36 protein-coding genes, 1 tRNA gene and 3 pseudogenes are annotated in these 41,622 nt (G+C 37.1%); 12 read left to right on the top strand and 28 right to left on the bottom strand.

What is annotated here, in order from left to right; translation table 11 throughout:
- Positions 1-199, top strand: a 199-nt coding sequence (locus PN497_RS19410; RefSeq protein ID WP_272110768.1) for a hypothetical protein, incomplete at its 5' end; no start/stop codon positions are given.
- A 47-nt stretch (positions 200-246) separates the two neighbouring features.
- Here the strand turns inward: PN497_RS19410 and PN497_RS19415 are convergent.
- The 11 genes and pseudogenes from PN497_RS19415 to PN497_RS19465 all read right to left on the bottom strand — a co-directional run bounded on the left by PN497_RS19415 (position 247) and on the right by PN497_RS19465 (position 13,308).
- The gene (locus PN497_RS19415) at positions 247-3,309 is read right to left on the bottom strand and encodes a type I restriction endonuclease subunit R (protein WP_096568023.1); all 3,063 of its coding nucleotides are present in this window, start codon (positions 3,307-3,309) and stop codon (positions 247-249) included.
- A gap of 103 nt (positions 3,310-3,412) precedes the next feature.
- Positions 3,413-3,745 (bottom strand): annotated as a pseudogene (locus tag PN497_RS19420) (Uma2 family endonuclease); the annotation flags it as partial.
- A gap of 67 nt (positions 3,746-3,812) precedes the next feature.
- Positions 3,813-4,067: a ribbon-helix-helix protein, CopG family gene (locus tag PN497_RS19425; protein WP_096568025.1), complete on the bottom strand. Its 255-nt coding sequence runs from the start codon at positions 4,065-4,067 to the stop codon at positions 3,813-3,815.
- Between the two features lie 205 nt (positions 4,068-4,272).
- On the bottom strand, positions 4,273-5,457 hold the full coding sequence (locus PN497_RS19430; RefSeq protein ID WP_096572679.1) for a restriction endonuclease subunit S: 1,185 nt from the start codon (positions 5,455-5,457) through the stop codon (positions 4,273-4,275).
- 184 nt (positions 5,458-5,641) lie between these two features.
- Positions 5,642-8,053, bottom strand: coding sequence for a type I restriction-modification system subunit M (locus tag PN497_RS19435; protein WP_096568026.1), 2,412 nt, complete (start codon positions 8,051-8,053; stop codon positions 5,642-5,644).
- 66 nt (positions 8,054-8,119) lie between these two features.
- Positions 8,120-8,353 carry a hypothetical protein gene (locus tag PN497_RS19440; RefSeq protein ID WP_096568028.1) on the bottom strand — a complete coding sequence of 78 codons (234 nt, stop codon included), beginning with the start codon at positions 8,351-8,353 and terminating at the stop codon, positions 8,120-8,122.
- Positions 8,325-8,963, bottom strand: coding sequence for a Uma2 family endonuclease (locus PN497_RS19445; RefSeq protein WP_096572680.1), 639 nt, complete (start codon positions 8,961-8,963; stop codon positions 8,325-8,327). The genes PN497_RS19440 and PN497_RS19445 overlap by 29 nt, the downstream gene beginning before the upstream one ends.
- An 88-nt stretch (positions 8,964-9,051) precedes the next feature.
- Positions 9,052-9,124: transfer RNA gene (locus tag PN497_RS19450), tRNA-Ala, on the bottom strand.
- A 16-nt stretch (positions 9,125-9,140) separates the two neighbouring features.
- Entirely contained in the window at positions 9,141-9,869 is a 729-nt protein-coding gene (locus tag PN497_RS19455) for an HAD family hydrolase (protein ID WP_096568030.1), read from the bottom strand.
- A 185-nt stretch (positions 9,870-10,054) separates the two neighbouring features.
- Positions 10,055-11,779 carry a cation:proton antiporter gene (locus tag PN497_RS19460; protein ID WP_096568032.1) on the bottom strand — a complete coding sequence of 575 codons (1,725 nt, stop codon included), beginning with the start codon at positions 11,777-11,779 and terminating at the stop codon, positions 10,055-10,057.
- Positions 11,780-12,003: 224 nt separating this feature from the next.
- Positions 12,004-13,308 carry a dihydrolipoamide acetyltransferase family protein gene (locus PN497_RS19465; protein ID WP_096568034.1) on the bottom strand — a complete coding sequence of 435 codons (1,305 nt, stop codon included), beginning with the start codon at positions 13,306-13,308 and terminating at the stop codon, positions 12,004-12,006.
- 393 nt (positions 13,309-13,701) lie between these two features.
- Here PN497_RS19465 and PN497_RS19470 point away from each other — a divergent pair, with 393 nt between their 5' ends.
- Positions 13,702-13,827 carry a hypothetical protein gene (locus PN497_RS19470; RefSeq protein WP_272110769.1) on the top strand — a complete coding sequence of 42 codons (126 nt, stop codon included), beginning with the start codon at positions 13,702-13,704 and terminating at the stop codon, positions 13,825-13,827.
- Between the two features lie 147 nt (positions 13,828-13,974).
- Positions 13,975-14,508, top strand: coding sequence for a hypothetical protein (locus PN497_RS19475; RefSeq protein ID WP_096568036.1), 534 nt, complete (start codon positions 13,975-13,977; stop codon positions 14,506-14,508).
- Positions 14,509-14,588: 80 nt separating this feature from the next.
- On the opposite strand, the gene PN497_RS19480 is transcribed toward PN497_RS19475, so the two are convergent.
- The 3 genes from PN497_RS19480 to PN497_RS19490 form a co-directional block, all read right to left on the bottom strand.
- The gene (locus PN497_RS19480) at positions 14,589-15,038 is read right to left on the bottom strand and encodes a YlqD family protein (RefSeq protein ID WP_096568038.1); all 450 of its coding nucleotides are present in this window, start codon (positions 15,036-15,038) and stop codon (positions 14,589-14,591) included.
- Between the two features lie 145 nt (positions 15,039-15,183).
- Positions 15,184-16,356 (bottom strand): RNA-guided endonuclease InsQ/TnpB family protein, encoded by a 1,173-nt coding sequence (locus tag PN497_RS19485; protein WP_272110770.1) that lies wholly within the window; start codon positions 16,354-16,356, stop codon positions 15,184-15,186.
- Between the two features lie 163 nt (positions 16,357-16,519).
- Positions 16,520-18,532: an AMP-dependent synthetase/ligase gene (locus tag PN497_RS19490; protein WP_096568040.1), complete on the bottom strand. Its 2,013-nt coding sequence runs from the start codon at positions 18,530-18,532 to the stop codon at positions 16,520-16,522.
- Between the two features lie 842 nt (positions 18,533-19,374).
- Here PN497_RS19490 and PN497_RS19495 point away from each other — a divergent pair.
- The gene (locus PN497_RS19495) at positions 19,375-19,563 is read left to right on the top strand and encodes a hypothetical protein (RefSeq protein ID WP_096568044.1); all 189 of its coding nucleotides are present in this window, start codon (positions 19,375-19,377) and stop codon (positions 19,561-19,563) included.
- 220 nt (positions 19,564-19,783) lie between these two features.
- Here the strand turns inward: PN497_RS19495 and recQ are convergent, their stop codons facing one another.
- Complete coding sequence (gene recQ, locus PN497_RS19500; RefSeq protein WP_096568046.1) at positions 19,784-21,928, bottom strand: DNA helicase RecQ; 2,145 nt, start codon at positions 21,926-21,928, stop codon at positions 19,784-19,786.
- A gap of 265 nt (positions 21,929-22,193) precedes the next feature.
- On the opposite strand from recQ, the gene PN497_RS19505 reads away from it, so the two are divergent.
- Positions 22,194-22,703 (top strand): DUF29 family protein, encoded by a 510-nt coding sequence (locus PN497_RS19505; protein WP_096568048.1) that lies wholly within the window; start codon positions 22,194-22,196, stop codon positions 22,701-22,703.
- A 37-nt stretch (positions 22,704-22,740) separates the two neighbouring features.
- Here the strand turns inward: PN497_RS19505 and PN497_RS19510 are convergent, their stop codons facing one another.
- Together PN497_RS19510 and PN497_RS19515 are read right to left on the bottom strand one after the other, a co-directional pair.
- Positions 22,741-25,215 carry an NACHT domain-containing protein gene (locus PN497_RS19510; RefSeq protein WP_272110771.1) on the bottom strand — a complete coding sequence of 825 codons (2,475 nt, stop codon included), beginning with the start codon at positions 25,213-25,215 and terminating at the stop codon, positions 22,741-22,743.
- Positions 25,216-25,281: 66 nt separating this feature from the next.
- A complete protein-coding gene (locus PN497_RS19515; RefSeq protein ID WP_096568052.1) occupies positions 25,282-25,746 on the bottom strand; it encodes a hypothetical protein in 465 nt (154 codons plus the stop codon).
- 204 nt (positions 25,747-25,950) lie between these two features.
- On the opposite strand from PN497_RS19515, the gene PN497_RS19520 reads away from it, so the two are divergent.
- Complete coding sequence (locus tag PN497_RS19520; protein ID WP_096568054.1) at positions 25,951-26,232, top strand: DUF427 domain-containing protein; 282 nt, start codon at positions 25,951-25,953, stop codon at positions 26,230-26,232.
- A gap of 185 nt (positions 26,233-26,417) precedes the next feature.
- Here PN497_RS19520 and PN497_RS19525 read toward each other — a convergent pair whose 3' ends face one another.
- Positions 26,418-26,861: a TOBE domain-containing protein gene (locus PN497_RS19525; RefSeq protein ID WP_096568056.1), complete on the bottom strand. Its 444-nt coding sequence runs from the start codon at positions 26,859-26,861 to the stop codon at positions 26,418-26,420.
- A gap of 175 nt (positions 26,862-27,036) precedes the next feature.
- Between PN497_RS19525 and PN497_RS19530 the strand changes: the two genes are divergently transcribed.
- Positions 27,037-27,888, top strand: coding sequence for a DUF72 domain-containing protein (locus tag PN497_RS19530; protein WP_096568058.1), 852 nt, complete (start codon positions 27,037-27,039; stop codon positions 27,886-27,888).
- A gap of 147 nt (positions 27,889-28,035) precedes the next feature.
- The gene (locus PN497_RS25795; protein ID WP_334310678.1) at positions 28,036-28,209 is read left to right on the top strand and encodes a hypothetical protein; all 174 of its coding nucleotides are present in this window, start codon (positions 28,036-28,038) and stop codon (positions 28,207-28,209) included.
- A 112-nt stretch (positions 28,210-28,321) separates the two neighbouring features.
- On the opposite strand, the gene PN497_RS19540 is transcribed toward PN497_RS25795, so the two are convergent.
- From PN497_RS19540 to PN497_RS19555, 4 genes are all read right to left on the bottom strand, one after another.
- Entirely contained in the window at positions 28,322-29,830 is a 1,509-nt protein-coding gene (locus tag PN497_RS19540; RefSeq protein ID WP_096572681.1) for a hydroxysqualene dehydroxylase, read from the bottom strand.
- A 163-nt stretch (positions 29,831-29,993) separates the two neighbouring features.
- Positions 29,994-30,563, bottom strand: a complete 570-nt coding sequence (locus PN497_RS19545) for a pentapeptide repeat-containing protein (RefSeq protein WP_096568061.1) — start codon at positions 30,561-30,563, stop codon at positions 29,994-29,996.
- 612 nt (positions 30,564-31,175) lie between these two features.
- The gene (locus tag PN497_RS19550) at positions 31,176-31,457 is read right to left on the bottom strand and encodes an RNA recognition motif domain-containing protein (RefSeq protein WP_096568063.1); all 282 of its coding nucleotides are present in this window, start codon (positions 31,455-31,457) and stop codon (positions 31,176-31,178) included.
- Positions 31,458-31,821: 364 nt separating this feature from the next.
- Positions 31,822-32,040 (bottom strand): hypothetical protein, encoded by a 219-nt coding sequence (locus PN497_RS19555; RefSeq protein WP_096568065.1) that lies wholly within the window; start codon positions 32,038-32,040, stop codon positions 31,822-31,824.
- 163 nt (positions 32,041-32,203) lie between these two features.
- On the opposite strand from PN497_RS19555, the gene PN497_RS19560 reads away from it, so the two are divergent.
- Positions 32,204-33,037, top strand: a complete 834-nt coding sequence (locus PN497_RS19560) for a DUF3598 family protein (protein ID WP_096568068.1) — start codon at positions 32,204-32,206, stop codon at positions 33,035-33,037.
- Positions 33,038-33,149: 112 nt separating this feature from the next.
- Here PN497_RS19560 and nrdJ (PN497_RS19565) read toward each other — a convergent pair.
- The 4 genes and pseudogenes from nrdJ (PN497_RS19565) to PN497_RS19580 form a co-directional block, all read right to left on the bottom strand.
- Positions 33,150-34,220: pseudogene (gene nrdJ / locus PN497_RS19565) on the bottom strand (ribonucleoside-triphosphate reductase, adenosylcobalamin-dependent); the annotation flags it as partial.
- A gap of 243 nt (positions 34,221-34,463) precedes the next feature.
- Positions 34,464-35,717 (bottom strand): annotated as a pseudogene (nrdJ, locus tag PN497_RS19570) (ribonucleoside-triphosphate reductase, adenosylcobalamin-dependent); the annotation flags it as partial.
- A 179-nt stretch (positions 35,718-35,896) separates the two neighbouring features.
- Positions 35,897-36,253: a hypothetical protein gene (locus PN497_RS19575; RefSeq protein WP_096568070.1), complete on the bottom strand. Its 357-nt coding sequence runs from the start codon at positions 36,251-36,253 to the stop codon at positions 35,897-35,899.
- Between the two features lie 15 nt (positions 36,254-36,268).
- On the bottom strand, positions 36,269-36,646 hold the full coding sequence (locus PN497_RS19580; protein ID WP_096568072.1) for a hypothetical protein: 378 nt from the start codon (positions 36,644-36,646) through the stop codon (positions 36,269-36,271).
- Positions 36,647-36,934: 288 nt separating this feature from the next.
- Between PN497_RS19580 and PN497_RS19585 the strand changes: the two genes are divergently transcribed.
- Together PN497_RS19585 and PN497_RS19590 are read left to right on the top strand one after the other, a co-directional pair.
- Positions 36,935-37,447: a DUF4351 domain-containing protein gene (locus PN497_RS19585; RefSeq protein ID WP_272110772.1), complete on the top strand. Its 513-nt coding sequence runs from the start codon at positions 36,935-36,937 to the stop codon at positions 37,445-37,447.
- Between the two features lie 140 nt (positions 37,448-37,587).
- Entirely contained in the window at positions 37,588-38,169 is a 582-nt protein-coding gene (locus PN497_RS19590; RefSeq protein WP_096568074.1) for an Npun_F5749 family FMN-dependent PPOX-type flavoprotein, read from the top strand.
- Between the two features lie 90 nt (positions 38,170-38,259).
- Here the strand turns inward: PN497_RS19590 and PN497_RS19595 are convergent, their stop codons facing one another.
- Positions 38,260-38,958, bottom strand: coding sequence for a L,D-transpeptidase family protein (locus PN497_RS19595; protein ID WP_096568075.1), 699 nt, complete (start codon positions 38,956-38,958; stop codon positions 38,260-38,262).
- Between the two features lie 91 nt (positions 38,959-39,049).
- On the bottom strand, positions 39,050-39,802 hold the full coding sequence (cysE, locus tag PN497_RS19600; RefSeq protein WP_096568077.1) for a serine O-acetyltransferase: 753 nt from the start codon (positions 39,800-39,802) through the stop codon (positions 39,050-39,052).
- 790 nt (positions 39,803-40,592) lie between these two features.
- On the opposite strand from cysE, the gene PN497_RS19605 reads away from it, so the two are divergent.
- The gene (locus tag PN497_RS19605) at positions 40,593-40,973 is read left to right on the top strand and encodes a hypothetical protein (RefSeq protein ID WP_096568079.1); all 381 of its coding nucleotides are present in this window, start codon (positions 40,593-40,595) and stop codon (positions 40,971-40,973) included.
- The last annotated feature ends 649 nt before the right edge of the window (positions 40,974-41,622 follow it).

The following is a 41,622-nucleotide window of genomic DNA, read 5'->3' on the forward strand; positions in this document are numbered from 1 at the left end:
AATTGATCGCCCGAATGCTTCGCCCCTACAGGAAATAATCTTGTCGTCAAATTTATCATCAATCCCCCGAATGCTGAACACCTGTACAGGAATCAATAGTCATAGGGCGAAGCATTCGGAAAATAATCTTGTCGTCAAATTGAGAATTGATCGCCCGAATGCTTCGCCCCTACAGGAAATAATCTTGTCGTCAAATTAATAAATAATCACCAATCACCAATCACCAATCATCAATCACCCATCACCTTAATATTCACTTTGCTGTTTAATTATCTCAAATATACTTTCTAAATCTTCCGGTTTGATATATTTCTTAATAGCGTTTTTAATTAACCTTTCTTTCATTTTGTTTCCCCTCCAACTATCTTGTTGACTATTTCTCACTGCTGCATCTATATCTAACGCTAATTCTTCATTTTGATCTAAATTATCATATAATGATCTTTTAGCAGGTGTATCTAAACTCTCAGGATATTGGGATGATGTACTTGGTTGGTGAATTTGTTTAGCTAGGGCGACTATTTTTTGTAAGTATTCTTGATATGCTAGAGTTTCATCTTGACGGATCGCTATTAATTCATTTAATAAAATTGATATTTTCTCAAAGTATTTGGGGTTGGTGGGTTCTTGTTCTATGATTAACTTTCGCAGATTATTTTCTATGGTTTCTGCAACAGCAGTTTGATTATTTCTAATTCCTGGAGGTAAGCTATTTACTGCACTCACTCCATTGTTAACTATTAGTTCTACTAAAGTCAAATTTTCAAAGTTGGCTAAAATTTGACTTTCTTTTGCACCAATATAACTATCTATCAGGTGACGCATATCATTTTGATAAACTTTAAAATCTATTTTATCACCGCTTGCTAGTTTAATTTCTTCTGAGACAATTTGATAATGTTTGACTTCTTGTTGAATATCAAAAATTTCTCTGGTTGTATATCCTGCGGTTTCTAGTTCGTTGGCAATATTAGCATATTTTCTGACTAGGGCAGCAACACTTTTATATAATACTAATCTTCTGGGTTCGGTGGTTTGTAAATCTTCTGGGTTTTGGGTATTGCCACAAAAATATTTAATATAATCTGGGGTATCATAAGGGTATTTTACAGGTTCACAAAGGGCTTTTAGGGCTTCTCTGGCGGTTTCTAGGTCATTTTTGCCTTTTTCTAATCTATCAGTTAATAAGCCGTTTATATCATCGCTGTCATATTCACTAAATGCTGCTGATGTGTAATCATAAACTGATTTTTCTAAACTTTTAAATAGGTCTTTATAATCTATAATATAACCATATTCTTTGTCTGGTGTATGTAATCGGTTGACTCGACAAACTGCTTGAAATAAATCATGATCTCTCATGGATTTATCTATATATAAATATGTTGCTGGTGGTGCATCAAAACCAGTTAATAGTTTATTGACGACTATTAATAATTTCATCTTTTCAGGATGGTGAACAAAGTCGTTTTTTACCTCTGTTTCAAATTTGTCTGGTTTTTGTCCGTTGAGCATTTTTTGATAGATTTCATATTGATGTATTTTGTCGGTTTTTCCTTCACCTGTGGTTTCTCCTTTGATGCTTTGCAGTGAACCATCATAAGATGTAATAATGGCGCATTTGCTAAAACCTGCATTTTGGAAGATTTCATAATATTTACACGCTTCGTAAATACTTCCAGCTACTAAAATGGCGTTACCTTTACTATTTTGTAATCTGTCTTTTGTGCTAAAATCTAACATGATATCTTTGACTATGATCTCTAGTCGAGATTTGGAACTGAGGATTTTTTGCATTGTTCCCCAGCGTTTTTTGAGTTCTGCTTTTGCGGTTTCTGTTAATTGTTTGGTTTTACTTTCAAACCATTGATCAATTTTGCTTTGAGAGGTGATATACTGCTCTACATGACGAGCTTCATAACGTAAGTCTAAAACTACTTGATCTTCTACTGCTTCGTTAAATTTATAGGTGTGAATATAGTTACCAAAAACTTCGATGCTTTTTTGTTTGTCTTGTTTTAATAATGGTGTTCCTGTAAAACCGATAAATAAAGCATTTGGTAATATTTTTTTCATAGCTTTATGTAATTTACCGGACTGGGTGCGGTGACATTCATCGACAAATACATAAAATTCTCCCTGGGGTTGGAAGTTTTGCGGGAGGTTGCGTTTTATTTGTTTGATAAATTCTTCGTAGTCTTTTGATTCGTTGTTACTGTTATTTTTCCCGAATTTATGAATTAAGGAACAAATTAATGAGGGTGTGGTATTTTGTAATTGGGTAATGAGGTCTTGACTGCTTTGGGTGCGGTAAATGTTTTCATTGACACCTAAAAAAATACTTTCAATTTGTCCATCTAGTTCTTCGCGGTCTGTAATTATTAATACTCTGGTGTTGGGGTTATATTCTCGTATCCATTTGGTTAACCAGACCATTGTTAAGCTTTTTCCGCTGCCTTGGGTGTGCCAGATAATACCACCCTCTCGACGTTTGATATACTCTTGGGCGGCTTTTATACCTAAGTATTGATGAGAGCGACAGATTTTTTTAATACCGCTATCAAATAAGGTGAAGTCGTGGATAATTTCTAGAAAGCGGTGTTTTTCGCATAGTTGCAGCAAGTGTTGATCTAAGATGTTGGTAATATTTAGGGTGTTGGTAATTTCGCTGTGGGTGTCTTCTTTCCAGGTAAGGTAATATTTTTCTGGGGTTTCAATTGTTCCATAACGTAGTCCTTGGGTGTCGTTACCTGCCATGACTAGCTGTATGGTGTTAAAGAAGGGTTTAATAAATATTGATTTTTGATTGTCTAGATTTTGGCGAATTGCTTCGGAAACAGGTACAGTGCTACGTTTTAGTTCCAGCACTGCTAAAGCGATACCGTTAATGTATAAAACTATATCTGGTCGTTTGGTGTTTTCCCCTTTGATGCTGACTTCTTCAGCGATGTAAAAGCTATTTTTTAAGGGTTCTTCCCAGTTGATCAGGTAAAGGGTTTGTGTGTTTTCCCCTGCTTCGGGTTTGATTTTGATACCGTAACGTAGGAGGGTGTATATTTCTTTGTTGATGTTGTAGAGGTTTTGGGTTTTGTCGTTGGTGTGTTTGGTTAGTTCGTGAAGTGCTTTGTTGATGAGGTCTGGTGGGTATTTTTGAATGTCTCGTAAAAATGTGGTGAGTAAGTCGGTTTCTATGTTGCTGTTGTTTGCGCGGTTGTACCAGTTTCCTATGTATTGATAACCTAGTTTTTGGGTGAGTAGTGCGATGACTCGGTTCTGGGTTGCGCGTTCTGGTTGTCCGACTTCGTTCATGGTTTTTACTGTTTATTTTTTAGTATATTATTTTTCGCGCAGAGTCGCAGAGGCGCAGAGAGGGGTTTTTGTAATAGACATAGTGCAAAAAGGTATAATTATTTTATGGCATGATATCATCTAATTTAAGTTTTAATTCTGGAAATAGTGGAGAAAAAATACTCTCTCCTAAGCGATATTTTTGTTGTTGATATACTCCATTAATTAATTGACAAATTGTTAATGTCGGTTTTTTTGGGTTGCCTATAAATTGTATTCCTCCTAATGCACGAAAGTCTAATATCCAATATTCTGGTATTTCTAAAAAGGCATATTCTTCTATTTTTCTGGCATAGTCATCTTGCCAGTTTGTACTGACAACTTCCGCAACTAATTTAATGGTTTTACCGTTACAAATTATTGGTTCTTTTTGCCAAAGTGGTTCTTGACTCAGTTGGTTTTATAAGCGGGTTCTGAACCTATAGGTTCTCCTAAGTCGATCCAGTATATATCACCTTGTTTGATTACCATTCTTTTTGTTGTATTTTCCCTTGATGATGTCTCATTTTTTCTAACATGATTTGTTCTGGTTCATCTAAACCATCTGCATAAGCTTCATTGATACTTTCTAATATTTGATGTTGTTTTTGACGGTGCAAATATTCCTCTATTGCAATAGCAAACAATTTACTGCGGGGTATTTTCATTGCTGTTGCTAATGCATTGACTTGATCATATAATGATTGTTCTATGGAAATGGCTGTTTTAATGCTGGTCATTTGGTTATACTTTTTGTATGATGTGGGGTATAACTTTATTTTACTGTGTTTTTATAATTTTGGCAATCAAGAAATTAATCAACAGATATTGTCAGGGTTTAGCATTGCTAAAACCCTACGGAAAATGTGGGTTTTCTACTATATGGGTTTCGCGCAAAGGTGCAAAGTCGCTAAGGAAGATCATATAATTATCAATTGTCAATTATCAATTATCAATTATTCTCGTTTTTCCTGTTAGTAGTTCTTGCATCATTCCCTGTTTGATGTTTTTGTATTTTTCTCTTTTCTTCTCTAATGCTTCTATTTCTTCATCCATTTCTGTTAATATTTTGGCGATCGCTTTTTGTTCTTCAAAACTTTTAGGGTAATTTATTTCTATATTCTCAATTGTTTTAGCACTTAAACTAGGAACTCCAGACGCTTCATTATAAGAATACCAACTAATTAAATGAAACCGATAAAAAACAAATTTTGGAACTGTATTATTAAAGATTTCTGTATAAAATAATGTATCTATTGTCCAAAAAGGAGTATCCATATATTGTGGAATGTCAATAGTTCCTTTTCTTCCAATTAATACAGATGGTTTATTATATAAATAGGTATTTGCTTTACCAATTTCGCCACTTGTGGCTAAAATTGGAAATTCTCCATTTTCATTTACTACATCATGTTGACTTTTTCCATGTCTAACTTTTAAAATATCCCCCAATTTCTTCACCTCCCACTCACCAGTAAAACCAGGTAAACGCTTTTTACCTGTGAGTAATTCTTGCATTGTTCCCTGTTTGATGTTACGCTTTTTGGTGATCAGTTTATCTATTGCTGTAATTAAATTATCTACATCACTAAGAGATTGAGCGATCGCTTTTTGTTCAGCAAGTGGGGGAAGGGTGATTTCAATACCTTTCAGTATTGCAGTATTAAGTGATGCCATTGTTTGACCAACTGCAACACTTCTAATTCTCTGTTTTGTTGATTCTTGAAGGAAATGATAACTCAAATATGCAGGAGCAATATTTTTATTATTAATTCTAATTCTTAGTAACCGACTAGAGAACAACCACCCATCTTCCAAATTTCTAATTAATGAATTTCTATCAACAGAACCTACACGACTAAAAACAATATCACCAGTTTTTAGAATATAAGAACTTAATCTATTTTTATCATAATCAGAAACCATTGGTAGATTTTTATGTACTACCCCCTTATCACTCAAATGTTCAACTGTAATAATGGGTGTACCATCATCAACATAATCTTTTTCGTGCAGAGATGAACCGAATGGTCCAGTTTTGACATCAGCAATATCCCCCAATCTCTTAACATCCCAATCTTCAGGAATAACCCCAACCTCAGAAACCTTAAAACCATCAGGAATACTCATAAAACCCCCCAAAAAATTCAACAAAAAATCAAATCAATCTGCATTTATCCGCGTTCATCAGCGTTCCATTTATTGAAATAGTCGGGTCTAAAACCTTGCCTTTAAAGGCGAAAAGTTTTTTGATCGGGGTATATATAAATCCCCGTTACAAAAACGGCCTCCTGCCTCCTGCCTTCGTTATCCATCACCAAACAAACCCCATTTGTTGTAAATGCTGATCAACCAAACTTGTCAATTTATCCACCTCATCACTCAACTCTAATAAAGGAGTATCATAACGTTCACCTAACTCCTTAATTCTCTGCGTCAACCGTTGGGAAATACGATCCATTTCTGCATTTATCCCTTGTTTTAAAATCCCCATCCATTTATCATCCACCACCAAACTCTTAACTTCCTCCTCCGTCAACTCCCTATATTTCCTTAACACCTTATGATGTAATTCTTGGGTAGCGTCTTTAATTTTCTTATTCAAAATTGCTTCTGACTCGATCAATTGTAAATAGGATTTTAACACCTGCAACTCTTCCTTATCTGCAAATAAAGGATTTTTTTGGATTTCCTTAATTCTCACATTAATATTAGTCTTGGTAATTTTCCCACCGTCATTAGTCACTTCTTCTAATAAACCTTCCTCTCCTCCATATTCTTCTTGCATTTCTTCCTGTTGTCTGATTATATCATCTTTCTGATTTTCCAACTGTGCTATTTTACTTTGTTCCTGAAGAAAATAATTATTAATGATTAAATCTTCCGGTATCAATTCACAAACATAATCCATAATTGTACCTTTTTTATTGGTGATGGGTGTAAGTTCCGCTTTCCAACCATCTTCAACTATCATATACACATCATCCCCCATTACTTCCAACCAATAAGTTAACAGATATTGATAAACGTCATACTTATCTATTAACTTTTGTCCTGTAAATGCAGCAAGTAAATTCTCACCTAATTTATAGATAACTTCCTTGGGTTTATCTCCTGGTTGGATAGCTTTTAATAAAGGTGTATGTTGTTTTTCCCAAGTTGTAAAAACCTGCTCTATTTTCTGACTATATTCGATAAATTCAGGATGATGAAAAATACAATTTTTAACTTCATTTGCAGCAACTTTTAACTGTTGATATCCGGGGTTTTGGGTTGGTGCAAATAATTCTTGTTGTAAGTTGGGGTAAACTTGCCAAAATTCCCCTAATGCTTGAATATCTTTCTCTGGTATTCCTCCCAATAAATGCGCTGCAATATCTTGAATGTCTTCCGCTTCTTGGGAGTCTATATAACGGGGAATGTTCAAGTTAAAATCATTATCGGCAATTTCTGTTAACGACACCATGCGGGAATATTTAGCAATTTCTAATTGCTTATTAAACACATCCACAATTTTATGTATATCCTGTTCCCGCAAACGGTTTTTATTACCATCTTTGACAAATCCTTTACTAGCATCTATCATAAAAATGCCGGCAGATTTACCCGCGTTTTCTTTATCTATGACAATAATACAAGCTGGTATTCCTGTACCATAAAAAAGGTTAGGAGGTAAGCCGATTATACCTTTGATTATACCTTGATTAATGATTTTTTTTCTAATATCTGCCTCTGCATTACCCCGAAATAACACCCCATGAGGTAAAATTATCGCTCCTTTTCCCTGGGGTTTTAAGGAGGCAATTAAGTGTAATAAAAAAGCATAATCGCCGTTTTTTGCGGGAGGTATTCCATAATCTGAAAATCGTTGAAATTTATCTTTTTCTAGGTTAATTCCTGTACTCCACGCTTTTGCCGAAAATGGAGGGTTAGCGACTGCAAAATCAAAGGTTTTTAAACTACCATCGCTATTTTTAAAGTGGGGAGTTGATAAGGTATTATCTTGTTTAATTTCTGCGGTAGGATGTCCATGTAATATCATATTCATCCGCGCTAGGGAGTAGGTAGCGTTATCCATTTCTTGCCCGAAAATGCTGATTTTGATTTCTGTTTCATCAGCAGCTTTTAATAATAATGAACCACTACCACAGGTAGGATCATATATACTTTGTTGGGGACTGGTAACGCTGTTAATACCAATAACTTTAGCAATAACGCGGGAAACTTCCGCAGGGGTGTAAAATTGTCCTTTACTTTTTCCTGACTGGGTGGCAAAGTTCCGCATTAAATACTCATAAGCATCGCCTAAAATATCATCTCCATCGGCGCGGTTTTTGCTAAAATTTAAGGCAGAATTTTCAAAAATGGCGACTAAGTTAGTTAGTCGTTCTTTCATTTCTTGGCCTTTTCCCAGTTTATCAGGATCGTTAAAATCGGCATCATTAAATATATTACCTAAGTCGTTAGCTTGGGCGAGATTTTGAATAATTAAATTGATTTTTTCGCCAATATCTTTTTTACCTTTTAAGTTCACAATATCCTGAAAACTGCCGCCTTGAGGTATTTCTATAAGTGCATCTTCAACGTCTGCATATTTGTCAGATACGTATTTAACAAATAATAAAACTAAAACATAGTTTTTATATTGGGAAGCATCCATCCCTCCCCGTAGTTCATCGCAACTTTTCCATAAAGAACTGTAAAGTTCACTTTTCTTAATTGCCATTTTGTGTATCCTGGAGATGCCCGAATGAAAGAGTTGTTAGGAATTATGTTTTCATAATTGTATTCATTATATAGTATTAGTAATTGATTTGTAAAGTCTGATTATTAACCCAATGTTTAACCCAATGTTTAAACCAATGTTTAAACCAATGTTTAAACCAATGTTTAAACCAATGTTTAAACCAATGTTTAAACCAATGTTTAAACCAATGTTTAAACCATAGGACTTACGGAAGATGTGACTGAAAACCTTATTCTTGCGTAGGGGTAATTCATGAATTACCCCTACTGATGTTTTCACGTAACCTTAATATTAAATCTTTGGGTTTTTTACCAGACAAAATCAAACTTGCCAAAAAACTTAAATCTAAATCTGGCAAAAATACACTTTTTGAAACTTTCTCATACTTATCACCCTGCAAAGAATATAATAAAAATTGATTATTTTGCCAAAATAAAACTTCCTGTACACCCAAACCTTGATAAATCAATAAATCATCAATTCCCCCACTCGTCACAACTACTTCAATCGCCAGATCAGGAACAGATTTTTCAGAATCAAAACAGTAACATTCATCTGGTTCAATACCCCTAGCGAACGCTTCCCTTCTGAAAGTGGTTGATCCTAAAGGATAAAAATCAATATCTTTTTCTATAAAATAAGTTTCTAATAATAAAGCAATTAGCTTTTTATCAAACTCATGACGACGACTAGGAGACATTATTTCTAAAACACCTTCTAAATATTTAAACCGATAATGGGAAGTATTTTCAAATCGCTGTAATAGTATCTCATATATATTCCAGTTAATGCCATTCATCAGTAAAATTTGGTCAGAATCAACATCTTGTAAAGCTGATTGACTTGTTAATTCTTTCCAGCAAGTTAATTTATCCAGTAAACCCAACATAATTACTACTCCAACATACATTTAACTTCTGTAGGGGCATTAATTTGTCAACGCAGACAAATTATTTGGCAAACGACAACAGAATAAATGGAGAATAGGAGACTCGAACCCCTGACCTCTGCGGTGCGATCGCAGCACTCTACCAACTGAGCTAATTCCCCTTGATCACATCCTATTTTAACACTCGGTCTTTATATTGTTCACATCTTGCTGCAAAAAAATTTCCTGTACCCGTTCTAATTCCAACTCTGTCAAATAGTCAACTGTCCAGTTAGCTTGACGCTGCAACATATGAAATGGGTAAGTATTGGCAACTCCTACAACTTGCATCTGAGCGCGTTTTGCTGCTTGAATACCCGCCGGAGTGTCTTCAATAGCTAAACATTCCTGACTTTGCAAATTTAAATCTGGATATACTTGATTTAATTTTTCTACAGCCAGCAAATAACCTTCTGGTTGGGGTTTACTGGTGGTGATGTCATCACCTGCGACGATAACCGTAAAATATTCAATCAGTTTAGCACGTTCCAGCACCAGTTGGATTTCTTGACGCAAAGCACCGCTAACCAAACCGAGTTTCAGGTTTTGCGATCGCACCTGAAAAATTAAATCTTCTATTCCCGAATACAAAGGCAATTTTTCCAGTTGTTCCAGTTCTTGTACATAAGCTTGGGCTTTACGTTGCAGCAATTCCATTAAATACTCTTCTGTAACCACTCTACCACGATTTTTGAGCAAATCTTGAAAACAAGCGCGATCGCTCCTTCCCAAACAACCTTGACGCTCATGCAGCTTTTGCGGTTGCAAATTTTCCTGCACTAGAATTTCATCTATTAATTTTAAATGAATTGGCTCATCTTTGATAATGACACCATTGAAATCGAATAAAACTACCTTTAAACTCATGCAAATACGCCAATGCCATAATAATTAAGATCCTCAACAATAATTATGATGTATTTTGGCGTGCATGACCAGCCCAGATACCGGGTAAAATTCCCAAATTTGATGGACTTTGTGCGTGAAAGGATAATCTATTCTCCCGACTTTTGTAGGGTTTAGCAATGCTAAACCCCTACGACTCCTTACCTTTATTCTTGATCTGGTCTAACACTTAAATATCTATCTTTGCGAATAGTATTGATCACAGTTTGAATGTAACTTTCTGCTGCTCCCAAAGTTTTTAATAAATGATTTCCTAACTCTAAAGCTGCTTCAAATTCAGGTTGTACAACTTCCTTCGCACCCATTTGGGTTAAAATATCAATTTCCTTGTTATTATGTGAACGAGCAATGACATCTAAATGGGGTGCAATAGTCAAAGCATTTTTTAAAAGTAAACGGGTACTAGCAGCGTCAGGAAGGGCGATCGCTAAAGCTTTAGCAGTGGCTAAATGTGCTTTTTCTAATACTAATTCTGAATCTGCATCACCAAAAATATAAGGTATTTGACGCATTCTTAATCTTTGTACAGATGCTTCGCTATTTTCAATAACTAAAACTGGATATCCTTCAGTTTGTAAGATATTAACAACTACTTGCCCTACTCTACCATAACCTGCTACCACTACATGATCAGTCATTATTTCTGGCATAGATATAGTTTTGGGTGCAGAAAATCTTTGTAAGAAATTCGCTAGTACGGGATTTTGATTTAAATTATCAGCAATAAAAGGAGCAACTTTAAGTGAGAATGGTGTAAGAATGAGTGTAATTGCTGTTGTTCCTAATAATAAAGAATAGGTTTGTTGAGATATCAATTCTAACTGCAAACCTACCAAAGCTAATACAAAAGAAAATTCACCTATTTGGTTAATTCCCAAACTGACTATAATTGCATTTTTGAGAGAATAACCAAATTTTAAAACAATTCCGAAAATAATTACGGCTTTACCCAACATGACTAAAGCCACAAGTTCTAAAATTATGGCAAAATTGCTGATGAGAATAGCCGGATCAATCAACATTCCAATAGAAGCAAAAAACAGACTAGCAAAGGTATCTCGCAAAGGTAAAATTTTGGCTAATGCCTGATCAGCATAATCAATTTCTGATATCATTAAACCAGCAACAAACGCCCCCATTGCAATAGAAAGACCCAAATTTGCAGTTATTACAGCAACTCCTAAACATAAAGCAATTACAACTAATAAAAATAACTCATTGCTTTCTGTAGCGGCAATATTGCTTAACACACGAGGCACTACCCAGCGACTAAATATAATTGCAACTCCAACAAATATTGTAATTTTAACTAAAGCCAAACTGAGAGCTACTGCAATATTTTCTGGTTGTTGTAAAGCTGGAATTATTGCCAACATCACACCCAAAGCTAAATCTTGAGCGATTAAAATTGCCAGCATAATTTGCCCATGTACTGTATTAACTTCACCCTTTTCTGTGAGGGTTTTTAATACTATTGCTGTGGAAGAAAGAGATAAAACCGCACCTAAAAAGATGCCTTTTGTAATGCTAGAAGCCCAACCTGTTAAGAGGGTGACTATTGTTACTAGAGCAATTGTTAAACCGATTTGTAATAAACTACCTTTAATAGCAATTTCTTTCACTCGTCTGAGTTCTGCTAAAGAAAATTCTACACCCAGCGCAAACAGCAGAAAGGCAACTCCAATTTCTGCTAAAGATTTAATTTCATTCACATTACTTAATAACTTAAACCCAAAAGGTCCAATAGCAAAACCACTAACTAAATAACCCAGTATCACAGGTTGACGCAACCGATGGGCAAAAAATCCTCCTAAAGCAGTAGCGACTAACACTGTTGTGATATCCAAAATTAAACTATGTTCTGTTGGCATCTTTTTTTTGAATTTATTTATATTGTTATCAACTGATGTCACTTACTTTCAGAGTAGCTTGAATTGATAACAGTAAACAGGTAAACAGATCCCCAACTTCTTCAAGAAGTCGGGGATCTATATCCAGGAATATAAAAAAACTTGGAATATAAAAAAACTTGGAATATAAAAAACTCCAAGTCTGAAATTAAGATTTATTGGTTTTTGGTTTTGAGATTTTTTCCTTACAGTGTCAAAGATTGGGGGTTGGTTTCAATCAATTTTGCTAAATCTTGCAAGAATGCAGCCGCATGAGCGCCGTAAATAATACGATGGTCACAGGTGATGTTAACCTTCATTTGTTGACGCACACCAAATAAACCATCTGCGGTAGCGACAACTTGGGGACGAGCAGCAGCGATCGCTAAAATTGAACCTTGTCCTGGTGGTAAAATCGCATCAAAGGTATCGACACCAAACATTCCCAAATTAGACAGAGTAAATGTACCGCTATTATATTCCTCTGGTTGTAGTTGTTTCGCTCTCGCTCTGTCTACCAAAGATCTCCAGTTGCGTGACAGAGAATAGATATCTACCTGATCGGCGTTTTGTAACACTGGTGTAATCAAACCACCATCATCCATTGCCACAGCGACAGAAACATTGATATTGGAATGATAAACAATACCTTGATCTGAATAACTGGCGTTAAGTAAAGGATGTTTTTGTAATGTCACCGCTACAGCTTTCGCTAATAGCGCCGTCATGGTGACACCTTTAGATTTAATTTGTTTGTAAAGTTTATCTAATCCATCCGTGGTAATGGTGTAACCAACATGGAATATAGGTACAGACAGGCTGGCCATCATATTGCGTACCACCGCATTTTGCAGAGTAGTTAATGGTACGACTTGACCAGGAACGGCAGCAACAACTGGGGCGGGTGCAGGTGTTGGTTTTGCCGGAGCAGCGGCAGCGGGGGCGGGTGCAATAGGAGTAATAACCGGGGTAGTAGGTGGCTGAACTTTACCAACAGCAGCTTCTATATCTTCGGCGACAATGCGACCGTAAGGACCACTACCTTTAAGGTTATTTAAATCAACTCTTAATTCTTTCGCCAACTTGCGAGCGCGGGGCGAAGCTACTAACCGTCCTTCCCGATGGTTTGAGCCATTTTGAGAAGCTGTTGCAGGTGCGGCTACAGTTGCAGCAGCGGCCACAGGTACGGGCGCGGGTGCGGATGCGGGTACTGGTTCAGCTACAGCACTACCACCACCAGCCATAGCCTTAGCGGCTTCTATTTCTGCTTCTGTTTCGGCAACGTAAGCGATCGCCGCACCAACAGGGGCAGTTTCACCAGCTTGGACAATGATATGGGCAAGAAATCCTTCATAGAAAGTTTCCACATCCATATCAGCCTTATCTGACTCGACAACCACCACTGTTTCGCCTTTTTCCACTTTATCCCCCGGCGACTTCACCCAAGAGACTATCTTTCCCTCAGTCATGGTGGAACTCAGCGCCGGCATAAATACTTCATGAATGCTCATAATGGTGGTTTCAGAATCAATAATTTTATGGACTTTAACAAATGTCGCCAGATCGAATTGTATCTTGCTACGAGGATTTTAGAGCAAATGATTGGGGACTGGGGACTGGTGACTGGGGACTGGGGACTGGGTAATCAATTTTATGTTTTCTAATCAACTATTCCCAATTCCCAATTCCCAATTCCCAATTCCCAATTCCCAATTCCCAATTCCCAATTCCCAATTCCCAATTGTCAATTATCAATTGTCAATTATCAATTAACAGTGCCAATTGGAACTCAAAACAAAGGTAGATGTCTATAAATAAAGCAATCATTAATAGTTCGTCAATAGCAACTAAGATTGCTATATGTAGCAAGCGCCAAGGTATTTAGGAACTCAGTTGATAGCGCAGTGTGCCGTAAGCCACTGACAAAACTAAGACATACACAGACTTTCCATTATGTCCCCAGTCCCCAGTCCCCAGTCACCAGTCCCCAGTCACCAGTCACCAGTCCCCAGTCCCCAGCGATGCACTGAGCTTGTCGAAGTGTCCCCAGTCCCCAGTCACCTGCTATATATATCCTCCTCACCACTCCTTCACACACAAAACCTGCTCATCAGCAGTTACTAGGGGTGAGAGTTAAATCTAAAACTCTTGGAACTTTCCCTTTCAATACTATTATTATGTCGGCAAAGCTCAAATTTCTTTTAATTTTGATACTCAGCATCTTTGCCACTGCTGCTGGGGTTTATGTGATGCAGCGACAGCCTTCTGCTTTGATGACTGGAACTGCTAATGGACAACAGCAGCAGTTATATGTAGAACAAGATTCATCAGCATTGCTGACTTATCCTGAACGTTCTCATTATAAAACTATTCCTTTAGAAAGTATCAATTCTATTCTCCAAGGCAGTGACCCTGCTACTCTGGCTTTAAATATTCTAGATGATGTGAAATCTATAGAGGTCAAGCCGCAAGTAGAGGTAGCTTATCCCCAACCAAACCAAGCTTTAGTGACAATTACAAAACTCAATCCAGTAAAAAATAATTCAGTTAATTCAGTAAGTGCAATTAAATATCGAGTAGAGATGAGCCGCTTTGGGCGATCGCTCTTGGTTAGTTCACCCCCAGTCTGGGAAATTATCTGGGCTGGTTCTCAAGTCCAATGTTTCTCAAAAACTCCAGCCCAAAATAATTTGACCCAAAACTGTGATTAATTGGGAATTGGGAATTGGGAATAAATAATTATCTATTCACTGTCCCCAGTCCCCAGTCCCCAGTCACCAGTCACCAATAACTAAACATCTCCGCGAATTTCTTCGACTACACCATCACGGAGGACAATTTCAACTTGCATTTTACTAATGAGGTTGTCTCCAGTTTCTATCTTGAAAAAGCCTTCCATTTGAAATTGGTTAACTTCTTGATCTAACTCCAGATACTGCACTTGCTGAAGGTTTTGTAGTAATTGGTTTTTTTGCTCTAGCAGTTCACTTTTCTTTTGATTAACCTGAAGTTGGATATTGTCAATTTGTTGTATGGTTTGGGGTCCTGGTGGTTGTAAACTCTGTTTTTGAATGGCGGTTATTGCTCTTTGTCCTTCGATGTCTAGCTGTTGCAGTTGCTGATCTAGTTGGTTGATCTGCGCTTGCAGTTGCTGTTGTACTTCCTCTTTCCAAAGAGGAGTAACAATAGCTTTGACGTTAACGACGCGCTTTAAAAGTAATTGAGGGTTGGATACATCCATAAAAATTTTACGTTCACTCTGATAGTTTGCAAGTGGAGTTATTTGGCAAACATTCCGTCATTGACGCTCCCCGCCTTAAAAAGACGGGGATTCTTGTTTTAATGAGCAACCTTACCCAAACTTGTTACCAAATCTGGGTAGAGGGTCATCTCTCCACAAGCGTTAACCCTTCGACTGCGCTCAGGGTAAAAGTTTCCGTCCGCCCGACGGTACTTAAATCATAGCAAGTCTGTTTTAGTGCCTTCGCCAAAATATTGATTGCCGCATTATGGTCACGATCAAGAACGCACCCACAGTTACAAACATGAGTTCTCACTGACAGTGATTTTTTGACAATTTCTCCACAATTAGCACAATTTTGAGCAGTATATTGTGGGGCAACTGGTACAACCACACGCCCGTATATCTTCCCAAAATATTCTAGCCATTGAGTAAACAGCGACCAACTAACATCACTAATTGACTTGGCTAACTTGCTATTTTTAATCATATTTCTCACTTGCAGTTTTTCAAACGCCACTAAATCGTGAGATTTAACTACGCACAATGCTTGTTTTACAGCAAAGTCTTTACGCTGACGTGATACCTGCAAGTGTTTCCTAGCAAGACGGTTAATAGCTTTTTTGCGATTATTAGAACCTTTCTTTTTGCGACTAACTCTTTTTTGTAGCCGTTTCAAAGATTTTTCTGACTTCCGCAAATATCTGGGATTATCAACTTTATTCCCTTGAGAATCCGTATAGAAGCTATTTAAACCAACATCTAATCCAACCGTTTTACCTGTGGGAGTAGTGTCAATTCTTCTTTGGGCATCTACGCAAAACTGCACATAATAACCGTCAGAACGTTTAACTATTCTGACTCTCTTTATTTGCTTGATTTGGTAAAAGTGTAAATCCCAAGTTCCAATTAACTTTAGTTGACCTATGCCACATTTATCTATAAATTTAATGTGCTTACGGTCATCTAAAAGTTTCCATCCAGTTGATTTATATTCAACTGAACGGTTATTTTTTTGAAATTTGGGATATCCCTTTTTACCAGGGATTTTAGATTGACAATTATCAAAGAATCGTTTAATTGCAAAAGCTGTTCTTTCTGCTGCTGCTTGTCTAGCCATTGAATTTAATTTCTCAGCAAAATCAAATTCCGACGCTAATACAGCAGTATACTTATTCAGGTCGTAAGGTTTAACGTTTTGATTGTCCATCCAAAACCGTAGGCACTTATTACGAATGAACTGGCTTATCCGTATAGCCTCATCAATTCTTTGATATTGCTGTTTTGTGCCTTTGGCTTTGAACTCGAAAACAATCATCGTTAATTACCATCTCGACCTGTTGCAAAAATAGCATTATTTAGGGAAAATGTCAATCCCTAAGCAGCTAAGTCAGGATCATGACTGCTCCACGCATGGGCAGTGCGTTCGCCTACATCCACTGCCTAAAGTACGATAAGTATCTCCACCAAGTTCCGATACTTTATCTCGGTGGTTTTGGCTCACTCAATTTTCTTATAATATCTCGATATCGTTCCATGACAACGTGACGACGAATTTTTAAGGTTTGTGTCATCATGCCATTTTCAATGGAAAAGGGTTCGAGAATTAGTGTGAATTGTCCAATTCTGTCATCGGCTCTGTAACCTGGACGGTTTTTGACTTCCCGATTCAATTCCTGCCGATATAAATCCTGAATTATTTTACTCTCTAAGTCAATTTTTTGACTGGTTGAGCCAGTATGATCATCTTGGGTGCTTAATTTCAAATTCTGACTTTCTGCCCATTTTTCTAAGGCTTCCAGGTTGGGAACAATTAAAGCTCCTAAACTGCGCTCGTCTTGTCCTACGAGCATAATTTGATCAATATAGGGCGATCGCAAACAAGCATCTTCTATCGGTTGCGGTTCAATATTTTCCCCGTTTGTCAAAACAATTGTATCTTTAGCCCTACCAGTCAGCACCAAATCATTTTGAGGTGTCACCCAGCCCAGATCACCGCTATCAAACCAACCTTCCGCATCTATGACTTTTTTTGTCGCTTCCGGATTTTTGTAATATCCTTGCATCACTTGTGGTCCTTTGAGCAACACCAAACCTCGTTTTCCTGCTGGTAAGGGTTGTCTCGTTTCTGGATCAACTATTCTAACTTCTGTTCCCGGTATTGGTTGCCCTGATGAACCCCGCAAATTTCGCCACGGACGACGGGCGTTTGTTACTGGTGAGGTTTCTGTTAAACCATACCCTTGTAAAATCTCTACACCAATAATTTCAAAAAAGTTGTCTATATGTCGGGGTAGCGCCCCACCACCACTAATGACTTGTTTTATTCTGCCCCCTGTGGCTTCTCGCACTTTAGCATAAACTAATTTTTCTCCCAGTGCTTGAAACGGTGACAAGGCTAATTTTACTATTTTCGCCCCTATTCGCTCCATATCTGAGGCATTAACATGATCTAAACTCAATCCCTGGGCAATGCGTCGCGCTGTGATATATTTCTGGCTCATGTCCAGTAAAAATTTAATCAGCTTTTGTTTATTGGCTGGTTGGCTGCGGAACTGCTTTTGTACTCCTTCATAAATTGATTCCCACAACCGGGGTACAGCAATCATGAAATTAGGTTTAAATTCTTTCAGGTCTTCTTTAACTGAACGTAAGTTTGTATAAACTTGTGTACAACCTTGAGAAAGTAAAAAATACTCTCCACTGCGTTCATAACTATGCCATGTCGGCAGAATGCTAAGGACTATATCTCCTGGTTGTGGTTGAACTATAGTTCCCAAGGTCTTGACTTGGTGCAGCAAATTTTTATGAGAAAGCATCACACCTTTAGGTTTGCCTGTAGTCCCAGAGGTATAAATTAAGGTTGCCAAGGCATCACCGCTGGGTTTATTTGCTACTAAAGTTTGGTTGCTACCAATGTCTAGTAATTGGGTAAAATTGAGCAGTTGATAATTTTCTGCTGTTGGTGGTGTTTCATCAGAAAGTAAGACTACGAATTTAATCGGTAAGTCTTGCAAACCAGCTTCTAGTTTTTTGAATGTCTTGATATCTTCAACTACCAGCCCCGTACTACCACTATTGGCGATAATATATAGTAATTCTTCCCTTTCAGCTTGGGCGCTACGCACTGCGTTTACTGCTCCCGCAGTCATGATCCCTTGATCAGCAATAAACCAGCGCGGACTGTTATCTGCTATCAGGGAAATGCGTTGTCCAGTGCTAGATGTTTCATCCTCACCCATATTCACCCCTAAAACCTGCAAACCCGCTGCAAATCGTTGAATTTGTAAGGATAGCTGAGAATAGGTAATCTTTACTTCGGGTTTTGCGTGGGGGTTATGCAAGGCAACAATATTACCAAATTTCCTGGCAGCCAAAGTCCATATTTCTGGCAACGACTCAACATTTGTGTAATCTGCCAAACTTTGCAATGCTCGGTATTCTCGCTCAGTGACGTTGGATAAAAAAGGGGAATCAGGTTGTATTTTTGACATAGCACTTAGTTGTTTAGTGTTTAGTGTTTAGTGTTTAGTAAATTTGTGATTTTTCTAATAACAGTATTAGATATCAGCTTTCCTGACTGTGTATGACAGTAGCACAATTTCCACAGTTCTATTGACCAAACCTTATGCTAAACTAAATTTATATAGATTAAATGCAATGGTTCTTTCTTGGTATAGTTCCATGTATTTTACTGCGTCAGCTACCCAATGACCAATTCATAGTTACTAATTCATAATTCTTAATTCTCTCAAACCTATTTGCATAAGTCAAAAAACCAGGTTGCTCTACAGTCTAGAGATGATGAATTATGAATTATTACTGCCTAATTTCTGAAGGAGGTGATTAGCTATAGGTTTAATTGAGGCATTATTAATTACTCTCATCAATGCTTTTGCTTGTCTAGCTTTGCCCAAGTTTCTATCTATGCTGTCGTCTTGCAAAACCAAACTACCTAAACCTTCACTGATAGATTCTCGATTGAATACAGCTAAAGTAGAAGTTACGAGTTTTCCCTATTGTACAGTTTACCATTTGACTGGTAGCCAATTTTGTAAATTTAGCCCTCAATTTTGTTCTCGGTGTTCTCCTGGCTGGGGAGAATAAATAGCTTATTTAGCTGATTTGGTTTGGGGAAAGGTTAAAGGTTTTTGCTTTTTCCTTTACCTCTTCCTCTGAATTTTAAGTTTTTTAAAGTTATAATTAGTTATGTAAAGTATTTGATTTATTTATATACAGCAAAAGAAATTCAAAATCGAATAATTGCCCTAAGATCAAAGTTATAGTTCATACTAGATCAGACCAGCAACCAAGTTTCACAAAGGGAGAATGATCTATGAGTTTAATAGATGGCATACTTATAACTTTGTTAAATACGGTTGTCTGTTTGGTTTTACCTAAATTTTTATCTGTCATACTTCCTGTGAAAAAGACGCAAATAAATCAGGAAGAACAAAAGATTACTGAGATGACTGTCCCTACATCAGAACATATTCCAGAAATTCCCAGTTTTTTTTTAAGATAGACAACGCTTGATTAAATTAGTTGTTAAGATAAAAAACAGCGTATTTTATCTGATTGAGGTACACCTGTGGCAAACAAGATTCCCGTACCACAATATTTTCAAGATTCAATGTTGTATCTCATTTACCTGAAATTTGCTGTAAAATAATAATTTCAGGAATAGGATGTTTCTTAGGCTGACTATGCCTAGACTTCATCAAATGAAGTTAACTTAATAATCGTTATTTTCTATTTTCTTTACGCCATCTAGCTCTAACTAAACGAATTTCATCAAAACTATAACTTTCTCCTAAATATTCCCTAATAGGAGTTAAAGAAATATCACCCAAAACATCTATAACTTGCCAAATTTTCTTTTGTCTATCTAAAGGTACTAACAAATTTAAATCTACAGGTTGATTTTTTTCGATTAAATCAGAAAGATGACGGATAATTGTAGTAGTTCTTACATTGCGTTTTGCAGCAATTTCTTGAATACTCAAACCTTGTTGATATAATTCCAAGGTAGTTGATTCCGTATCAGTTGGGTAATGATCTGTATTTTTGGGTGGTGGAAAACTTTGTTCTTGACAATGGGATTGAATTACTGATAAAAACTTTTCCCCATATTGACTGACTTTATAACTAACTACACCATCCAAGTTAGCAAATTCTTCTAAAGTTTTAGGTTTGACTTGTGCCATTAATTTTAAAGTCGAATCTTGAAAAATCATATAAGGTGGAAAACCCTGTTCATCGGCGATTTGTTTCCGCAAACTTCGCAACCTGTTCATCAAAAGTTCCACATCCAAAGCTTTACTATTCACATCTACTAAATTTAATCTTTGAGAAACAGGAACAGCAATAGAAACCTGGCGTTGTTTTCGCATTACTTCCCAACTTAAAGCATTCAGTTTTAACACCGAATAACCATCATTAGTTTGTTCTAATAAACCTTGATGTAAAAGCGATCTCCCTAACATTCGCCATTGATCAGCAGTTTTATCTTTACCGATACCATAAGTTGATAATTGATCATGTTTATTCAAAGTGATTTTTTGAGTTTTGGCACCTCGTAACACATCAATAATATAACTCATGCCATATCTTTCTTTACACCGCGCTACACAAGATAGAAATTTCATTGCTTCAATAGTCCAATCTTGCACAGGTTTGGGATAACGACAATTATCACAATTACCGCAATTTCCGGGAAATCTTTCCCCAAAATAACCTAATTGAATTGTTCTTCTACAGTCTGTTCCTTCAGCATAATCTATGACTTGTCTAAGTTGTTGTTTAGCTATTAATTGTTCTTGGGGGTCGGTTTTTTGGTTAATACTCCATTCAATAGTTTTCACATCACCAAAACTAAAGAATAAAGTACACCGTGATGGTTCACCATCTCTTCCTGCACGTCCTGATTCTTGATAATAACTTTCTAAATTACGAGGTAAATCTGAATGAATTACAAACCGCACATCTGGCTTATTAATACCCATACCAAAAGCAATAGTCGCTACCATTACCCGCACATCATCCCGAATAAATTTAGTTTGATTTTTGCTTCTTTCATCATCAGTTAAACCTGCATGATAGGGTAAAGCAGCAACTTTATCATTTTGTAATTTAACAGTTAGTTCATCAACTTTTTTTCGGGTTAAACAATAGATAATTCCTGAACCTTCATTTTCTCTGACTATTTCTAAGATTTCACTGTATGAACGACTGCTTTTAGGACGCACTTCATAATAAAGATTTTGGCGATTAAAACTGGCAATGTGAATACTTGGTTGTTTTAATCCTAATTGTTGAATAATATCTGCTCGCACTCTATCTGTAGCAGTAGCAGTTAATGCGATAGTTGGGACATGAGCAAAACGTTTTTTTAATAATATTAATTGCCGATATTCTGGGCGAAAATCATGACCCCATTCAGACACACAATGAGCTTCATCAATAGCAAAATTAGCCAGACCAATTTTTTCTTTAACTACATCTAAAAGCGGTAAAAATCTTTCACTAACTAACCGTTCAGGAGCAACATATAATAATCTAACTTTACCAGTCATAATTGCTTCTTCGCGGGAGCGAACTTGATAGGTGTTGAGACTACTATTAAGAAATGTGGCAGAAATGTTATTATTTCTCAGTGCTTCCACTTGGTCTTGCATTAATGCTATTAATGGTGATACCACTACTGTTAAACCTGGTTTTAAAAGTGCAGGTAATTGAAAACACAAAGATTTACCCCCACCCGTGGGCATAACTACCATTAAATCACGATTTTGCAGGGCATCTTCAATAATTTGCCGTTGTCCAGGGCGAAATTGGTCATAACCAAAGTAATGTTTTAAAGATTTTTCTAGTTGGGGATACTGAAGCATGGTAAATGTGTGTGCAGTTTGTTCAGGCAGGGATCAGGATATGAAAATTTTAACTCACGCTGGTTACACAACGGGAAATAGTGGCTATAATTATAAACTAGGATTGTCTGATAGCGAAGCGTGGCGTTAGCCATATCAGGATTTCCAGTATTTTAGGATTAACAGGATGAATTTGAAATTGTCTGAATCAGGATTTCCAGGATTTTAGGATGTACAGGATGAAAATGAGGATTTTATTATAAGTTAGCATTTCTAGGAAATAATTATGACTCAAGAGTTAATAGATTTAAGACAAAGTATCTTAGAAGGTCGTTATGATGATGCTTTAGAAATTATTGATGATTTGGAGGATATGAGTAAACAGGCAACGTTGCGAAAAATAGAGGCTTTTTTAGTGAGGTTGGTTATTCATCTGATTAAAAATCAAATTGAACAGCGTTTAACTAATTCTTGGATTGCTTCTATTTCTGATTCTGTGATTCAAATTGCTAAATTGAATATCAAAGATAATCAAAAATCATATTATATTAAAGCTGATGAATGGCAAGAATTGTTAGCAGAAGCAGTAGAAATGGCGATTCGTCCAGCGAGTGCAGAGATTTTTGGCGGGACGTTAAAACCAAGTCAAGTTTCCCAAAGGTTGAATCGAGAAGAGTTGATTAATTTTGCTGAGAATATTTTACAATTAACTTATCAACATCAGCCTAAAGAGTTAGCAAATATGATTGATAATTATTTGGCACAGTTGCCTGGTGGTGAAGATTGGTTTGAGTAATATAATAAATTGTGAAAATTTGAATTCTATGAGTTGATTAAAATATACGCATAAATAGAATACTTTTTAAACTTCTGACTAAGCGAGTTCCCAAGAAAGGCTGATACCCAGCTTGATAAAATTCGGGATAGGGCATATTTTGAGCGCATTTCCAGATCAGTTCATAACTTTTATTATTTAACATATAACTACTTAAAGTCTGAATTAGCAAAGATCGTGCCTGATTACTATTAACTATTTTCCCCAAGCTATCAGCCGCCTGCCAACGGGTGGACTCATCCTGGGATGTTTGGATAAGTTGCACTAAAGCGGCGATCACTTTTTCATTGCCATGTCCTATATTCCCTAAGCTTTCAGCCGCCTGCTGACGGGTGTACTCAGACTGGGATGTTTGGATAAGTTGCACTAAAGCGGCGATCGCTTTTTCATTGCCATGTCCTATATTCCCTAAGCTTTCAGCCGCCTGCCAACGGGTGAAATAATCCTGGGATGTTTGGATAACTTGCACTAAAGCGGCGATCGCTTGTTCATTGCCAGGGTCTATTTTCCCTAAGCTTTCAGCCGCCCGCCTACGGGTGTACTCAGACTGGGATGTTTGGATAAGTTGCACTAAAGCGGCGATCGCTTGTTCATTGCCATGTCCTATTTTCCCTAAGCTTTCAGCCGCCTGCTGAAGGGTGTACTCATCCTGGGATGTTTGGATAACTTGCACTAAAGCGGCGATCGCTTGTTCATTGCCATGTCCTATATTCCCTAAGCTTTCAGCCGCCCGCCTACGGGTGGACTCATCCTGGGATGTTTGGATAAGTTGCACTAAAGCGGCGATCGCTTGTTCATTGCCATGTCCTATTTTCCCCAAGCTTTCAGCCGCCTGCCAACGGGTGTACTCATCCTGGGATGTTTGGATAACTTGCACTAAAGCGGCGATCGCTTTTGTGCGTTCCGTTTCTTGTAATGCTGTTGTAACTTGCTCTCTAATAGTGTCAAAATTACCAAATTTCCAATCAACAATCTGTTTAACTATTGCATCTGCTCGATCACAGTTTTTAAACTCAGTAATGGCCGCAGCAGCTAAAAAATAGGCTCGATAACCATAAAAACTTTTACCTTGATATTTCGCACAGCCATCTTGAAAATTTATCAATGCTTGAATAAATGCCTCTTTTTGAGCTTTATCTACATCCTTACTCCCAAACCACAATAATATAGTTTGTTTCCATTGTGGGTCAAAAATTCGATATTGTTTATTTTCTATAGGGTTATTTTTATGGTTTCTGGGTAAGAAAAAATCCCAATCATCAATTGCTGTGGCTGCAAAATATTCTTGAAATGACGCATGGAAAAAAGCATAAGTAGGGTTTCCGTTTGGATCTCTGCCTACCTGATTTAACCAACCCAATTTTAAAGCTAAACTGAGTAAAGAATTTTGATCATTGTTTTTACCCAAGTATTCATTGACTAAATTTTCTGACAAGCGAAAACGAGTAGCTTCTTTGTCTATAGCAACTTTAGCTAACTCTGCCAATTTATCCTTGAGAGTGTCTAATTTATCGCCTACATTTTGATTGAATAATTCTTGCTTCCATTTATCAAAATCATCAACAAACTGCTGATAGAGTCCGGCTTGAGTATCTGGTAAACTTCCGGTTTTCTGTTGCCAATTAAAACAAAGTAGCGTTAACCGTAGTGGATTTTTTACTAAGTCTTGAATTCTTTCTTTTCCTGGTTTACGGAGATCATTAAATAAAGATTCTCCCCGTTTTGGTTCTGCGATAAACCAGTTGTTAATAAATAATTCCACCTGTTCAGGATAGGAAAAATCTAAAGTTCTATAGGTATCAAAATCAGACAGTGCATTACTTTGTCCATCCCATAAATTTACCCGACAGGTTAAGACAATTCGCGCTTGAGTAATAATTCCCCCTTGACAAATTGCTTGATTAATATATCCTAAAGGATTACCAGATGTGACAACCATTTCATCTAACCCATCTAACAACAGCCATACTTTACCGTTGTTAAATTGGCTAGTTAAATCATCTTTAATATTTTGATCAGCTGCCGCTTTGTTTGCTTGTTGACTAGCAGCATTTAACCAAGTTGTAAATACATAATCTTGTAATGTTTGATTTTCTAATTCAGCTAAAGATATCCAAATAATAATAGCATCTGTATTTTGGTGAGATAAATAATTAGCAATTTGTTGTAATAATGTAGTTTTACCTGCCCCTGGTTCACCAATAATGGCAATGCGTTTACCTTGACTTTTTGGTGTATTTTTTTGGTGAAAAACTTGTTCTAAAAATTCATTATTTTCATATTTTTGAGTAATTTCTGTTTCTTGATAAAGTTCTGAACCCCTTTCTGGAGAAATATCAAGATTACTTTTTTGTTTGGGTTGTTTTTTCCGTTCCACCAAACCCAGTGGTACATAAACATCTTGCACCCGAAAATTAACCCCTTCAGCATGAGTGAGGGGATTTGTGGTTAATTTCTGCCTTTCTGCTAACATTTCCCGGCAGATTTCAGGCCAATTGGGAGTTAACTTTGCCCGACTCTCCCCATCGGGCGGCTGTAGTCAGTAATTATAAGTCGGGTTATTGATATTTATTTGTGAGGCAACATTTGACCCTCTATCTGCATTTATTACATCTGCTATTTTTTCAAAATTGTTAATAACTGAAGTCTGGGATTTAACATCTGATTCAATTTTTTTTGCTTTCGCTTTAATTTCCTTAGCAGTTTCCGACTGATCATTATTTACTGCTGCTTCCACATCTAGTACAGCTTCAGCAATTTCCCGGTCGTTTGCTGCTGCTTCGGTTAGTTCTAGCACAGCTTGACCATAATCTATTATTGCCGTTTCACCTGCTTCTATAGATGCAGTCAGGGATGGTGCTTGTTGCTTGTCGCGTAGCTTAGTGATTAATTTACCGGTTTGTTTCCAGATGACATCACCAAGGTTTTCGCCCATTTTCTCTAGAGGTTTACCTAAAATTGTAACAACAGCAGTTACAACAGCAGTAAGTGTGATTAGTTCCATAAATTCACTATCAAGTAATTTACCGTAAAGATTATTTCAACAGTCGTGATAGCTGTTTCGCAAAAAAGTCAACCAAACCAAATTCAGTACATACCACAAATCAAGGGCAATCTTAGCCTATTTTCAGGAATTTTGTAAATACTATCCAGTAGTCACCTAAAAATGTCACAATAAGAATTGTAAACTTTCTTTTCAATCCTCACTATGAAAGCAACTTGGAACGGTGCAACTTTAGCCGAAAGTGATAATACCGTAGTCGTAGAAGGAAACCATTACTTTCCTGCTGACGCTATTAACAAACAATATTTCAAAGACAGTGATACTCACACCACTTGTTCTTGGAAGGGAGTTGCGAGTTACTACACCATTGAAGTAGATGGACAAGTTAACAAAGATGCAGCTTGGTACTATCCCAGCACCAAAGAGAAAGCGAAAAATATAGAAGGTTATATTGCTTTCTGGAAAGGTGTGAAGGTGGAAGCATAGGTAAGCATTCAGCTATCAGTAATCAGCTTAAATCTAGAATGTAAAAGAGATTAATCAAAGTCCGACTTTTCAAGGAGGATTTAGGGGGATAAATAGAAAATTTTTGACACATCATGAGTGACTTTTCAAACATTTTCTTAGCACTGCTAAACCCCTACTGATTACTGATGGCTGAATGCTTACATTTAATCCTTAGCAATGACAATATCATTAGACTTAATCACAGCATAAGCTTCTGCACCTTCCACTAATCCTAATTCCTCCGCAGATACTTTAGTAATGATTGAAGTTAATTCAACTTTATGCACAATTTCTAAAGTTATTTCACTGTTAACAGTTCCGGTAGTTACTCGTTTAACCACTCCTTTTAAAACATTACGAGAACTAACTTTTAATGGTTTCTTGGGAATAATATTTCCTATCTCAACAGTCTGAGTTTCTACCTTCTCTTGGGGGGTTGGTTGTGATATTTTGGGTGCAGATGCAGCAGGTTTTTGATTTAACCCGCGTACCAGTTCCCGCAAAATCTCAGTTTTAGTGCGCTGAGAATGCTGACAGAACTCTTCTAAAATCTTCCGTTCTTCCTCTGAGGTTTGGAATGTTACCCAACCTTGTTCTTTTCTGGGCATAAGTTTACCAAAAATATACCAATTTATTTGGTACTCATTATTATAGAATCTTGATACAATCCTAGCAGGTAGTGGCAAAAATTAATCATCAAACATCATCAAACATTATCAAACCCAATACCTAGTTATAGAATTAAATCAGATCAGATAGTATTTGGTTTTGTGAACTGGTTTTGTGAAATTTTTCATCGGTTGTGCAGTTTGGGCTTATAAAGGTTGGGTGGGCGAACTTTACCCCTCTGGAACTCGCACCACGGACTTTTTGCATCTTTACAGTCGTCGTTTTACCACGGTAGAAGGTAATACCACTTTTTACGCTGTTCCTAACCCGGAAACCGTTACCCGTTGGATGACAGAAACACCTCCGGGGTTTGAGTTTTGCCTAAAGTTACCGCGAGATATTACCCATCAAAAATTACTGCAACCCCATATTCCTGAAGCGTTAGCATTTTTAAAGAGAATGCAACCATTAGGTAAGCGTTTGGGTCCAATGTTTGCCCAACTACCACCGAGTTACTCACCTGCGTTACTGGATGACTTGCAGACATTCCTGGAAGCATGGCCACGTCAAGATGTACCTTTAGCATTAGAGGTGAGACATGGTGACTGGTTTAAAGAACCTCATTTGAGTAATTTAACAACTTTGTTAGAAAATTTAGGAGTTGGTAGAGTTTTATTAGATACTCGTCCTGTGTATTCTGGGGAAGATGATCCACAATTAGCATCAGAAAGGCGTAAACCACAATTACCAGTACAATTTTCTGTCACTGCCAATTTTACATTAATTCGGTTTATTTCCCATCCCCGTTTATCTATGAATGAGCAATTTATGAATGAATGGGTGACATATATTAAAAAGTGGTTATCAGAGGGAATTAAAATTTATTTGTTTGTACATTGTCCTACAGAGGATATGTCTCCTAATAATGCTCGTTATTTTCAACAATTATTAGAGGAAAATGGTGTAGAAGTTCCGCCTTTACCTTGGAATACTATTAGTAATAGTAATCAACTGAGTTTATGGTAAGTAGGTGACAGTAAAAACGAAGTAGCGAAAGCTGTTGAAACCATTACAGATCCAAGGTTACAAAGAAATATAGCTGCTGCTAGTAGCGTGTTAGCAGGGTTAGTTTTAGATAAACAAGTGATCAGGAAGATTTTCAGGAGTGAAATTATGCGCGAGTCTGTAATTTACCAAGAAATTCTCGAAGAAGGTAAAGCTGAAAAAGCTAGGAATGTAGCAATCAATTTACTAAGAATTGGTATGAGTTTACCACAAATTGCTCAAGTTACAGAGTTATCTATTGAGCAAGTTGAGGAAATACAAAAATCAATTCAAGGATCATAATTGATACCAAAATCCCCGACTTCTGCAATTCAGTCAAAATTTATGGACATGATAATAAAAAAAGTCGGGGATCTAGGGGATCTAATTTAGCAAATTAAGCAAATTAAGCAAATTAAGGCAACCAAAAATTAGGTAAAATTGATTTACCCACATCACGGATAGCTTGATTCACATTTCTCGCTATTTGTATATGATGTTCATCTTGTTCTATAGGTAAAATATTTGCTTTTTTCCCTGTTCCTAAATAATCAATTGCTAAATTTGCAGCTTCCAAACCTGTAACAAAGGCTTTTTCCTGTGACCATGAACCGTGACGGTTAATAATCCAATCACCACTCATAAATACATTATTCAAACTGGTTTTAGCTGGTAACATATTCTGATAACTACCAGGCGAAAAATGTGTAACTGCATTTGCTAAACGAATGACGCTACTATCAATTACTTTTGCTTCTTTAAATTCTGGTACACAAGTTGCTAAATAACCTTGAACTATTTTGACAATTTCCTCATCACTTAAATGTAAAAATTGATTGGCATGATAAAAGTCAACTTCTACAACTGTTTCGGTTTGATTTTTATATTCATCATGCAAAGCATTCAAATCAAAAAAAGTCCATCCGGTTGTATTATCAAATCCAAAACAAGCATTAGAAGGACGAGGAATATTGATTTTTCTGTCAAACCATAACCGAGTCGCTAATACATCTATTGCTCCTAAATTGCTGATATTTCTAAATTCTGCATAATGTTGTAAACTAGAACTATTAGCAACAATTTTTTTCATTCCTGTAATTCCTACAGAAAAAATCACGGCATCAACATCAAAAACTTGATCACCACAAACTACACCTTTAATCTGATTATTACCACCGACAATTACATCTGTAACTCGATGTTTAGCTAAAACTTTCGCCCCTAACTTTTCTATCTTCTGCACCCAAGGACGAAAGATTTTTTCGCCTACTGTTCCCCGACACCAAACTACATCAAAATCTGGTTGGTGAGCGAGGATAAAATAATATAGCATTCCTAAAGTGGCGGCGGCTGAACATTGTTCACCAGGGGCAAATAAACCCACTAATAACATAGGTTCAAATGCTTCTTTATAAAGTCTGGCGGAAACACCAAAAGTTTTGAATAATTCACGGGCGGTTATATAATCATATCTTTGCCAAGCATCATGAGAATTATCAAAATCAATTAAGCTATAAAGTAAAGGTAAGGCGCTGAGTCTGTCAATTAATGGTAATCTTTGAAATTGCGGGTAAATAAAAGTTCCTAAGGGGGTTGGTAGTCTGGGTAAATCTTGAAAAATTGGTGATTCAACTTCTAAACCTGCGGGAGAATATTGAGCAGAACGAGTCCAAGTTGTAAAGGGGTTTATTTCTAATTCATTGATGAGAGAAAATATATTTCTGTAAGGATACCAAAAGCCATGAATACCGGCTTCTACAGATTTTCCTGCTGAGGTTTGCCAACCTGCTACCAAACCACCAGGATATGGTCCTGCTTCTAAAAGTGTGACATCATAACCTTGTTTTGCTAAATGATAGGTTGCCCCTAAACCCGCCCAACCAGCACCGATAACTACTACCCGTTTTTGTTGTAATTCTGACATTTTTGCACCCATGTTTTTCTGTACAGATAGTTATCATATCGGTTTGAGCAGGGAACAGGGAAAGAAAATTTTAGATTTTAGATTTTAGATTTTAGATTTTAGATTGGAATTGGCAAAAACAATCCAAAATCCAAAATCCAAAATTCTGCCTCCTGTTTCTTCATTAACTATGAATACTGCCATCGGGCATAATAGCACCTGTTAAAAAAGCTTCACTCATATCTGTGGCGTTTAAATTAGCTCTGGTCAAATTTACCTCACACAGATTAGCTTCACTTAAATCAGCGCCGGTTAAATTTGCGCCTTGTAAATTTGCCTTCCACATCCGCACACCTCCCATTTTTGCACCACTTAAATTTGCACCTTGTAAGTTGGCGGCTGTGATTGATGCTTGATGTAAATTAGCATCACATAAATCTGCACCAGTTAATAAAGCTCCACTAAGGTCTGATTCATTTAAATGGGAATTAGTTAGTATAGCTTGAGTTAAATCAGCACCACAGAGAATCACTTCTGATAAATTAGCATTTTCTAATGTTGCACCTCTGAGATTTGCTTTACTTAAATTTGCTCCACTCAAAGATGCTGCGGTGAGGTTTGCACCTCTGAGGTCTGCTCTACCAAAGTCTATACCACCCAAGTTAGCTCCTTGTAGGTTTGCGGAAGGTAATGCAATACCGTTAAAGCTTCTTTCTCCTCTGGCATACCTAGTTAATAGTTCTTGAATATCCATAGTTTTGAGTTATTTGTACTTAGTTGGAAGATTTAATTTGTATTTGGCGAAAATTTATTTAAGAAAAATACAAAAATAAATACAATTATTAAAACTAAAATCTCAAATATATTAACTATTTTAGTGACCTCAAATTGATCAATATAATGAATGCTACCGATAACATTGATATTGGGAGCATCCGAATTTTGCCAACATAAATGTAGCTAAATCAAAAGTTTGAGTGTTTATACCTTGCATGAAGTAGCCATACTGACTCATGAGGGCAATAAACAGGAAATAGAAAGTGTTGAGAAATCATTGAGGATGACTATATATACTATATATATAGTACCTATAAAAAAATCACTTTTCCACAAATGCTAAAAATCTGTTAGGATTTGTCACGAATATCAAACAATTTCAGGGACTTTATGCGGAAATTTTGGCTGGAATAATCAAGACTGAATTTGCTATAAAAAAACCGACTAGTCTTAACATTTGTCTGCAATGAATCTCTAGTCGGGCATAATTATATAGCGTTGTGTGATTGGCAATTGTTTCTAGCTGGATTTTAGCGATCGCTTACTTGCATAAATAGAAACAATCTGCTAAGATAAGACTTCTATATTATTAATATTCTTTTTTAGACCAACTACCTCGTCGATCATCCTCTCGTGGTTTTGCTTTATTCACTCTTAGTTGACGACCCATCCATTCTGCACCATCCAATTCTGTGATAGCAGCATCTTCTTGTGCATCTTCGATCATGTCAACAAAAGCAAATCCGCGCATCCTTCCGGTTTCGCGGTCAGTAGGTAAAACAACTCTTTTGACCTCGCCATAATCAGCAAACACGGCTTTTAAGTCTGCTTCGGTTGCGCGGTAAGAGAGATTTCCAACGTAGATAGTCATTATGAGTCACGTAATTTTCAACAAAAAGCGATAGTTCAGATGGAAACTGGAACTCAGCAAATTTTAAGCATTGCTCCCGTTGCCTTGGATTCATGTATGACAAAAATTGTAGGAGATTAGTCATCAATTATACTAGTTCACTACTCAACCTGCCACCAGACTGAACATACCCATCTGCTCATTATGATAACTGATTATGACATTTTCCAAAGTATGAGAATTTACAAAGAATTATAATATAAAATTATATGCTTTGATCTATTGGATAATTTAACAGAATTTATTGCTAACAAGCTGCGGTAATCTAATTACATTTTAGCAATTATAAACCGTTAACGTTGAAATGTTAACGGTTTATAATTGATTAATCAATTGAAATTTGTTGAGGGCCAGAGGCTTTGCCATTCTGGACTTCAGTGGCTGTTTTGGGGAAGTTGGCTGAAGTAATATGTTGATCTAGCCAACTTCTAACAGGATCATCAGCTAGGTTAAGTCGGAGGACACCAGAAACAAACCCACCCATAAATGACACTGGATGCTGGGCAAGTTCTTTAAATAGAGGAGACAATTCACTAATAAACATTACACTCTCCAAGTATTGCCGTAAAAAAATTATTAATTCTTCATCAATCTTAACAGATACTGGCTAATAAGTGACAATAAACAAATTTAATAATATTAAGATGTATAATAGTTATGATTTTTTCAATCCACAACAAATTAATTGAATTGAAATTTATTAAGCTATGACAAGCAACTGGGAAAACTTTATCAAAAATATAGGTGAGTGGAGGGGTTCATTTACTCAAATATCCCCCCAGGGAGAAATATTAAAATCTACGCCTAGCATTTTAAACTTAGAAGCCATTGATAATAACCAAGCTGTACTGTTTAGATTACGTCGTTTTGATAGTAATAATTATGATAGTTCTCCCATTCAAGATTATCAACAAGAATATCGTTCTTTAGCCAAAGAAAACATATTTTTTAACACAGGTGCGTTTGCCAAAGGAACATTACAACTAGCACCGTTTACAGAATTTGGTGCAGAATATGGCTTTATAGATGAAAATAGGCGATCGCGCTTAGTGCAATTATTTGACAAACAAGGAAAATTTAGTAATTTAACCTTAATTAGAGAATTTAGAACTGGTACAGAAGCCAAAGAAAGACCACCATTGACAGTAGAACAACTAATTGGTAAATGGGAAGGTCAAGCGCACACAGTATATTCAGACCTCAGCCCCTCAGAAACAAATACCAGTTATTTAGAAATCAAAGAACTAGACAACGGATATTTAGAACATAAGCTATCATTTGCTGGTCAAAATATTAGCTCAAAAGCCAAGATAGCAGGTAATAAATTGATATTTGAAAAAGAAGGAAATATCAGAGAAATCTTATTATTACCCGATGGAATTTCTAGTAATGTTCCCGTCCAACTAGAACTAAGAAAACCCTTTTTTGTAGAAGCAGGTTGGTTAGTCACAGACAACGAACGCCAAAGGTTAATTCGTACCTACAATGCAAAAGGAGAATGGATAAGTTCAACTCATGTGATTGAAATTAAAAATATTTAGGGAACAGGGAACAGGGAACAGGGAACAGGGAATAGGGAACGAGGGAAAAAAATATTTACCTCCTGCCTCCTGCCTCCTGTCTCCTGCCTCCTGTCTCCTGCCTTCTGCCTCCTTATGTGGGTGACTGTTCAGGGAACATACATTTATCAGAGTCACAACCGCTAGGTCCTGCTTCTGACATTTCCCCTAAATCATAACGACCTAAAGCACCACAAAAATCATCGGTTTTACGTCTTGCTTTCACCTCAGCAGATAAACGCTCATAAGTTGCTTTGTCTATGGGTTCAAAGGGTAAACGGGGGAAAGTTTGAATGTCATCAAACCGCGCTAATAAAGCCGCAGAAATGTAACCTTCATCATTTTTCACCGCTTCATAAATGCGTGTTCCCAAAACTTCAACTTCCTCAGAACGTAACTCTAAAGTCGCTGAGGTGTTATGGGTAGTGTAGTATTTCTGCACTTGCATCACAAAATCTAACTGTGCCAATACAGAAAACTTGGATACATCAATTTCATCTGCTCCTGGTAAATCTGCCCAAGAGACAGCCACGGGTATTTCTACCAACCATTCTGTACAACGAGGATCAAACGGATCATTTAACAAGTTACCGTTTTCGTCTTTGTCAGATTGAGAAGGTATGACATTATACCCATAATCTATACAGGCTAAGGCTACAGGGTCATTTTTACGGAAAGTGATCCGGCGGATGAACCTTTGCGCTTTGGGTGGATGCCAACCAGAACTAGCACCAGTCAATAAAGATTTTGTCCCGCTAGGCTGCACAGTAGTACAACGGTTGGGGCGTTTAATTCCGTGTTTATCGCAATATTCCCAAACAGCGTTATGTACTATTTCTCTCCATTTGCTGAGGTATTTTTGCTCACCGCGTTTAAATATCAGTCCTTCAGGGGTTTCAGGTCTGCCTTGTTCCCACCAGCGCAACCAGTCCACACCAAAAGCATGAACAAAGAAGTCAAATAAACCAGTGAAGGAAACGCCGACGATGGGATCAAGTTCCCGACTATATTGATAGCGGGGTTCTTGGAAGTGATGGTTTAATAATGCAGCAACAGATAAAGCACCGGCTTTAAATGCTTCCTCTTGTTCTTTATAGTTGTCGGGATCGAGTTGGTTTAAGTGTACCTCAGACAAATTACAGTGGAAATTAGTTCCTATTATTTCCAGTTTTGTTATCCTAAAGGCTCTTTATCCTTTAGTTCTAGTGCTTTAATTCGCACTAGCTCGGAGTACATTTTCTACAGTTTCCTGTAGTCCGGCACTCGTGGAAGTCTTTTATTCTCCTGGGAGGTTCAACTTCTACTCTCTACGGTGTTACAGGCTTTTTAGTTCCTGTAATTACCTCGGCATTAGCAGTCTCAGCTTTCACCGATTTTGCCGGATTTTTACGTGAGGCAAGTATAATTATTTACCACACGGATTAAGCCCGTATCTACCTAAACGATGTTCTAATTCTTGTTCATCAATATTTGGATGATGTTGTTGTATCCATGCTTTAGCTTTTCCTTGTTCGTAAGCTTGCAGGAAGTCTTTTTTCAGTTCTGGGGTGTTGAGTAAATCAATATTAGCTCTTGCCACCGCTTCACCAGCCCATTGAATTGCACCTTCACCACTGTAATATTGCTTTTGCACTGCGGCAATAGATTCTTCTAGGGTGGGTTTGCGGTGAAATACTCTTGTGTGGTTGGCCATACGTAAAGCATCACGCTCAGGATCTATGCGCCAGTTACCTTCTGTATCTTGATGCCAAAGATTATCTTTCGCTGTTGCGCTTTGTTGGTCTTCTGCAACGAATTGGCGCATCCCCGCGCTTCTGCGTATATTTCCAGCAACAATTGATACAGCAGCTTCATCAATTAATAAACAGCATTCCACAGAGGTTAACTGTCTACCTAAAGCTTTATTCAGAATAGAGGCGCAGCGTTCATATAAACCAGGTAATTTTACTGGGTTAGCAACACCACCAAAACCTTTCAAGGTTTCCCCGGACTGACGTACATCACTAATATCTACAATTACCTGAACGTCATCGGTATGGTCAGTGAGCGAAGTCGAACTGAAGCGTTCATCGGTAGAAAGCTCTAACAGGGTTTGATAGGACTTTACCCAACCTTCCCGACTATCTCCGACGTGAATAGTAACGGTGTTACCTTGTATATCGGTTTCTGTAAATTCTCGACGCTGTTCTACAGGTGTACGGCCAACTTCACCTGTGATGGTAACATTTAAGCGATTACGGATAGGGGGCAATTGATTAATATACTGCGGTTCGATAATAGCGCCTGTACCACAACCCATCATGGCCAAGTCCATCATTAAACCGAAGGCTTTCCAGTCTACTAAGTTGGTAGAAGTACAATTATAAGCACCAGAAAAGTTTTTTGATTTTTTTAACCAGTCTGTGCCACCAACCCACAACCAGCGGCCACTGGGTAGGGATTTCATGTTGCGTTGCATTTTATCTAAGAGGGCGGCTTCTTCTTGGGTAAGTTTGCCTAACTCTACTAAACCTTGTAAAGTGCGATCGCACACCTCATTCCAGGATTCTCTTAAACCTGCTGCTGTACGACGGCTGTAGGTTCTAAAAAATACAGGGTTTGCTGCTGGTGCGGTTTCGGGGAAAGATGCACTCTGGCGTTGACGTTGCAATTCTTGAACCATAAGAAATTTTTGTAGCTTAATCACAGATTAAGACTATAACGCCAACTCGTTATATTATGAAAGGTTGCTAAATTTACCACTTTGTGATTTGAAGTATTTTGTATAATATGTAACAATTTTTTATTTTTATTGTCAAACCCTGACTATGTACCAGGGTTAGTGAAGGTTATCATTTACTACTAAGCATTGATAGCAAGTAAAGATTCTAATTCATTGATATCTGTTACAACTCTACGTAATTGCTCACTAAAATATAAAACTTCATAATTAGGTGCAAGTTCTTTTTGTAGTTGTTTCCACAAACTAATACCTTCTTGTTCAAAAGCTGCTGCTGCTTTTACATCTGAAAACCCAGATGAACCAGGATCTTCCCAGTTTAACTTTGCATCATAAATATCTGCCCATTTTGCCAAACGGCTGATAGTTTCTTCACTTAATAGCATAGTTTCTGGATCAATATCTCCAACTTGATCAGAGCTAACCCACCATAAAGGGTAGCATCCATAATCAGCCATGAGTTTGATTTTTTCTGCCATAATCAATTTACCAACTTATGGGGAAGTTCTAGGGTTAGCTCCCACTATATACCCATTATTGCTTACAGTAACAGCGATGTAGTGAGTTTTGCTATTAAAGTTAACTTCATAAATAATTCGAGTGTTTTTTCTTCCTTGATATCCAATTATTTTACCTTCCGTTATTGCTGTAATAATTGCATCTGGTATCTGGTCGGATCCTATACCTTGATCTGCAAATTGTGAAGAATGTTCTTCTAATATATGCTGGAGTCCTGCTTGAGTGTTTCCTTCTTCTAAAAATACGATTTTGCCATCTGCTTTTTTAGCAATCCTTACTATTTTTTCAGAGTTATGCTTAATACCAAGTTGGGCAAGTTCAGCAAGTAACGCTGATTTTTCATCATTATTCATTTACATATCTCCTTGAGTTGGGGATAAGTTGTGTCTAGATAAATTGCGTAAAGTGCGATCGCACACCTCATTCCAGGATTATCTTAAACCTGCTGCTGTACGACGGCTGTAGGTTCTAAAAAATACAGGGTTTGCTGCTGGTGCGGTTTCGGGAAAAGATGCACTCTGACGTTGACCTTGCAATTCTTGAACCATAATAAAGTCTGATTGCTGACTAACAGATTAAGACTATAACGCCAACTCGTTATATTATGAAAGGTTGCTAAATTTACCACTTTGTGATTTGAAGTGTTTTGTATAATATGTAACATATTTGTATTTGATGGCGATCAAGTGCATAGAATATATTTAGATGAGTTGGGAGACATTCAAGAATTACCTGTATGGGTAGGGTTAATGGTACTGACGACTTTAAAAGAAAGTCAAGCACCAGCAGCAGCTAGGTATTTATTAACAAAAAGTAATCAAGAATCATCATCAAATGAGATGATTTTAGAAATGATTACTACAATCATGATGTACAGGTTTGAAAATCTGACTTTGCGGGAGGTTCAAGTCATGTTAGGAATTTCATTAGAAAGAAGTCGCGCTTATCAAGAAATTAAACAGGAAGGAAGACAAGAAAGTGCTTTAAATTTAGTTATGCGACAGTTAACTAGACGTTTGGGAGAGTTACCGGAGGAAGCAAAAAATAATATTGCTAACTTATCTTTGAGCAATTTAGAAAATCTTGGAGAAGCGTTGTTAGACTCTACCAGTTTAAAAGATTTACAAAGTTGGTTAAGTCAAGTGCAAGATTAATTTATTACTGATCAGATCCCTGACTTTTCAAAAAAATTCACTATTTATAGAAGTTGGGATTTCAAAAATAGTAGATTTTAAATTATAATTACATAACCAACCAATAAAAATCAAATTACAAAAATCTTACAGTAATAATAATGTCCCTAGCACCTTGGAGAAGTTTAATAACTCGCGCTTTACACAAAAACCGCAGTTTGGTTTATTCCCGTTATGTGCAACTTGCAACCGTGCGAGAAAATGGTTTACCTGCAAACCGCACTGTAGTATTTCGTGGTTTTCTGGAAGATACCAACCAGCTAAAATTTATTACCGATATTCGTAGTGCAAAAGCTGAACAAATACCACAACAACCAGCAGCAGAAATTTGTTGGTATTTTCCCAACTCTAGAGAACAATTTCGTATTAGTGGAAAATTAATTTTAATTACTGCTAATTCTCATCCACATTTACAACCAGCGAGAATAAAAATGTGGCAAGAATTAAGTGATGCTGCACGTTTACAATTTGCTTGGCCTACTCCTGGTAAAGAAAGAGTAAGAACACCAGAAGCATTTACACCATCAGCACCCAACCCTTTAGAACCATTAGAAACCTTTTGTTTATTATTACTTGAACCTACCGAAGTAGACTATTTAGAATTGCGGGGTGAACCACAAAATAGAACTATTTATAAACTTGATGAAAATCAAGAATGGGATTTTGAAGAAATCAATCCGTAAGTCTTCAGGTAGTAGACTCCTAACTTCTATTCTTTTATTACTGTCACCTGTCACCTGTCACCTGTCACCTGTCACCTATTGCTCTTGACATTAAGGTAAAATTTCCACAATCGTACCTTTCTGAACAACTTTATATAATTCATCTACATCTTTATTTTTTAAAGATGGACAACCTAAAGTCCAGTTATTTTTTGCATCAATCATTTCATCAGCACCCGCAGGTACACCATGAATACCTACTTCACCACCAATAGGAAGATACCAAGCTAATTCACCATTGATTTTAGCTTGAAAATGCTTTCTCCAAGATTGTGAATTAGGATAATTTAACCACATAAATTTTGACCATTGGGGATGAGGATAAAGGTCTTTAATTTGTAAAATCCCTTCGGGTGTTTTTTTATCACCTTCTCTTTTTTTATCACCTGTGGGGTTAGCACCAAAAACCACAGGATAAGATTTAATAGGTGTGAGATTGTAATATAATGTTAGTCTGTGCTGAGATTTTTCAATTAAAATAGATATCTGATCTTTATTAATAGGTTCGGTAATTATTTTTTCTATTGGTTGGTCATAATTTAATAATTCATTGCCAATTATAGGTTTATGTATTTTGTGATTTGTTTGACAATTTGTCATACATAAAACCTCGGCAATTTCTGTCACTGGAAATATCAAACCTGCACGCAAGAGTAACCCATAAAATACAGAACCAGTAACAAAAAACAAAATAATGTTTAATAGGATTCTCTGTTGTTTAAGGTATTTGGTTATTGATTCTGTATTCATGATTTGTATGTTTGTTTAAACCTGCTACAAATAAATATTCTGACTCCTGACTCCTGACTCCTAACTACTGATTCCTGAATTATTACATTGGTTAAATCCCAGCACCGTCTAAAAATTCCTGTATTGTTTTATCTCGAAGATTACAGAAATTATGCTCTTTTGGTAATTCATCTACTTGAATGTATTTACCTACTAAAACCGGAACTTTGACGGGATTTTGTAGAGTTTCTATTTTTTCTTCTAGTGCTTCAATACGATCTAGTAAACTACGAATTACTTGAGCTTCCGAGTCTGGTAGGTTGTTGTGTTCCAATGGTGAAACTTTCACTCCAGAACGGTAAACAATACGTCCAGGAATCCCGACAACGGTACAATCAGAGGGAACATCTCTTAAAACTACTGAACCTGCACCGATACGGACGTTATTACCTATTTGCAGATTTCCTAAAACTTTTGCCCCTGCACCAACAACGACGTTTTCACCTAATGTGGGGTGACGTTTACCGCTTTCTTTACCTGTACCACCCAGGGTAACGCCTTGATAAATGAGGGCGTAGTCTCCAATAATGGCGGTTTCGCCAATGACAACGCCCATACCGTGGTCAATAAATACGCCTCTGCCAATTACTGCCCCTGGGTGAATTTCAATACCCGTTAAAAACCGAGCAATATGAGAAATGAGCCGGGGAATAAAGGGAATGCCAATAGCACGCAACCAGTGAGCCAGTCTGTGAAGGATTAAAGCCTGTAAACCAGGGTAGCAAAACAAGACTTCTAACCAATTCCGGGCTGCTGGGTCACGTTCAAAAATGATGCGAAAGTCGGCACGCAGTGTAGATAGCATCTAGATAGTACCCAATAAGCAAAACAAGCTACTTTCCCATTTTATCGTTACTTGGTAATTGGTGATTGGTGATTGACATGACGCAAAAACCGCAACCAGAAAAAAACACACAGCTAGAGATACAATTTAATCCTTTGACGCACATTCCACCTCAGAAATTTTCCCTATTCCCTATTCCCTATTCCCTAACCTAACAGATATGACTCAGATCACAGCCAAGATGTTGCCTTGTGGTTTAAGATTCGGAAACTGCTACCGTGATTAGTAGTCTAATGGTCATGGTGCATCAATTTGTCAGTAGATTTTGTAGTTTCAGGAACTTGTAATCTGCTGTGTTAGTCAAGCAAAAAAGTGCAGGGTGCAGAGAGGAAATTTCTGAGGTTTCGGAAATTCTCTTTGGATATTTAGGTAAATGGTAGGGTTTGTTAGATGAGAGATTTGATTTGCTCTGTCTCATTAACTCTGGAATTATTTTTACCAAAACTAACAGTTCTCCACAGCCAGCCTACACAAATAACTTTATGATTTACTGAATACTAAATATTGTTGGTAAATTAAGTAAAAAATGTAACTCATTCTGCTATGCAGCAAGAGGTTTTAATGCTGTAAAAATATTCCGGTGGAATGTTTCTACTGACTGCTAGTATATATTACTGACTTGCCTTCACTCAGTAATTACGGTTGGCTCGGTAACGATTATTTCACATCTAGAAAGTAAAAAAATTGGCTTAAATTTTCCGGATCTACAAAAAATTTTGAGTTTATTGTTACACGTAAATATGTAAGCACGATGAATATCAAACTCGATAAACACACTCCAGATAGTCTGGCATCTTTATTTGTCCTTCTCATGGAAGAAGGAATGACACCAAATCAAATTTTGGTTGGTATTGTTCGTCTAGCGACGGATAGCAAAGAATTAGAAGGCACGATTGTCTCAGCCGATTGTATACGTTTCCTGTTGTCGATAATGCCACTAGATACAAGTGCGCCAGGGGTGACTGGGTTTGTATTATCCCTGGCCAAAGAAGGCGTTAGTAGCTTGATGCTGTTCGATGCTTTGGGTTTTGCCTGCTATGTTTGTGGTTTGTTCGATACTGCTAGTTTGCTCCGCTTGACTTATCAGAGATTGCAAGCTGACAAAATCATTTCCCAAATGCTGCGCGACTAAGAGTTAATGACTAACCAATGTTTTTTTAGACGGCTCATGCCAAATCAAAAAATGCTCAACCAAACAATGGATGAACTGATAAAACTAATAAAAGCGTTATATGTTTCCTGTGAGATATTTAGCCAGTTGTAGTGAAGCGACTACAAGGTTAAGGGACTGCTACAACATATAGCGATGTTGTGCAGTGCTTCATCAACAACTGGCGAGTGGCTGTAAGTTCTGAGGGTTGGCTGCCATCCTTCCCTTGGAACTATTTTTAACTGTCCTGTTCTTTTTGTTGATATTTCTATTAAAACGGTAACTAAAAAATTTTGTCTGCCAAATTGCCAAAACCTTGAATTGTTTGGCTGACGGTGGAAATGAGGATTTTGATTGCATAGATGGGGCGTTGAGGAACGCCCCTTTTCCTATTTTCCTCATGGTAGGGGGAGTTAGGGAGAAATATTTAGGGTTTGCTGAAAAAGTTATCTGTGAAGGACCAGTGACAGGTGCTACGCCACGGTGACAGTTTCAAGAGTTGGATAGGAACGATTTTTTCTTGAAGTAGGAATTAAGTGCAAGGTTTTTCAGTTGCCACCTCATAAAAGCTTGCACTTTTTGAAAGCACTTCGGCTTACTTCGACACCGCCCTTCGACACCGCCCTTCGAC

Origin of the sequence: Sphaerospermopsis kisseleviana CS-549 (assembly GCF_028329225.1) — a bacterium.
GTDB classification, from domain to species: domain Bacteria; phylum Cyanobacteriota; class Cyanobacteriia; order Cyanobacteriales; family Nostocaceae; genus Sphaerospermopsis; species Sphaerospermopsis kisseleviana.

Bases quoted from the DNA above. Each gene is read 5' to 3' on its own strand.
- PN497_RS19415 (WP_096568023.1), bottom strand. From the start codon at position 3,309: ATGAACGAAGTCGGACAACCAGAACGCGCAACCCAGAACCGAGTCATC.
- PN497_RS19425 (WP_096568025.1), bottom strand. From the start codon at position 4,067: ATGACCAGCATTAAAACAGCCATTTCCATAGAACAATCATTATATGAT.
- PN497_RS19430 (WP_096572679.1), bottom strand. From the start codon at position 5,457: ATGAGTATTCCTGATGGTTTTAAGGTTTCTGAGGTTGGGGTTATTCCT.
- PN497_RS19435 (WP_096568026.1), bottom strand. From the start codon at position 8,053: ATGGCAATTAAGAAAAGTGAACTTTACAGTTCTTTATGGAAAAGTTGC.
- PN497_RS19445 (WP_096572680.1), bottom strand. From the start codon at position 8,963: ATGTTGGGTTTACTGGATAAATTAACTTGCTGGAAAGAATTAACAAGT.
- PN497_RS19455 (WP_096568030.1), bottom strand. From the start codon at position 9,869: ATGAGTTTAAAGGTAGTTTTATTCGATTTCAATGGTGTCATTATCAAA.
- PN497_RS19460 (WP_096568032.1), bottom strand. From the start codon at position 11,779: ATGCCAACAGAACATAGTTTAATTTTGGATATCACAACAGTGTTAGTC.
- PN497_RS19465 (WP_096568034.1), bottom strand. From the start codon at position 13,308: ATGAGCATTCATGAAGTATTTATGCCGGCGCTGAGTTCCACCATGACT.
- PN497_RS19475 (WP_096568036.1), top strand. From the start codon at position 13,975: ATGTCGGCAAAGCTCAAATTTCTTTTAATTTTGATACTCAGCATCTTT.
- PN497_RS19480 (WP_096568038.1), bottom strand. From the start codon at position 15,038: ATGGATGTATCCAACCCTCAATTACTTTTAAAGCGCGTCGTTAACGTC.
- PN497_RS19485 (WP_272110770.1), bottom strand. From the start codon at position 16,356: ATGATTGTTTTCGAGTTCAAAGCCAAAGGCACAAAACAGCAATATCAA.
- PN497_RS19490 (WP_096568040.1), bottom strand. From the start codon at position 18,532: ATGTCAAAAATACAACCTGATTCCCCTTTTTTATCCAACGTCACTGAG.
- PN497_RS19495 (WP_096568044.1), top strand. From the start codon at position 19,375: ATGAGTTTAATAGATGGCATACTTATAACTTTGTTAAATACGGTTGTC.
- recQ (WP_096568046.1), bottom strand. From the start codon at position 21,928: ATGCTTCAGTATCCCCAACTAGAAAAATCTTTAAAACATTACTTTGGT.
- PN497_RS19505 (WP_096568048.1), top strand. From the start codon at position 22,194: ATGACTCAAGAGTTAATAGATTTAAGACAAAGTATCTTAGAAGGTCGT.
- PN497_RS19510 (WP_272110771.1), bottom strand. From the start codon at position 25,215: ATGTTAGCAGAAAGGCAGAAATTAACCACAAATCCCCTCACTCATGCT.
- PN497_RS19515 (WP_096568052.1), bottom strand. From the start codon at position 25,746: ATGGAACTAATCACACTTACTGCTGTTGTAACTGCTGTTGTTACAATT.
- PN497_RS19520 (WP_096568054.1), top strand. From the start codon at position 25,951: ATGAAAGCAACTTGGAACGGTGCAACTTTAGCCGAAAGTGATAATACC.
- PN497_RS19525 (WP_096568056.1), bottom strand. From the start codon at position 26,861: ATGCCCAGAAAAGAACAAGGTTGGGTAACATTCCAAACCTCAGAGGAA.
- PN497_RS25795 (WP_334310678.1), top strand. From the start codon at position 28,036: ATGCGCGAGTCTGTAATTTACCAAGAAATTCTCGAAGAAGGTAAAGCT.
- PN497_RS19540 (WP_096572681.1), bottom strand. From the start codon at position 29,830: ATGTCAGAATTACAACAAAAACGGGTAGTAGTTATCGGTGCTGGTTGG.
- PN497_RS19545 (WP_096568061.1), bottom strand. From the start codon at position 30,563: ATGGATATTCAAGAACTATTAACTAGGTATGCCAGAGGAGAAAGAAGC.
- PN497_RS19550 (WP_096568063.1), bottom strand. From the start codon at position 31,457: ATGACTATCTACGTTGGAAATCTCTCTTACCGCGCAACCGAAGCAGAC.
- PN497_RS19555 (WP_096568065.1), bottom strand. From the start codon at position 32,040: ATGTTTATTAGTGAATTGTCTCCTCTATTTAAAGAACTTGCCCAGCAT.
- PN497_RS19560 (WP_096568068.1), top strand. From the start codon at position 32,204: ATGACAAGCAACTGGGAAAACTTTATCAAAAATATAGGTGAGTGGAGG.
- PN497_RS19575 (WP_096568070.1), bottom strand. From the start codon at position 36,253: ATGGCAGAAAAAATCAAACTCATGGCTGATTATGGATGCTACCCTTTA.
- PN497_RS19580 (WP_096568072.1), bottom strand. From the start codon at position 36,646: ATGAATAATGATGAAAAATCAGCGTTACTTGCTGAACTTGCCCAACTT.
- PN497_RS19590 (WP_096568074.1), top strand. From the start codon at position 37,588: ATGTCCCTAGCACCTTGGAGAAGTTTAATAACTCGCGCTTTACACAAA.
- PN497_RS19595 (WP_096568075.1), bottom strand. From the start codon at position 38,958: ATGAATACAGAATCAATAACCAAATACCTTAAACAACAGAGAATCCTA.
- cysE (WP_096568077.1), bottom strand. From the start codon at position 39,802: ATGCTATCTACACTGCGTGCCGACTTTCGCATCATTTTTGAACGTGAC.
- PN497_RS19605 (WP_096568079.1), top strand. From the start codon at position 40,593: ATGAATATCAAACTCGATAAACACACTCCAGATAGTCTGGCATCTTTA.